Origin of the sequence: Ochrobactrum sp. BTU1, from assembly GCA_018798825.1 — a bacterium.
Taxonomy (GTDB): Bacteria; Pseudomonadota; Alphaproteobacteria; order Rhizobiales; family Rhizobiaceae; genus Brucella.
On record CP076357.1, the window covers coordinates 576,715 to 634,385 of the forward strand.

Genomic DNA, 57,671 nt, shown 5'->3' on the forward strand with positions numbered 1-57,671 from the left:
CTCGACGGACCATCATGGCTCCAGAAACGAACAGAATCGTCGGGTGCAATGCAATAATAGTCTCCATTGTCCTCACAAATCGGTAACCAGTCAGCTGGCAAGCCTATCGATCGGGCTTGTTGGATTGTCGTATATAGCTCTCCATACACGCCACCCATTTCTTCGTTTAATGTGAGTGGCGAGAGATAACCGACAAATGCATTGCTAACATTCTTTAGAAACTCCTTGTAGTCTGGGGAAAAACCAATCCCGGTAGCAATCTCATATCTGTGAATGAGAGCATCATCTGGCAGCGGAAGCGATCTCTTCGTAGGATCATCGAGTCTATTAACCTCTTCAATAATGTTTGAAATGTCTTCTGCCATACCGGCCTCCTAGAAATCATTTACTCTGTTTATCCAATATTCGCGCCGCCATTTCGCAAATTCAGCACGATTTATACCAGATGGGATGTCCTGTGTATTGACATGTATTGTACCAGAATTCTTCTGGTGAAAAGTTTGTGTCAGTTCGGCAATCGGTCCCGATTGAGACTGAGTCATATGATGCAAATTAACCGGGTTCCCGTCTGGCCCGATAGGTGCTCGGCCAGACTGCATCAATTCGAGATTTGTCTTTCCTGTTTTAGGATCAACATATTTCGGATCTATTAGGTCATTACGCTGGTAGACCTTATTTCCGTTTATTACTATTGGATCACTCGACCAATACTGCCTGTTCTGCTGAAAATAGTTTTCCACGTCAGCCGCGGTAGCTTTTGACGTTGCCGGTGCCGTTTCATTAAGATTTATTTCATCCTGCTTTATCGTTCCTCTCGGCCTCGAGCCAGCAAGAGCCCCGTAGGCTGCTTCTACTAGGGACTGATTTGACGCATAGAGTAATCCTCCAGTGCGCTTACAATTGTCGCCAGGGTTAGCTTCGCAGAATGCGGCGGTGAAATACGCGTACGCAATATCACGGGTTAAGTCTGTTTGTCCTGTAACGATATCTATTTGCTGAAAAGTGAGCGCACTTTCAGCAGCTTCTCGAGAGAGTTTTAACAATTGCTGATAATCGTCTGCTAGTGTTGCAGACGAATCTGCAAGACTGGCAACAATTGCATCCACACACTCTTTTGTTTTGCATGCAATTAGTTCATTTTCCTGACTGACATTCAGCTCATGATAAGCCCTAGCTACAGTTTGAAGACAGTTTTGGTCACCGTTACACGCTTTGAGCTCTTCAATCTCCTTGGCGCGTTGTTCGTGTGTTAGATAATTGTATTGAAAGGCATTCCCAGCATACGCAGCACCAGTTCCGCCCGTAACCGCACCCAAACCTTGTAGGATGGACCCTGTGATGGAGTTGGTCATGAAGTCCGCAGCTGAACCACTCAACCCCGCTTCCTTGACGAACTCAGCCACCAGCTCCTTGATCTTCGGCGCAAGATAGGCTGATGACGCACCACCGAGCATACCGGAGAGCATTCCATTAAAGTCGGTAACACCGCCGAGCAGCCCGCCTGCGATGGCGTGAAGGATGGCCGGACCAGTTCCACCGTCCTTCCAGAATTCCATCTCTTCGGTGTTTTTGTTCTTATATGCCTCAGCAAATCGGTCTGAAGCATAGTCTCCGATCATCTTGGCCGCTTTGGCAGCTGCGTCGTCGTAGAGCTGCTGCGTCTTCAGCTGCTCACTGAGAAGTTTCTGAAGATCTGGTATTCCGGGCAGCGAGGTATTGGTTTCTCTCGTATCGCGCCGCAGATCATCAACGTTCTGCTGCTGATTGTCGGGATTGGTAATGATGATCTCGCCCGGAGAGATTGCTGACAGCGCTCTTCCGGTTTCGCTTTCACCTTCCTTGATCGGCGGAGAGACGAGCGGACCACTTGCACCGAAGCCACCGCCATAGGTGTCAGCTTTCCATTTGGAATGCGTGTCGAGATCCTCGAACTCAAGCGTTCCGGTTTCAAGACGATTGTTTTCAGGATCGGCCTCGCTCGTGATGAGGCCACCGGTCAGCTTGGTGTTGCCGTCGACCTTTATGTCGAAGCCACCTTCGCCTGCATGAATGCCAGATTGTTCGGAGACAATGGCCGCATCACCCTTGGCTGTCTGATAAGAGCCGGAGATGCCGCCGCTTGTCTGGCCCTGAGCGTTCGTTCCAACACCACCGCTGACATTGACCTGATTGGCCTTGGCTGTCGCAGTATCGAGCTGACTTTCAATGTTCAGATCGCCGCCAATATCAGCAATCACGGTCTCGCCGGAAACCGTCGCACCCCGCAGGTTTGTATCATTGCCGGAGTTGATATAGACAGTTCCGCTGCCCGTCACATGCGTGTTGATGTTGGTGAGAGTGGTATCGTTGCCTTTCCCCTGACCGTAGTTGAAGTTCACGCCAGGGTTCAGGAGATCAATAGAAACTCCGCCTGAGACATTCTTGCTGGAGTTCTCACTGGTTGCTTTGGCACTTTCCAGATTGATGTCATTGCCAGCAATCAGCGCAATATCACCACGCCCACCTGTCGGAAGCCCGTACTGATCATAACCGGCGCTCACCTGCGCACCGACCGCATTGATATCGCGGCCTGCCTCTATGATGACCGTGTCACCAGCATTGATCGTGGTCACCACAGGTGTCGATGTCGATCCCTCCGCACTGTTCTTCGAATATTGAAAGCCGACACTGAGCGATCCGGAAAGTAGCTGACCGCCAGGATTCCAGTTATTCGTCTCGTTTGCGCCACTCAGGACGTCATAGACATATTTGCCGTTAATCCCAGCAATAGTCGCCATCGCAATGGAATTGGCTGTACTACCGTCACCGACCCTTTTTCCAGCTTCGTAGGCATTGCCGACAGCTGCTGCTGCCTGCGATGAGACTGTTGCGGTAACACCGACAAACAGTTCCTGATGCATAAATTCATAATTGGTCTTGTCTTGCGCCGAGAGCAGATTAACGTCCCGCTCAGCGAGAATGTCGACAGTAGAGCCAGCAACAACCTGAGCCGCCTGAAGATTGGCATCACGGCCCGCCGTGATGATCACATCCCGGCCTGCATTAAGGCTCGAAACCGCATTGGTTTCTGCGCCTTCACTGGCTTCTGTCTTTGCTGAACCAAAGCCAATCCCGATCGAAGCTGAACCATTGCCGGAACTCAGCTGAACACCAAAGCCTGAGCGCTTCTCCTTGTATTCCGACGCATAGCTTTCCGCGCCGGGAAGGATATTGACGTCACGCGCCGCATCGAGCGCGATGTCATTGCCTGCCTCGACATGGGAGCCGATAATATTGACATCTGTCTCGCGGGCTTTGATGGAAACATCATTTCCCGCCGAAAGCGCAGAGCCGACATTGGCGACGATGTTCTCGCTGCTGCTTTTCTCTTCCTTACCCCAGATCGAATAAAAGCCGTCGCCAGAGCCGGCACCAAGCCCGGACTTCTTGGATGAAGACGAGGCATCGTGGCGTTCCTGCGCACCGATGATCGAGACACTGTCACCTTCGATGGCGATATCGTCGCCGGCAGTGACCTTGGAACCTGCAATGACGACATTATCGCCAGCATTGAGGTTCACATTGCCAGAAGCACCAAGCTCGGATGCAACAGTCGTTTCATCGTAAGTATGGCTCTTGTCACTCTTCTTCGACAAAAGGCCTGATTTTGATTTGGATGCATCTGTTTCAACGGTGTCTTTGCCGGATGCGATAATCAGATCGCCACCGGCATTGATATTGAGATCAGCCTTGTTGTCGGCCGTTCCTGCCTGAATGTTCGAGGCAGAGATGGTTGTATCGTTGCCGGAGCTGATATCGACGCCGTTACCGCCGCTGATCGATGATCCAACAGCGGTCTCTGTATCCGTGCGACTATGGCTTTCCTTTTTGCTGAAGACGCCCTTTGAACTCGTATCAAGCTGAGAATAGCCGGTATCGCGGGCTTCAGCGATCGTGACATTGTCGGTTGCGCTGAGATCGACCTTGCCCTTGGCATCTATTTTCGAGCCAATAATATTGAGATCATGGGAATTGTCTGCATCGGTCTTATCGCCGGCCGCAACTCTGACCGAACCGCCAGAACTGATTTCCGAGCCAATATGAGTTTCGGAGCCCTGCTTGACTTCCGAGCCGATTGTTTCGGTGCGCTGTTGGGCAACCGTAATGTTGATATCGTCCTTGGCTTCGAGGCTGACGTCACCGCCTGCCTTCACCTTTGAACCTGATATCAGAATATCGTCGCCCGCTTTGATGGACGTGTCACCACCAGACGACAGGTTGGATGTTTGCGCAAAGATGGAATCCGTCTGCGACATGCGGGTGCCAGCGACGCCATTGACCTTCTTCTCAACACCTGCCGCAACAACATTGACCGAGCCTTCTTCTGCTTCAATGCCAAGGTTGCCACCGGCTGCAACACTCGAGCCAATAACGTTCACATCCTGTTTGGCGGTGATCGTCGTGTCTTTGCCCGATTGAACAGTGGTGCCAATCACATTGTCGGAACCATTATTGGTCGCTTTTGCCGTGTCGAGCGTTACACTTTGCCCGCTGAGATCGACATCATTGCCTGCTTTGACCTCTGCACCGCGCAGGGTCAGATCATTACCCGCTGTAAGGCTCGCATTGCCGCCGGCCTCAACACCACTGCCGGATTTGACGAAAGTCTCATGACCGATCTGCATCTCGGCTGCACTAATCGTCAGATTTTGCGAGGCCGACAGCGATACGTTGTTACCGGCCGTAAAGCTGCCACCCGTTGCAAGGATATTGGTCGCATTGAGCTTTAAGTCGGTTTTAGCCTCGATAATGCCAGAATTGCTGACATCACCGACATTCATATCAACCGTGTCACCGGAGATGATTGCGCCTGCAACCGTCAAGTTCGCCTTATCGACATTGGCGATGTAGACTGTTGGAACCAGCACTGTGACACCGTTGACCGTCTTCTTCTCATACCAGACCATCGTCTCGGTCAGATTGGCAATGAGTTCGGGCGAGAGCTTCTCACCGATCGTCAGACCATTGGCATTGGCAAAGTCGACACCACGATCAAGCAGCGTCTTCATCTGCTCGATGGCATCACTTCCTGGTATAAATGAACCTTTGCCAAGCCCCTGATTGACGAGTTGGCGTAGTTGCTGATCGATCAGCTGGTTCTCAAAATAGGCGTCTCCCAGAAACGGGATTTCCCGATCAGGCTTATAACCGATGCGATTGATAAAATAGCCCGAGCCATAAAACTTGCCGACATCGAGGAATTCAGCGCGGGTCTCATAAAGGAATAGCTGGCCTGGAATAGTGCCGCCAAAGCCGCCCGAATTTGGCTTTGGTGCAGAATTACCAAGAGCTGCAATCAGGTCAGCACCGACAAGTGGCGTGCCGTTTGCAGACAAACCATTCAGCGCCGCATTTGGCGTATAAAGTGCGCCACCTGCGGTCATTCCATTGAGTATTGTGGTCGGATCATCCGTCGCAGGCGCCGTTGAAAGCTGTGCGCCGCCAGCAATCGATCCCTCAGCAGATGTGTTGTTGACAGTGGCAAAGCCACTGACGTCCATATTGCCAGCCGCTTTGATGTTTCCGAATGCGCCGCCGACAATGCTTTGGCCGGTAACACGAGAATTGCCTTTGTCGAGATCGTTGACACCATCTCGATTGCCATTGGCGTCATAGGCTTCGCAGCCGCCTGTTGCTTCACATGTCGAGGTGACGGTGCGGTAAAGTGCTATGCCTTCATTGTTGAGCACTGATCCGGTTAGTTTTGCATCACCGCCCGCTTCGATCGAGCTGTAAGCATTGTTGAGAATTGTCGCATCGATATTGAGATTGCGGCCGGTCTGGATGAGTGCCTGGGGCGAAAGATTGCTGCCGAACTGTTGCTCCACAATCGACTGACGCATCTGCGTGCCTTCATCCCAGGTGAAGGTCCAGGCAAAGGGATCGTTGCGATTGACGATGATGACCGATTTACTTTGCAGATCAGGCGTTAGCAGAATATTGCCCTGACCATCCCCCATGTAATGGGAAAGAAGCCAGCTGCGCATTTCGCCAACGCTGTGCAGGCTATCTCCCCAGATCCAGGGTGTGTTCTCTTCGTAAGATTGCAGGCTTCGCGTCCGATAGGATGTGCCGTCGGCAAAGGTGATCACGCCATAAAGATGCGCCATCCAGGCAAGCTCGGCATAGTCTTCCCCAGGATAAAGATTAAGCGGTGCATTGGTGGCTGGATTGACAAAAATATGGCCAAGCGGCTTACCCCAGGTCTCAGGATTAAGCTCAAACTTTGCAATAGCGTCGTTACTCACGACAACCGTTGACCAGGTCGGAACCGTGCTGCGCTTGTTCGTCAGATTGGCTGTGGTGATCGTTGCATCACGCTCGGCCTTGATCAGGCCGGAGATGTTGGTAATCGACTGATTGCGTCCGCCACTGGAATTTGCGGCAATGATCAAGTCTTGCCCAACCAGGATTGCACCCTGATCGTTGAGAAGATCACCGGCCACAAAAAGATGGCCATCCTTGCCGGCATAAACGAGGCCGGTCGAGGTATTGGTGAAGTTGCCTGCGATATTGAAGGTCAGATTGTTGTTGGCTGCAAGCTGACCTGGATTGGTAACGGATGCAAGCGTCAGCGTCAGATCATTGGCCGCAAGAATGGCGGTTGCAGTGGTCGTCGTGATGGTCTGAGCGGCAATTGCAATATTGCCTGAACCGCCATCAGCGGTCACGGCACGGATCTTTGCATTTGAAGCATCGGCAATTCCACTGAGGTTCAGCGTCAAACCGCCAAATGTCAGTGTCGAATTGGCAAGATTGGCCGATGCTGCATTGACGATCAATGTTCCAGCAGTCGCAAGCTTCGATCGATCATTGCTGAGATCAAGGCTCTGAAGGGTGAGTGCAATGTCACCTTTTACAACGGTATTCTTGTCGAGGCTGATTGCGCCAGAGGTCGAGTTCAGATCAGCAGACCCGAAACTCTGCAGACTGTTATAGGCAATATCCTGTTGCGCCTTTGCCTTCAGGTCTCCGCCGCTCAACAACTGATCAGCAGTGATGGAACCGCTTAACGCATTGAGCAGCAAGTTGCCTGTTCCAGGCACTCCCGCTTTAAGGATGAGCGAACCACCGGACTGTTGGGTTGCAGCAAAGTCGACACCGGAAACAAGAGTTCCAAGATTGATTGAAGCTGCATTAAGCGAAGCATTGTTGCCCGCCAGAGACTGTCCCGAAAGCGTGAGTGTGCCACCCGCCTTGAGATCAAGATCACCATGTGCAAGCGCATTGGCAGATAGATTACCCGTTGCGGAGGCTAACACTGCACCAGACGACAGAAGCCGCTGTGCTGTCAGATTGCCTGCGGTTGCTGTCAGATTAAGTGCATGGGCGTCGTTGGAAAGAATAATATTGCCGTTTGCGAGTGCTTCGAGATCAACACCGGCAACCGCCGTTCCAAGATCAATCGACGCCCCCTTGATGGTGATGTCCGAGCCTGAAACCAACTGACCGCTGATTGCAGTCGCGCCGGAGATGTTGGTTTCACCATGGCTTGTGACATTGCCGGATTTGAATGTTGCCGCATTAGCGAGGACATTGCCAGCCGACAAAATTGTTCCAACATCAATCAATCCGGCTGCAGCAGAAAGGGTAATATTGCCGGAATTGTTGAGGATAATCGCGCCGTTTAGTGCTGACTGACTGGCCGCAAAATCAACGCCCGAAAGAACTCCTCCTGCCTTGATGTTGGCGCCAGCAATATCGACATCGCCGGCACCAAGAATCTGGCCGGAGACATTCGTATCGCCAGCGATCTTAGTGAGGCCATGGCTGGTGACGTTCCTTGCTGTAAGTGCAGCACCTGTAATATTGAGGTTACCGGCAGAAAGCAGCGAAGCAACATCGATAGCGCCGGTCGCTTCAATGCGCATATCGCCCGACGTTTTAAGTTTTACCGCGCCATTGGCTGCATTGGTTGCAGCAAAATCAACGCCCGCGACGACATTCCCAGCTTTGACAGAACGGGCAGACGCGATGAGCGTGCCGCCTGAAAGAATATCACCAGTGGCAATGTCGGCCCCGGCGATCAATGTCATATTGTTGAAACTGACAAGGGAGGAAGCGCTGATCGAACCCGATGTTGCTGTTAGGCTCAGCGTACCGTTGCCTGCCTTGGCGATACCGCTCAGCGCTATACCACCAGATGCTGCAGTCAGACTTGCTGTACCGTCTGCAATAACCTGGCCAGCCGTAATGGCTTGCCCGGCTTGCAAGTTAGCGTTCTTTCCAGCAGCGACATTGCCAGTGGTAATGGCACCGGATGAAGTAAGCTCAACGTTTCCAAGTGAAGCAACATCGCCTGCAACGGAAAGCAGGCCCTCGCCATTGCCCAGAACGATATCTTCGTCGGCTGACACTGCCTCAAGCGTGATGCCTTTGGCGGCTTTGACAACCACCTTCTTCTTCGAGGTAATCTTCCTGGCTTCTACCTGCCTGCTTTTTGATTGCACGGAAACGCCGTCACGGCCAGACGTATTGCCAAGCGATATTTTGCCATCTGCTGAAAGTGTCAGTTCACCTGCATTGGCCGCCATATCATTGCGCATGCGCACGCCAGCACCCTTGTCGGTCACAACGATTCTGATGCGATCCGCCTGCATGGCACCAAGGGCTGAGCCGTCAATGGCAAACTCGCCCGCATCGTCCGCACCACTTAAAGCAGTTGCTTCACCTGTTACGTAGTCAAACTTCTGACGACCTGCCGTGAGCCTTAGGTTTTTGCCATTGATCGGACCATCAATCTGAATACGGCGCGATACGATGTCGAACAGGTCGACAGCGCCATCTCCAGAAGCAAAATTGCCGCCTTTTGAACCGAAGGTGACATCACCGCCCTGAACGGTGAACCCTGATAGCTTTCCACTACCGTCGATTTCTGGTGTGCCCGTGGTCAGCGTGGCACGCGGGGTATTGATAAAACCGCAGCCGTCGCAGGTAATTCCATTGGGATTGGCGATAATAACATCGGCTCTGCCGCCAAACACTTCTGTTGGACCAAGCAGGGAACTGCGGCTTCCGCTCGTGACCTCATTGAGGATAACGCTTGCAGGACCGCTGTTATTTAAATTGGGGTTACCGGGCGTCACGCCACCCAGTTTCGAGGTGCCCAGTTCCGAGTTCAGATTGTTGAGGATAAGACCCGGCGTCCCAACATTGAAATCGCCGTATTTATTGTGCGACAGCCCCTGACCATTGGGTGTCACAATATCGACGAGCGGTACGCCGTTGGGTGCTGCCCCGACACCCGGCTGATTGCCGATCGTTGCATTGAGGTCAGGCGCTACCTGCGCCTGAACCAGCATTGGCTGCAGAACAAGAAGACCACTGAGAAGAAGTGCAACGCTTTTGTGGACCAAAATGGCAGGATCATACCAGCGAAACATCTGCTTGGCATGACGAGAGACATCATGGCTATATACAAAATTCTTCATGACCGATCCTGCCTTAAATGCAAATTGAAAATCATGCGGCGTTTAAGCCGCAGAATTCTCTAGTCTCTCGTTTTTTTGGACTGCCCACTGCCTGGATTGTCGAGCTTCTTGTAGACTTCAGTCAGCTGGGATTTTGGTGTCGAACACTTCTTTGTGCGCGCAATGTCTTCGAGGACCTTGTTGCGATTGCGCAGTGCATCGATTTCCACCTTCTCCGGTGACTTCGGATCCATAAAGAAGAGCGCCGGAAGGAAGAGAACGCCTGCAGCCCCAAGAACGATATTCTTTCCCTGCGCTTGACTACGCTCTTTTAAGGTAAGCGTTATCTGGCGCTCATTTGCAGCAAACTCACGTGAAATTCCCGCACAATCAAAAGCGCTGTCGGTCGGATTTGTTATTGCAATAGGCTTTGCTTCCCGACCCCCGCAGCCAGCAAGACCAATGGTCAACGCCAACAGACTTGCTGTAAGCAGACCAGTCGCCGTTTTTGTACGGGAACGCGATTGAACCTGTTTCACCTGCATGACTTCGCTCCCACGTTACTTTGCAGCGACCAATGTGCTCGCCCGATCAAATGCTGCGCCGAGCCCCTTTAGAGAGACCGTGAATGGAATATTTTGATTATCGATGGAAACGGCCGCAAGCTTTAGAGTTGTTCCCTTTCGTGTCGCATCGAGGGTAGCTTTATCAAAGCTGATCGGAACGATACATCCAGCAGGAAGACAGGTTTTAAAAGGAAATGGCTTGCCGACCTGTCCGTCATCCAACTGAACGGTTAGGCCACGCGAAAATTCCAAGCCAAAGGGCAAAGTCAGGTTGCCTTGATAGGCATTGTCCTGCGCAACCGGGCTCAAACGAATATCGAGTATCCGCTGACCATTTTGTTGCTGTGCCTGGGTTTGCGAGATGACACATTGCGTGTTGCCTTTGGCGGCTCCACAGGAAACCGTCCAATCCTCAAAAGTTTCCGTCAATGATGACGCTCCGCCGGGCAGTGTGGAAGGTTTGTCACCCTTGCCATCCTGGGCGAAAGCATTTTGCGCCATGCCGCCAAGAAGGATCGATAGTGCCAACAATCCCAACGCAGAGGTTTTAAGCGCGTTTGATTTTTTTGACGAAGACTTGTCGTAATACGCAGTCATTTTAGCTTCCACTCTCAAAATTGCAGCGATGTGCTGACGAAAAACAAATCTTTGGAACTGGTATTGGCAGTACTCTTGATGATGCGCGAATAGCCGATATCTGCACCAATATTGCCGCCTGCCAGACGGGTGCCGACAGTCCAGCCTGAGACATCTCCGCCCTCGATGCCAAAGCGGTCCTGCGCGAAGACGTGGCCGTAATCAATCGCCGCATAGGGTCGCAATTCTCCGAACCGCTTGCTCAGCAATTCGTTGTTTTTCCACGGCATCGTGCGCCAGGTGATCTCGTTGCGGGTAAACAGACCACTATTGCCAAACAGGATGCTGTCGCGGGTACCACGAACATTGGAATAGCCGCCCAATGAAATCTGTTCCGCGCCATAAAGATTATCCGGGGAATACTGCCCATTGATCATCGTTGAGAATTGCAGGTTCTGGCTTGCAAGCTGAAACGGCTTGGTGACGTTGATCGTACCGGTAAATTTGGAAAACTCCGGTTCTGCGTCACCCGCTCCCGGATCCCCTCGGCGGGTTGCGCCAAAAATGCCAAGACCCTGATTATAGCTCAGGTCAAAGACCCATAATCCACCCGACATGCGGCGCGAATGAGAAAGGCCTAAATTTGCGACCGAGTATTGCCGACTTCCAACTTCGATCAGATTGCCCATCAGGAAGTTGTTGGTTTCCTTATAGGCAAGGCCTGCATTGAGCGTTGTGATTGAATTTTGATCGCGCAAAATGACACGATCGACGCTCAAACCCAGCTGACCGGAATCGCCCGATGAGGCAATATCGCTGAAATTGCCCGGAACCAGGCTACGATATTTGTAGTAGGACCCGTTAAGCGTGAAGCTCCAATAGCCATAAGGCACACTGATCGAGCCGGAAATACTGTTGCTCTGGCCAACGCCATCATTGGGCCAAGGGTAATCAGGGCCTGTGTGTTCATAGGTGAGCGACAAAAGGTCATTCAGATTGACCAGATTATCCATGCGGAATGTAACCGAAGAGCGCGAATAACCCGTCGATTTCTGGCCAAGATTGTTATTTGCAATCGAGAAATGCCACGGGAGACCGGGCTTGTTTTCGACATTGAGAATGGATGCGCCGGGTTCTTTTCCCGGTAACATCGTTGTCTTCGCATTGTTTGAGGTCAGACGATTGATCTGATCAAGACCCTGTTCAACATCGCGTATATTGACAGGCTTGTCCTTTAACCCGGGAAAGGCTGTGCCAAGTAATCCGGGATAGGCTGCGGGCTGACCATTGAGGTAAATGTCTGAAAGTGAACCTTCAGCCGCGACAAGCCGCAATTCCTTGGTCTTCGCAATATCCTGTTCGGGCACATAAACGCGTGACGTAATATAGCCTGCATCCATGTAAAGGCTGGTGATCTCTTTCAACAGCATATTGATGTCTGAAAGTCCGATGCACCTATTTTGGTAAGCAGCCAATTTGGGCGCAAGGGTTTTAGGGGAAAGGAGTGTAACGCCTTCGACCTTCACAGTGTTGATCGAAAAGCACGGACCTTTAGCGGTTTGCTTTAAAGGAGCGGATTGCTCGGACCCTTGCGGGGTCACCGCACGCGGGGTCGCCTGTTCCAGCGAACGCAATCGCTGTTCCAAATCCTGCTCAGCTTGGCGGCGCATGAAGTCATCGGCAGGCGAGCCGGCGGCATTTGGCACTTGCGTCATGCCAGGCAATGTGGAGGCAAAAAACACCGTGCAAAGCGAGATCCAAAGCCTGCCCAGGCGAATAGACTGTTTCATAATTTATCCGTCAGGCTTTATTTGGCTTTTGCAATTCGCTAAGAGCACTGGTGAGCCCTTTCAACGAAAACTTCAGATTGATATTTTGTCCATTCATCAATCGCAGGTGTGCTTCCCCCGCACTTCCCTTCTGCAAGGCTCCAAGCATTTTTTTATCGAGCTTTTGCTGCGCCCAGCAGCCAGCCTGATTGCAGTTGCGATAAGGAATGGTCACGACGTTCTTGCCGTCAACGGCCAGACCAAGACCGATGGGCAACACCACATTGAGTGGAACAAGAGCCGTCAGCAGCAACTCATTGTGAGACAATTTCTTTCCAGCTTCAGGCGCTGTCTGTGCAATTGCCAGCGTGAGAACATTGACGTTCTCCTCGCCCTGTTTAACCTGGGCGATCTGCGCGACCTCGCATTGTGAAACGGTCTTGCTGTCCGCAGCTTTGAGCTGCGCACAACGATAGTACCAGTCATCGAAGCGCTTTGATTGAACGGTTGAGGCATCCTGCTTGGCTGCAGGCTTTTCTTGCGCCTGCGCAAAGCTGATGGTTAGTAACAATGATGCTAAAACGAGGCCAAGCGGCGTCATTTTTTCCAGAAATTTCATCCCACACCCCCGCTCTAAAATCCCCCATCCCCGAGGAACCAATGTCCAAACCAGAGCTTTATCTCCCCGGACAGACTTAATTTTTGAGCATTCCAGTAACGATCAAACGTACATTCTGAATATTAGCAAGTACTGTTACAAAATCCTGCTTATTCAAAAATCATTCACATTTCAGAACTCACGCATTTCGATTGAGGTATCAGAAATCAGATGTCAACAATCACGCTTTCTATTTGAGGCAAACCTAGACGTTAGTAGCATGCAACTCGCTCCAAATTCATCGTTTCAGCCGGAGCCAATTCATATACACCCTTAATGACTGCTCGATCATCTCCAACTTTTGCCCCGACTTTTCTTCGACACTAAAAAGTACGGGCTTAAAATCTCCACGGATACATCAATAAGAATCTCCTACGCGCGAGAGGAGGCAAGATCAATCCAATGAGGGAAATGTCACCGTTACATATCCGTGAAACGTGTCATTCTGGCGCATCGTGACAGGCGTTGAAAGTGAATTAATCCAAAGCTCAACCCAACTGGGTAATCGTGGCCGGAAATTAGCACCCGGACAAACCGCGCAATTGATGCGGTGGCCATTCGGCACCCTTTAACGTCCTGCTACTGCGATCATGAAACGATTTTTCCAGAATACAAAATTGAACGCATCGGGACAAACAATGTTACTGGGATATTGATGGGCGATCTTCTTGAGGCACGGTCGCATCTGTTCAATAGTTGAGGCAAAACTCCATTGATTCAGATGCTGACGACATTCTATCAGCTGACCGCAGCTGTTTCTTGCAGTTCAGCAATGGGTAAGTTGAAACTCTGTGCGATTGCGAGATTGAAAGCAGATCAACCAAGAATGCAATGTGCCTCGTCCGTTGACGGTCTCGGTCTAATTCGCGTGCCTTCAATGAGGCATATTTTTGCGGACATCCATCGAAGCCAATGCATTGTAGGAACACATCGGCTTCGTTAGGATTTTCACGCTTGCCACATTTGTCACAGCGTTTCCGATAGTTACAACCATTTTTCAGATTGTGAAATTAGCTGCGAAATCAAACAACATTTCTAATCAAGCTCAGCAAGAGGTTACTGTTTGATTGCATTAAAGGGTCTCCGCTGCAGCGCCGAGTACAGCACGGACCGACGCCAATGCGATATCCTCATCGATACCCACACCAAAGATCTTATGTCCGTTCTGCGTTCGACATTCAATGTATGCGACCGCTTGTGCATTTGCGCCCTGCCTCAAGGCATGTTCATGATAATCGACAATTTCCAAATCAATACCGCAGCCGGACTGAAGTGCCGAGACTGTACTGGATATTAAGCCATTCCCTTTCCCAGTGATTGACAGCTCCTTACCTAAGTGGCGAACTCGTCCGGCAAAGGTTCGAGCTGCCCCAGTTCTTATTGGCCGGGGTTCTTTGTAGCTTAAGAGTTCAAAAGCCGGATTGTCGTTCAAATGATAAATTTCACAAAACAGCGTCCAGATCATTTCTGCGGTTATTTCTTTCCCGCTATCATCAGCGTGCGCCTGAACCCGTCGACTGAAGTCGATTTGGAGTGAGCGAGGCAATTTCAGCCCGTGGTCTTGCTCAAGTATCCATGCCACGCCTCCCTTACCGGATTGACTGTTGACACGGATTACGGCTTCGTAACTTTCACCTATATCCATTGGGTCAATGGGAAGGTAAGGCATTTCCCAAATACCATCATTGCGAGTTTCATGGGCCGCGAAACCTTTGCGGATTGCATCCTGATGCGATCCGGAAAAGGCAGTATGAACGAGTTCACCGGCATAGGGGTGTCGCGGATGAACTGGCAAGTCATTGCAGTGTTCAACTGTTCGAACGATCGAGCGCATCTCAGGAAAATAGAGCTTCGGATCGATACCTTGCGTATAAAGATTAAGAGCCAAAGTGACGAGATCGACATTGCCGGTCCGTTCGCCGTTCCCAAACAAGCAGCCCTCGACCCGGTCTGCGCCAGCAAGCAGTGCTTGCTCTGTCGCTGCAACCGCAGTGCCCCGATCATTATGCGGATGCACGCTGATTATAACGCTGTCTCGGCATGAGATATTTCTGCAGAACCACTCGATCTGGTCTGCATAGACATTCGGCATAGAAACCTCAACCGTCGCAGGAAGATTGAGGATTGCCTTGTTTTGTGGCGTTGGCTTTATCACATCCAACACACGCTCGCATATTTCCAAAGCAAAATCAGGTTCCGTAAAACAAAAAGTTTCCGGCGAATATTCAAAAGTCCACCGTGTCTCTGGCTGTTTGCAGCTTTCAGTCACCATGGCGGCAACACCACTCACGGCCAAATCGATGATCTGCTGCTTGTCCATCCCAAAGACGACACGACGGAAGAGTGGAGCTGTAGCGTTATAAAGATGAACGACGGCCTGCTTTGCCCCCTTTAGAGCTTCGAAAGTGCGTGCGATCAGGTCCGCTCTTGACTGGGTCAGAACCTGAATCGTCACGTCTTCCGGAACCAGATCACACTCGATCAGTTGCCTGACAAAATTGAACTCCGTTTGCGAGGCAGATGGAAAGGCAACTTCGATTTCCTTGAAACCGATTTCTAAGAGCATCCGATAGAAGCGCATTTTCTTCTCGCCATTCATGGGGTCGGCGAGTGCCTGATTTCCATCGCGCAAATCTGTCGAAACCCAGCGCGGCGCTTGCGTCAATCGCCGGCTGGGCCATTGGCGATCAACCAGATTAATCGGAGATAAAAACGGACGGTATTTTTGATCTGGGGTCTGCATCATCACGGTAATTTCTTTCAATATTTGGGTATTGCGGCGTCAACTTCGATAGTTCGATGGCAGGTACGACCGTTGCGTTGCCAAGGACAGCAACGGTCGCTTCTAAGTCGAGGTCGAAACACGGCTTCGACAGCACGCAGCAACTCTGATGTAAAAGAATGTTTTCCGAGCTTGAAATTTCTCGTCAGCATGAAAAAAGGCACGGTAGACTCTTCCGAATATGGTTTCATTGACAGCTAATACATGAAAGAAGGTTGGCATTCTCGCTTGTAAAGGCCTGTTAATAGCTCTAAAGGGTCAATCTATGTCGCTCTCTTATCCGCCGCCCGTTAGGCTTGCCGTCACTGCCATTGCTCAAGATGACACGGCATTTTCGAGAACATCCCATCGCCACGAAGACGCCCAGCTCATCTATGCCCGGTCCGGTATTGTCACGGTTTCCACCAAAACAGGTCATTGGGTTGTCCCGCCAAATCGCGCGGTCTGGGTGCCCGCGATGATCGAGCACGCGACACGAAGCCATGGGCCCGTCGAATTTCGGACGCTCTTTATCCGACCGGAAGCTATCGAAACGCTTCCTTCAATATGTGGCGTCGTGGAAGTTTCGCCCTTACTGCGTGAGTTGATATTACGAATGATTGAGTTGCAAGTTAAGGCTCTTAATGCCACACCCTTCGCACAACGTGTCTGCGAGTTGTTATTGGAGGAATTAACTTTTCTTCCAACCGAGCCGCTCAATCTGCCAATGCCAACGTCTCAACGTCTAAGCAAGTTGTGCTTTGCTTTAGAAGCAGAACCAAACACTACGTTGTCTATAGAGGAAGCAGCTGCGCAATCCGGAATGAGCAGAAGAAGTTTCATGCGACATTTCGAACGAGAAACGGGCATGACCTATGGCCGTTGGCGGCAACAGCTTCGGATGCTGAAAGCCTTGCCACAGTTGGCTGCGCGGGAGCCAATTGTCAGTATTGCGCTGGATTGTGGATACCAAAGTGCGAGCGCTTTTTCAGCAACGTTCAAGCGGAGCCTAGGGCGCCTTCCCTCGGATTATTTTAATAGCCAAACGCGCTGATAAACAAACTTTTAGCATGAAGTGAGCAACGCTATTGTACGAGAAACTGACGAAAATTGTAAAAATGTTTGCTTGCTGCGTTCTAGTTGTTACGCCTGTCGTCGCCCAATCCATGACAGACATCCCTGTGGCCTGGAGTGATGTCGACCACACCAGAGAGCTTGAGGCGCTTCTTCAAGATGCTTTAGAGACCCACGATGGTGCCGCGCTCTCTACTGCAAGAGCGAAGATTACGGCGGTTGATCAAATTGGCATGGATCGTATTTTGCGCATAATAGATGAAAACGAAACTGAAGAGCTAAATAGTCTAAGCCTCAAAATGAGTTCATGCCACTATGCAGGAATGTTGATCAGGCTCATAATCCTTGATTTATATGAAACTACCCGGCCGACCGGACCGGAGAACTATTCGATCTCAGAAACGAATGCCGCGCATTTTGCAGAACATATGAACCGTTGCGAACGTCTTTCGGCGCGCTTGCTCTCACCGCGTTTGATCGGAAACACACACTGAGCAGGGAACGTCGGCCAGATTAAGCTCGAAACCGGACTGCGATTTTCAGTTGCACCGGGAAACAGACGCCAAACAACGCTCAATTCCGCGAGCTCTTAGTGAATTTTGCTCCACAATCAATGTGAATTATGGTGCCTGTTGCTAATTTCAGTGCACGCGCGCGCCCGCAAAATCCTCCATTGAATTTAGCATCTGGAGAACAGATCGCCCTGGGGCGAATAGTGATTAAATCGTCCTCAAAATTCATGCGGGCCCTCTCCCGCGCAAACCACTTCGTCTTAGATGCACGACTGCTTTCATCGCTTACGAAAGATCGGCCGCCAGGTGAGTTTCAAATCGCTTTAGCAATATGGAGCTTGTGCGAACTTCATTTGAACGATCATATAACGGTTTAGAATCATCAGGATACCGGAAAGCGCAAGCCACGCGACAGCGTGAGATGACAATAAGGGAATGTAGGCACATGAAGATTTACGGACAAATGGTTTCAGCCGCATTGGTTGCCACCGCACTTAGTAGCTTTGCTGTTAACATGGCAATGTCCAAGACTTTGGTCTATTGTTCCGAAGCCTCTCCCGAAATGTTCGATGCAGCACAGACGACATCCGGCGCAGTTTATGACGCCTCGGCCCGCAATGTTTCGAATGGCTTGATCAAGATAAAGCGTGGTTCAACCGAGTTGGAGCCTGGGCTTGCGGAGAGCTGGGAAGTATCCGCTGATGGCAGGCAATACACATTTCATCTGCGGAAGGGTGTGAAGTTTCACACCACCAGCTTTTTCACACCTAGCCGAGATTTCAATGCAGACGATGTCATCTTTACCTTTGAGCGCCAAGGCAACAAGGACAATCCATATTACAACCAGGGCACCTGGCCACAGTTTGGCGCCTATTCCTTTCCTACGCTGATCGACAAAATTGAAAAGATCGACGACTCCACCGTCAAATTCATTCTGTCGCGGCCAGAGGCCACCTTCATCCCGACATTGTCCTTAACATTCGCGGTCATTCAATCGAAAGAATATGCCGACAAACTTGTTGCGGAAAATCGTATTGAAGAATTCAGCCAGCAACCGGTGGGAACCGGACCATATCAGTTTGTTGCCTATCAGAAGGATAGCGCGATCAGATATCAGGCCAATCCGGATTATTGGGCAGGTAAGCAAAAAATCGACAATCTTATTTTCGCCATCACGCCAGACGCTGCCGTGCGTCATCAGAAGCTGAATTCTGGCGAGTGCCACGTTATTGCGGCTCCCAACCCCGCAGATATCGCCGAGATGAAAAAGGATCCAGCCATTGAGATGCAGAGCAAAGAAGGTTTAAACCTGTCTTTCCTCGCATATAATACCCAGCAAAAGCCGTTTGACGACGTTCGGGTCCGAAAGGCCCTCAACATGGCAGTCAATAAGAAAGCCATTATCGAAGCTGTTTATCTGGGCTCAGCTGTTCCCTCCGTGAACCCATTGCCACCGAGCGTCTGGGGCTACAACAAAAGCGTGAAGGACGACGCTTATGATCCCGAAGCCTCTCGCAAACAGCTTGAGCAGGCAGGCGTAAAAGATCTGAAGATGAAGATCTGGGCGATGCCGGTGCAACGCCCTTATATGCCAAATGCCCGCCGAGCAGCGGAGCTCATTCAGTCCGATTTCGCAAAAGTCGGGGTTACTGCTGAAATTGTGACTTATGATTGGGGTGAATATCTCAAGCGTTCGCTCGAAAAGGATCGGGATGGCGCCGTTATGCTCGGCTGGACAGGAGGAATTGCGGATCCGGACAATTTCCTCGCCGCACTTCTGAGTTGCCAGGCTGTTGGCAGCGCTAATCGGGCCAACTGGTGCCAGGAAGATTTTGAAAAGCTCATCCAAAGTGCCAAATTGACGACTGATATAACAAAACGCACGGAACTTTACGAACAGGCCCAGGTTGTGTTCAAGGAACAAGCACCTTGGCTTACGATCGCCCATCAAATCGTGGAGCAGCCAATCAGCAAGAAAGTCAAAAACTTTCGCATTGATCCCTTTGGCGGATATCTCTTCGAAGATGTCGACATTGAAGAATAGGGCTTACTGAGCCGAGTTTCAGAAATGACGTCGGACGGAGAGCATAATGGCTCACTGTCCGACACTATCCCAGGGTCGCATTCGCACAGCCTAAATCAATAGCCGAGTACCAAGCATGAATATTGTAGATCGCTTCTTAACTTACACGCGTATTAATACCACTGCTGTGCCAAATGCCGACACGCTTCCTTCAAGCGAGGGGCAAACAGTGCTCGCCCGATTTCTTGCAAGCGAAATGCGTGCACTCGGAATGGAAGTCGAAGAACGCGATCATTCGATTGTTGTTGGCACCTTGCCTGCGAACATCTTAGATAAAGATGTTCAGTTCCCGACGATTGCTTGGGTGGCACATCTCGACACTTCGGCTGAGTATGTGACCGACACAAATGCCAAAGTGGTCGAATATAACGGCGGCGATATTTTGCTTAATGCGGAAACCGGGGCCGTTATGGCGGTTTCCGAGTTTCCCGAGCTTGAAGCCTATGTTGGAGATCGTATCATTGTGACCGACGGCACCAGCCTGCTCGGGGCTGATAATAAGTCAGCCATTGCAGAAATAATGCACGCGATGCAAGTCCTTACCGCCCATCCTGAGATTGAGCATGGCATCGTCAAAGTGGTTTTTGTTCCTGATGAAGAAATCGGGTTGCGCGGCGCAAAGGCACTGGATGTTGCTTCGTTGCATGCAGATTTTGCCTATACGCTTGATTGCTGTGCTTTGGGTGAAATCGTTTATGAGAATTGGAATGCAGGTGAATTTCACATCACGCTACAAGGCCAACCCGCTCATCCGATGTCAGCCAAGGGAAAATTGCGCAACGCCATACTCTATGCGCAACAGTTTATCGCTATGCTTCCAGCGGGAGAGCGACCGGAATACACCGAGGGTACTGAAGGCTATTATTGGGTAAAATCTATCCAGGGAAGTGTTGCCGAAGCAAGTCTGGTGATCGACATAAGGGATTTCACAACTAAGGGTTTCGAAACACGTCGTTTGTTTGTTGAGCAGCTTGTGACAAGTTTCAAACAGCTTTACGGCGACGAAGCGGTTCGTTCAGACTACAAGGCGGTTTATCGTAATGTTGCAGAGGCACTGCAGGGAGAAAATCGTTATCCTGTAAGCCTTGCTCTCAACGCGATGAAAGCGATTGGTGTTGAACCAAAGCCGGTTGCTATGCGCGGCGGGTATGATGGTGCGGTTTTGTCCGAAAGAGGATTGCCGTGCCCTAATCTGTTCTGTGGTGCCCACAATTTCCATTCCATTTACGAGTTTCTGCCAGTCAGCTCGTTAGAGAAGGCTTCTGAAATGGTCGTCGAGATCCTGAGGAGCGCACGTGTGCCCCGGTCGACAGAAAAACCTTTATAGTGGATAGTCTTGATTGGATTTGGCGATATCGTCATTTGAAGTAAGATATTTGGCTATTGGGCCATTGGTATCCTGTAGGGGGTTTTAGTCGACGCTCATGGCCTATGATCTGAGGAACGATATTGTATTTTGAAATTATCATTGTCGTGCTGCTGACGCTACTTAACGGCGTCCTTGCGATGTCCGAGCTCGCTGTTGTTTCTTCACGGCCGGCAAGATTAAGAGTGCTCGCGGATAAAGGGAGCCGTGGCGCCAGCATGGCGATTGCGCTTGGCGAAAATCCAGGCCGTTTTCTTTCCACGGTCCAGATAGGGATTACGCTGGTTGGCGTCTTGTCTGGCGCATTTTCCGGCGCAACACTTGGCGCCCGACTGACCGCCTGGCTGCTTGATCGGGGCATGTCCCCTTCCCTCGCAGATGCTCTCGGCGTTGGATCGGTGGTGGTCATCATTACCTATCTCTCCTTGATCGTCGGAGAACTCGTTCCAAAGCAAATCGCGCTGCGTGAACCTGAGGCTGTGGCGAGCCGTGTCGCGCCGACAATGATCTTGCTGTCCCGGTTAGCAGCTCCTTTGGTGTGGCTATTGGATATGTCAGGCCGTCTGATTTTGAGATTGCTCGGTCAGGCTGGTAAATCAGGCGATGGGGTTACGGACGAAGAAATAAAGTCCATTCTTGCAGAAGCGCAGAGCGCAGGCGTTATTGAGACGGAAGAGTCGAAGATGATCGCGGGCGTTATGCGCCTTGCGGATCGGACCGCGAGCGGTTTAATGACGCCGCGTCTTGAGGTTGAGATGATCGACGTTCACGACGGCATCGATGTCATTCGAGATCAAGTGCAACAAAGCAGTCGTTCACGCCTTCCCGTCCGGGGCGAAAATTCTGACGAAATCCTAGGCGTTCTGCAGGCTCGTGATTTTTTCAACGCGCTTTCGGCTACAGGCAACGTGAATATTCGGGAAATCATTAAAGAAGTCCCCGTTGTTTCGGACTTCTCTGATGCTCTTGATGTTGTGGAAGCGATCCGGGGAACGCCAACACACATGGTTCTGGTTTACGATGAGTATGGACATTTCGAGGGCGTGATTACCGCTGGCGACGTAATGGAAGCAATCATTGGCGCGATGCAGGAAGATTACGTGGCAGAGCAAGCGATTGTTCGAAGAGCCGATGGCTCCTACCTGGTCTCGGGCTGGATGCCGATTGATGAATTCTCAGAGTTCATGCGTTTTCCTGTAGACGATGATGTCGAATACAATACGGTCGCCGGTTTTGTTCTGGAAGAATTGAAGCATTTGCCAGAAGTTGGCGAAACATTCAGCAAGAACGGCTGGATATTTGAAATCGTGGACCTCGACGGCAGAAGAATCGACAAATTGTTGATCACCTCCGAGGAGCAGCCGACGGAATAGCGCAAATAGTGCCTTGTTGATGGGCAAACTGCTAACGTTGAAGCCTTAGAGTGTTTCTGCGATGTCCATCGTCGATTTGCAACAATTGCCTATTCTAACCCCATAGCACTTCATATCCTGGACCGCGTCATGCGCTCTGCGCTCAAGCGTGTTCGCCGCAGTATTGATACAAATTTGTTGTGATACGCCCACCCCGTTGGTGATCCGATCCCCGCAGACGCTCCTATGCCTGATAAAGCTTGCGGGCGCCGTCACGCCATTTGTTTGAGCGACCCCTCTCGGCGCGGATCGACTTTGTCGGTTTTCTTGATCGACCCAAATCAACCAAGTCGCCGAGATTTCTTCACTTTGAGGTCACCGACGGACACTCTCGATCCGGTTCTGATTATTATTTAGGCAGCCGCCTATGCAATGAGCAGGCATATTGAACCCGACGCATGTTTTTCGGACATTGCCCCCTGATCATAGGAGCGACACGTGCCAATAAGTGTGATTGGTATCAGTTTTTCGCTCTAAGTTATTCATTTTTTCAACTTGGCACGGGACTTGCTTCTATAAATTCAGAGGCACAATCGCCGTATGTTGGCGACCAGTGCATGAACTTTTGATTTATAACGCAGGACAAGAGAGACTAGGTTATGACAAAATATAAGCTCGAATATATCTGGTTGGATGGTTACAGCACCCCGAACCTGCGTGGTAAGACCCAGATCAAGGAATATGATGCCTTCCCAACGCTCGAGCAGCTGCCGAACTGGGGCTTTGACGGATCATCTACCCTGCAGGCTGAGGGCAAAAGCTCTGACTGCGTATTGAAGCCTGTTGCAATCTACCCGGATCCTGCGCGCAAGAACGGTGCACTCGTCATGTGCGAAGTCATGATGCCCGATGGCATCACACCGCATCCATCCAACAGCCGTGCAACCGTTCTTGAAGATGAAGATGCCTGGTTTGGTTTTGAGCAGGAATATTTCTTTTACGAAAACGGCCGCCCGCTGGGCTTTCCGGAACAGGGCTTTCCAGCACCTCAGGGCCCATACTATACGGGCGTAGGTTACAAAAACGTCGGATCGATTGCCCGCAAAATCGTCGAGGAACACCTTGATCTTTGCCTCGACGCTGGGATTAATCACGAAGGCATCAATGCTGAAGTCGCCAAGGGCCAGTGGGAATTCCAGATTTTTGGAAAGGGATCGAAAAACGCTGCAGATCAGATGTGGATTGCGCGTTACCTCCTTCTTCGTCTCTGCGAACAGTACCGCATTGATATTGAATTTCATTGCAAGCCATTGGGTGACACTGACTGGAATGGCTCTGGCATGCACTGCAATTTCTCGACCAAATTCATGCGTGAAGTTGGCGGGAAGGCCTATTTCGAAGCTCTGATGGACCAGTTTGCAGCCAATCTGCAGGCGCATATTGATGTTTACGGTCCTGACAATCACTTGCGCCTGACCGGCAAGCACGAAACGGCTCCTTGGAATAAATTCTCGTATGGTGTAGCCGATCGTGGTGCGTCGATCCGCGTGCCGCATTCATTCGTTCAGAACGGTTACAAGGGCTATCTGGAAGACCGTCGTCCGAACTCTCAGGGCTGCCCATATCAAATTGCCTCGCAGGTTCTTAAGACCATTTCCGAAGTTCCTACGAGCAACGACGAGGCTCTCGCAGCCTAAGCGCGTCGATTAAGCGATACCAAGGCCGGCCGCTGAAGTGCGGTCGGCCTTTTTGCTTTCTCATGCAGCAATTCTTTCTCCGCCAAGTTGGCCTAGATAGTTGCGACACCAATGAAAAACATCGTTCGTTCGAACGGCTTCCATCATGAAGCGATAGCGTTCTATGCGTTGTTCAAGCGGCATTGAGGCAGCCCGCGCAATGGCATCTGCGATAGTCTCGACGTCGTATGGGTTGACGAGTAACGCACCCTTGCCAAGTTCACGTGCAGCACCAGCAAAACGCGAAAGTATGAGTACACCTGGATCATCCGGATCCTGGGCTGCAACATATTCCTTGGCTACAAGGTTCATCCCGTCCCTCAGTGGTGTTACGAGCGCCACTTTGGCCATACGATAAACGGCCGCGAGCAATTGATGACTAAATGCGCGATTGACGTAGCGCACTGGCGTCCAATCCAACCGCCCTATTGTCCCGTTTATCTGCCCGGCGATTTCAGCCACTTCATGCTGCAAGGCATCATATTGCGCGACTTCAGAGCGGCTTTTTGGTGTTACCTGCACGAAAGTAATTCTTCCATGCCATCCCGGGTTGACTTCCAGGAACCTGCGATAGCCGCGGAGGCGTTCGGGAATGCCTTTCGTATAGTCGAGACGGTCCACACCGATAATCAGTTCTCGCCCCTCAAGGGAACGCTTGAACCGTTGAATGGTGGAACTGGTAGTTTCTGATTGTTCCGCCGGAGCAAAGGCGCCCACATCAATGCCGATGGGAAAGGCGCCAACCTGAAAGGTCCTTAGCTCGCTGGTAAACAGGCCTTGTTTCCCTTCCATTTTTGTAGCAACACCACCTCTCCCAAGGCAGAGCGCAAAGTTCTCGGCATCATCTTCTGTCTGAAAACCAATGAGGTCATAGGCTGTCATTGCAGTAAGCAGAGCACTTTGTACGGGCAGCGTCAAATACACATCCGGAGAGGGCCATGGTATGTGCATGAAAAAACCTATGCGGTTTTTTATTCCCATCTGACGCAGTTCTGCCGCCAATGGTATCAGATGATAGTCGTGGATCCAGATGATATCGTCTGGCTTAATCAAAGGCCTGAGTTTTTCGGCGAAAAACCGGTTCACTCGCAGATAGCCAGCCATATCGCGGCGAGCGTAATCAGTAAGGTCGATACGATAATGACAAAGCGGCCATAGGACGCTGTTGGCTAAACCTGCGTAATATTCAGAAAGGTCCTGGTCTGACAGATCCGACAATGCATAGGTGATCGCCCCTTCTTCCCGTATGCTCAAGGGACCGGGATCCTTGTCGCCACTCGATTTTCCTGACCAGCCCATCCATATCCCGCCGCGTTCCTTGAGTGCAGCATGAACGGCAACCGCAAGGCCGCCTGCAGGCGGACGATCCGGGTCGGGGACGCGATTTGAGACGACAATCAATCTGCTCACGGGCGCCGCTCCCCAAATTCAGGATAAGGGACACAAGCACTCACTCCTAAGTCTTTGGAACTCTTCACTGACATAAACTCCCAATCCAATTCCTCATTAACTTTGGAGACGCTATAACCATCGAAGCGACGGTTTTGTTTCCATCAAACGAGGAACTGACACGGATGCTTACGCCACCCATTCTATTAACCTGATCGAACATTGCTTCATCAGTGACATCGTCGCCGAGAGCTATAGGCGTTTTCTCAACGAAAGGAGCGGCTGCCATGAGACGGCGAACCGCCATTGCCTTATCGGCACTCTTAGGCTTCAGCTCGCAGACAAATTTTCCGATTTGCAGCGCATAGGCATCACCCGCCAGGCTCACGGCGGATTGCATGATATTATCAACAAGGTTTGCCATGTCGGGTGCCTTGCGATAGTGAAGTGCAAAGGCCCCGCCTTTGTCTTCAACAATCACGCCGGCAAGATCGGCTGCCTTTGATTTTGCGTGTTGAAGGGCCTGCGAATAAGCCTCGCCAGATGCGTGGGGGCGCGACACTGCGTTGTAAGACGGCACAGCGCTACCCGATGCACTGCGAAGTTCTGCACCATGGAGTCCCGCAACGCAAAAAGGATGTTGGGGAAAGAGTTGGTCAACAAACTCGATAGATCGACCGGTTACAATCGCGACCGCTCCATCTGTTTGCCGATAGAGATGTTTCAGATTCTCTTGCAGGCCACTTTCGACCAAAACACCATCCGGTGTTTGCGCGAGATCGAGCAAAGTGCCATCAAGATCGAAGAAGAAGGCAAATTCGCTTAGCGGCTTTGATTGGATCGAACGACTTAGACGATCGGGTTTGACAATTGTAAGCCCATCGAATGAAAAAATTGACGAGCCTTGCCGGGATGAAGGTTCATCTTGGTCTTTGGATTTTGACATTTCTTAAAGGATAGGGCGGAGTTTTCGTAAGGCAACTCAACCCCTTAAAATATCGCGGAGATCCCGGCTCAGCAATCTCGAGCACTGCCTCTTTTGATTATCTCGCTGGAAACTCTCTGATCATCTGGTTTTACGCGCATCTTGGTCCGAACCGCTTCGCACTTTCGGCAAGCGCACTTATGTTTGTTCGATGCTGTATAAAAAACGCCGGCTTACGCCGGCGCTTTACTTTCGATGATTTCAGGCTCAGGCAGCCAGGTAATTTTTAAGAAAGGTCCGCGTCCGGTCCTGTTTCGGATGACGCAGGATTTCGTCAGGCGTGCCTTCTTCCACGACCACTCCACCATCCATGAAGAGGATCTTGTCAGCGACTTCTCCGGCAAACCGCATTTCATGGGTGACAATAAGCATCGTCATGTGTTCTGCAGCAAGCTGGCGCATGACGAGGTTAACTTCGTCGACCAGTTCGGGATCAAGCGCTGAGGTTGCTTCATCAAACAACATCACCTTCGGTTGCATTGCCAATGCTCTTGCGATCGCGACGCGCTGTTTCTGACCACCGGAAAGTTGCGAAGGGTATGCGTCTGCTTTATTCGCGAGGCCAACTTTCGTCAGCAGTGATAATGCGAGTTCACGCGCCTGCCCCTTGTTCACACCTTTGAGTTTGATGGGACCGAGCGTTATATTCTCCACAACCGTCAAATGAGGGAACAGATTGAAGTGCTGAAACACCATTCCCATTTGTTGACGCACCGTATTGATGTGCTTTTCAAATGCCTGACCTTTAAGTGGCTGGTTCACCTGGATCCCATCAAGCCATACTTCGCCGCCATTGAGTGTCTCAAGGTGGTTGATCGACCTTAGCAAGGTGCTCTTTCCTGAACCGCTTGGCCCGATGATCGCGACGATCTGCCCTCGGGTTACGGAAAGGTCGATACCTTTGAGGACATCAAGTGCGCCATAGGCTTTGCGGGCACCCTTCACTTCGACCATTGGCGAGAGTGTGCTCATCGCGTTACCTCCACTTTTCTTTCGATACGGCGCAGACCCGCTTCCATTACCAGATTGGCCAAATAGTAGAGGGCGGCTGCTGTGAGATAGAATTCAAACGGACTGTAGGTCTCGCTGATTGCTATTTGAGCGCTGTGTACCAGTTCTGCAATTCCAATGATTGAAACAAGCGAGGTGTCTTTGAGCAAGACAATCATGTTGTTGCCAATTGGAGGGACCGTGTTGCGTATTGCTTGCGGAATAACAACATAGCGCAAGGTCTGGGTGCGGCTAAGACCGATGGACCTTGCCCCTTCGGTTTGTCCCGGATCAACTGAGACTATTCCCGCCCGGATGACGTCGGCGTTATAGACTGCAAAATGCAGACTGAGGCCAATGATCCCCGCAAACAGCGCTGGAATATCGATGCCCACCTGCACAAGACCGTAGTAAATCAGGTAAAGCTGCAGCAGCAAAGGCGTCCCCATAAAAAGCCACATGAAGAAGCGAACGGGGTAAGAAAGCAAAGAAGGCGCATAAAGGACTGTAAGGGCGAATAAAATACCAAATGCAAAACTGAGCACACTGGAGGCTACGGCGAGAACCAGTGTCCACCACAGACCTGTAATGAGAATGTCTGCATAAGGTAAAACAATGCTGAAATCGAGTGACGGCATCAAGGTCCTCCTTCAGCGCGCAGCAAAGCGTTTGTCAAGTTGATCGACAATCATGACGACAACATAGACGATGAGCATATAAAGAACGGCTGCTACGGCAAAAATCTCGAAGGGTTTATAGGTCGAGCTGATAAACCGCTGTGCGGTATATGTCAGTTCAACCACAGAGATGGTTGAAACCAAGGCTGAACCTTTGACGAGCGCGACAGCATTAACGCCGAGGGGTCGGATCATCAGCCGTGCAGCTTGTGGCAAGACGATCAGTCGCAACGTTCTTTCCCGATCAAAACCTATAGAACGAGCTGCTTCGGTCTGTCCTTTATCGACGCTTGCGATAGCGCCGCGGATGGATTCAGCCATATAGGCGCCGATGTTCAACCCCAGACCAATAACACCTGCAGCATAGGGTTCAAGTTCCAGGCCGATCTGTGGCCCGCCGAAATAAAGAACGAACAATTGAACGAGGCAAGGTGTACCGCGGAAGATGCTTACATAAGCCGAAGATAAAAACCGCAGAATGGCACTATTCGATAACCTGGCCATCACCAGAAATCCGGCGACGACGAATCCCAGAAGCAGCGAAAGTACGGAAATCTGCACTGTGACCCATGCTGCCTCCAGAAAAAAAGGCAGGACGCGTTGCATCAACGCAATATCCATGGAGATACTCCGAAAAATCATGGAAACCGGCCCGGACTACCGGGCCGGACTAAGATGCGATTAGCGGATGTCGCTGCCAATCCACTGCATCGAGATCTTTTCATAAGAACCATCAGCGAGCATGTCGTCGAGGGTCTTCTGCATTGCCGCTTTGAGTTCTGGATTATTTTTGCGGATCGCAATGCCAAGGGCTACACGTCCGCCTTCAATATCGGGTGTGTCCAGAATACGCACTTTCTGACCTGTTTCTTTAACTGCGATCATAACTGGGATGCTGTCCATGACCAAAGCGTCGAGGCGGCCGGCATCCAGATCAATCAGCATTTCCGGGAGGCCCTTATAGGTGCGCACTGTCAGATCACCCTGAGCCTTCGCCCACTTCTCATGGGCATCACCCATGGTCACCCCGACGGTTTTGCCGTTAAGGTCTTCGAGCTTCATAATTGCCGAACCGTCCTTTACGACGATGGTGCGGCCTGCATGATAATAAGGACCTACAAAATCTACTGCTTTTTCTCGTTCGGGTGTGATGGTCATTGACGCGACAACGGCATCATATTTTTTTGCCAGAAGACCAGCAATGATCCCATCAAAAGGTGTTGTGACAATCTTGGCTTTCAGACCCATCTTGTCCGCAATTGCAGTACCAATGGAAGCGTCGAAACCGACAACTTCGTTGTTCTCATTTGTAAAGCTGAACGGTGGATACTGGCCGCTCATAGCAATCCGCATTTCACCAGTTTCTTTGAGCTTTTCCAGCTCATCAGCTTGAGCAGGCATGTTTGAGAAGCTGGCGCCAATTGCAATGGTAGCAACTGCAAGGAGGCTCTTAATCATGGAACGCATCATGTTTGGTTTCCTCTGGATTTGTCTTTTTGTTTTAGGGTTATGGTTTGCCATGAACCTTCAACGTCGAGCTTGGCACAGCGTTGATTTGCAAGCATCCTGCAATATGTCTGCCGCCCCGCCACATTGCCGGAACTAACCGGCATATTGTCGGCACCTGGCCGCGGCTTTGGTCTGCCAAGTTCTTTCACTAAATTTTGAAGCTTTGGGCCTAGACGACGAAGCCTTCACTGACGAGGGGTCGTGTTCGCTTCAAGAAGCAAAGAGATACACGGCCCCCTCGTCATTCAATTTTCACTAAGAGTTATTTCAATGCGGCCTCAAAACTCTCCGCCAGAACACTGAGCAAGTGATCGGCATTCTCACGACTGAATACCATCGACGGTCGCATTTTCAGCACGTTGTCATATGGTCCTTCTGTGCCCATCAAGATACCACGCTCGCGCGCACCATCATTAATACGCCGGGCCAGATCGGTTGCGGGTGCTTTTGTTTTGCGATCAGTGACCAGTTCAATACCGAGGAAAAGACCTTGCCCGCGGACATCGCCGATAATGTCGAAACGCTTTTGCATCTCTTTAAAACCGTTGATGAGGTAGTTGCCGACTTCGAATGCATTTTCGCGCAGCCGGTCACGTTCGATAACGTTTAGTACCGCAAGGCCCGCGGCGCACGAGACAGGATTGCCACCAAAGGTGTTGAAGTACTCCATGCCATTGTTGAAACTGTCAGCGATCTCGCGGGTTGTTACAACAGCCGACATCGGGTGTCCGTTGCCGATTGGTTTTCCCATGGTGACGATGTCCGGTACAACATCCTGGAGTTCAAATGCCCACCAGTGACTCCCAACCCGGCCAAAACCAACTTGCACTTCATCGGCTATGCAAATCCCCCCGGCTGCACGTACCATGGCGTAGACTTCCTTCAAATAGCCCTGTGGCAGGAAGACCTGACCGGCGACGCTTGGAATGGACTCTGCCAAAAAGAAAGCGGGTGCGCGGCCTTCTTGGCGCATAGCATCGATCATCTCAGCAATATTGTGAGAAAATCTTTTTGCATGTTCTTCCAACGGCCAGTCTTCGGGCGCACGATAACTATCAGGGATCACCCCTTCATACACGTGTGCAGGCCGCCCTTTTCCGCCTTTGCGCTTGTATTTGTAAGGGCTTAGATCAATGAGTTCCTGCGTCGTACCGTGGTAAGCCCAATCAAGAACAATCGCTTCATTGCGTCCCGTGTGATTGCGCGCCATTCTCAATGCTAGGCTGTTGGCCTCACTGCCTGAACAGGCAAATGAAGCAACGGTTAGTCCCTCAGGAAGGGTAGCAGTCAGTCTTTGCGCATATTCAACAATGTTATCGTGCAGATAGCGAGTATTGGTGTTGAGCAATGCTGCCTGACGCGCAATGGCTTCGACCACTTCCGGGTGAGCATGGCCGATATGGCAGACATTGTTGAAGCAATCTAAATAGGATCTCCCGCGGTCATCAATAAGCCACGCGCCTTCACCCCTTACGAACTTTATCGGTTCGGAATAGGAGATTGAGAGGTTCGGGAGCAGGATTTCCCTGCGTTTCTCGATGATTTCGGAGCGGCTTCGCCCTTCTTGCGTAAATGTTTCCGGTGGGATGCCGGCCAGGTCTGCGACATCTGGAAAGAGATCGGCCCATACATCGAGATATTCAGCTTCGCCAACACCGAGAATGTCTGTCGCGCTCAGATTGACGTCGGTCGTCATTTCAAAATGAAGATGAGGGGTCCATCCACCGTTCTCGTGGATATCGCCCATATGACCCACAAGATCGCCTGCCTCAAGGCTCTGACCTGGTTGCAACCGACCGAGTGCTTCATGAGCCATGTGCCCCCAAAGTGTAACGAAGGGCGGGCAATCTTCTGGAGCATGCTTGAGTTTAACCAGACCACCATAGCCAAGCGGTTCATGTTCAATTTCAATACTTACAACGGTTGCTGCAAGGGGGGTGTATAAGGGTGTGCCGGCAGGCATGAACAAATCGACGCCAAGATGGTGAACGCGGCGCTTGCCTTCAATAAAGCGCGATTCAAAGGCTTTATCTGTGTAAACGGTTCGCTTTTCGCCCCAAGAGCCAATTCCGAGCTCGATATTGTTCTTTGAGCAGTAATCATCCCACCATTGTGTGGCTTCTGTCGCACGTTGTTCAGCTGACGCCACCGTCATGAAATGTGAAGCATCGCCGTAAGGAACGATCGCCTTGGTGAGTGTCGCTGCTGCAGGCCGGACAATCGGCGCAAATTTTTTGGCATTCGCTCGAACCCAGTTGCGAATAAGGCTTGCACCGTCAATCGCATCGAAACCGCAAGCCTTGCGCAGAATTGCTGTTGCAAAGCGTGGGTTCATCGCATCCATTTTTTCCAACAAACGCCATGCAGGTGCTTCACTTATTGCAAGATAAGGATTGTCATCGGTTTTCTCGCGGCGCGATGCAGAGAATGTCACGCTTGTAACCAAACGCATGGCAATCAGGTCAAAGAGCAGGTCAACTTCCTGCGGCTGTAACGGATAACGCTCGTGAAAACCCGCTGTAACAGCTGCTGCAGCGCCGATCGGATCTTGCGTATCGAGTGCAGCATAGGCACAAGCGATCGCCACTTCGGCGATCAGTATCGTGTGAACAGCATCACCAAAATCGATCAGGCCTGCTATTTCTTCATTATTATTATTGTCAACAAGGACGTTCCAGTCATTGGCATCGTTGTGAATGACTTGCGCACGCAACCCAGTTAGTTTTGGTTCGACGAGGTTTTCGAAGCGGGTAATGAAGCGTTCGAGCAACGCCTTCTTGTCGGCATCATCGATGAAATGCAGACGCTCACGCGCTCGTCCAGCGTGACGCAAATCCCAGTCGAGCGAGCGCAAAGCGCCAACATGGATAAAGCCTTGAAGGGCTTGGTCCAGTTCACCCAGCGCGCGTCCGAGATTGCGCATCAGTGCGAACGTTCTTTTCACTTCGGCAAGCGGCGTTCCTGGCAACCAGCCCACGAGACGCAATGCATGCTGTTCGCCACTATCCGATAGCGTCGATGCCAGCACCTCTCCGCTGAGGCTTGATTTCAGATAGGGAACGGCAAGACCGGAATTTGCAGCCGCCAGGTGATTGAGCAAGGCGGTTTGAAACTCGCTTTCAACTCTCGGTTCGCTTGCATTGACAATCTTCAATATCCAATCCGCATCCGTACCGGTTTTCAGACGAAAATTACAATCGCGCTCACTGTCGAGTTGAGAAGCAACTGCGTCCACGCCAAAAACTTCTTTTGCCAGGCGTTCGGCACCGGACGCCGAAAACTGAGGTGCAGGATGAGAAAGATCCGTCATAGCTAATATTTTCCAGGTTACATTTCTTGTCTCCAGCTTGGCATGCAAAGGATTTTCGGGCATCAAGTATCCTGTCGGCCAAACCGGCACATTGTCGGAATGAACCGGCATATGTCCGGTGAAGCGAATAGGGTTATGATGCGTGAACTTGATGCAAAAGATCGTGAGATACTGGCAATCCTGTCGAAAGAGGCGCGTATAGCGCTTAAAACGCTTGCAGGGCGTATAGGATTGTCGCGGAGTGCCACGAGCGAACGCGTTACTAATCTGGAACGAAGTGGTGTCATCAGAGGGTATCGCGCAGATATTGGCGAAATCGACGCCAATGTCATTCGGGCCGCACTGCTTATCAACCTCCGGCGGACGCCTGCTCATGAATTGCTCGATATTCTCGCCCGCCATCCGGAAGTCCGCAGAGTTTCGTCTGTGAGTGGACAGCTCGATCTTATTGTTGAGCTTGAAACGGGTTCAATCGATGGTCTCAACCGTGTGCGTGATCTGATTGCCGGTCATGACATCGTCGAAGATCTTACAACTGCCATCGTGCTTCGCCGCGATATCGATCGTGAACTCAGTTAGTCACAACCTCGCGCTCGGGCCGTCAAACAGCCATCATACTCTTGAACGCCGCATTTTTTGTCGCTATATTACGTCGAAATATGCGGCTATTATTAGGAGTCTATCATATGGGGCTCGCACAATATTCAGATAATGGCATATTCGCACCGCGAAAAATCGCCGATGCATTGCGAACGACGAGCGACGAGGTGGCACGCTCGGCCGGTTTGGGCCGCGATGCTGTGCAGCGCAAAGATCGTGTGCAATCGGACAAAACCCAAAGGCGGTTACGGGAGATGGTTGAAATTCTAAACAAAGTCGAACCGCGCTTTGGTTCCGCTTTGATGGCTTATGCATGGTACCGCTCAGAACCGCTCGCTGGTTTTTTTGGCCAGACAGCAATGCAGCTTGTCCTCAATGGGCGAGCAAATGAGGTCCTGGACTATATCGACGCCGTTGATGCTGGAGTTCATGCCTGAGGTGTCGATTTCCTATCGGGATAAGCTTTATCGCGCGCTTAACCCTGTTTATGCGCATGACCCGCTTTCTGGTCGCGGTGCAGCACTCTTCGGCGGTCGTTTTAATCCAAAGGGCGTGGAGGCGCTTTACTGCTCACTCAGCATCATGACGGCACTTCGCGAAGCAAATCAGGTTGGCAATCTGCAGCCCACAACTCTGGTTGCCTATCAAGCGAAAATCGACACATTATTCGACTGCCGCGACGACAGAGCGCTGAGAGAAATGGGCATGGATGCAGTGATGCTGGCAGATGATGGCTGGCGTGAACAAATGCGTCTTAAAGGCGAAGCCCCAACCCAAAGCTTCGCCCGCCGTCTTTTAACGGCTGGATATCACGGACTCCTTGTTCAAAGCTTCGCGAAAGGCGCAGGCATCGATGATCTCAATATCGTGTTGTGGCAATGGAGTTCATCGCCCCCTTCCCAACTCACCCTAATCGATGACGAGCACCGATTGTCTCGGTAAACTGCCTTGTTCATGCGAGGAGAGTTTTACGCGACATTCTCAATTGCAAGCACACTTCCCGGGTTCATTTTAAGATCAGGATCGACGAGATTGCGAAGCATCCGCATCATATCCATGCGAACATCGTCTGAGCGTTCTTCCAGTTCTTTCACCAGTTTCCGTCCAATCCCATGTTCGGCTGAGAAAGTGCCACCAAGCTCGTCCACGACATTGTGGACGCGTTTCATCACCTGTGCAGTGACACAGCTATCTTCCTCAAAACCTGCCCATTCATCATGCGTAAAATGCACGATGAAGTGGATGTTTCCATCGCCGATATGGGAAACAATGAGAATATTTGCTTCTGGATAAATCTCATGAACAGCCGCGCTGGCGCGGTGAATGAGTTGCGGAATATGTGTTGGTCGGACAGCAATATCATGAGAAAGACTATGCCCATGAACTTTGTTTGCTTCAGATACAGAATGTCTTAAGTGCCAAATATCCTCGGCTTGTGCTTGACTTTGCGCGATAAATGCATCGAGCACGAGACCAGCCTCAAACTGTTCCGACAACCATTCTTCGAGCGCTTGATGTAGTTGGGCTGTGGGATCAGTACTGCCAAGTTCAACGAGTAACGACCAGTCGTACCGGCTCTCCAATGGATGCCTTGATCGGGGAATATGTTCAAGAACCAGATCAATCTGATTACCAGATAGCAATTCTGCAGCCTGAATGGCTGTATCAAAACGATCCTGCAATCCGCTCAGAATTGACACGGCTGCATCCGGGTCTGGCAAAGCAATCCAGGCATGACCCGAAGAACGCAGCATAGGTTGCATACGCAATGCGATTGCTGTGATGATGCCCAATGTTCCTTCAGCGCCAATGAAGAGGTTTTTCAGATCATAACCGGTGTTGTTTTTTCGAAGGGCTTTCAAATCGCTAAGGACCCGGCCGTCTGGCAGCACCACCTCGATACCACAAATCAGATCACGAATTGGGCCGTACCGAAGCGCGCTTGTCCCACCTGCATTGGTTGAGGCAAGCCCGCCCAATTGGGCACTGCCTTCGCTCCCAAGATGCAGGGGTATACGACGATCGACAGCAGCGGTCGCGTCATGCGCTGCAGACAGGGTTAGCCCCGCGTCAGCGATGAAGATATTCGAGGCCTTGTCGACTTCTCTTACTCTATCGAGCCGACGCAGGCCTATGACGATGGTACGTTGCGCCGTTTTTGAAACGGCACCCTGACACAAGCCAGTGTTCCCGCCCTGCGGGACAATTTTACTTTTATGCAAGTCAGCCAAGCGCATGAGTTCGGAAACCTGCTGGGTATTAGCGGGCAAAACAACCGCCAGTGCGTCGCCTTTCTCGTATCCACGCCAGTCCGTTAAATACGGCTCTTTGTCGTGGTTCTCCGTCAAAACATACTGTTCACCGATTGCCTGGCGAAGGTCGTTTAAGAAAGCATGTTCGGAGCTCAGCTTTGACAGCATGTGTTTACCTGCGACTTATTCAAGAATGTATGGTGAAGTTTGGAGCTAACCGATCCACTCGGCGCTACGCAGCATTTTGATATTTTCCGCTCCCGTAAAAGCCAAAAACAATCGTAGCTCTTCTCTCAACTGCCCGATCATTTCTACCACACCGGTTAGGCCCTGTGCTGCAAGCCCATAAAGGGGAGCGCGCCCAAGGAAAACACCGTCAGCCCCCAAGGCGAGAAGCTTTGCGGCGTCTGAACCAGACCTTACGCCACTGTCAGCGAACAAGGTTTTTCTTTCGCCAACGGCTTCTCTAATTCTCGGCAAAACGTCCAGCGGCCGAACAGCACTATCGAGATTCCTTCCGCCATGGGCGGATACAATCACGCCATCGCAACCCAGCTTGAAGACCTCTACGGCATCTTCGGCATTGAGTATTCCTTTGACGAGAAGTTTATGCGGCCACCGCGTGCGAAGCTCTTTGAGAAATTCCTGATCAAGGATTGTATCGAGCGCAAATCGTGGGTCGCGAATGGAACTCGTTATCGCCTTGGCGACATCGCCCGGATAATGCGCATAGGATGGGAATCCATTTTGCATCAGATAGCGCCCCATCACACCCAACGTCCAGCGCGGATGAAGCATCAGGTCAACGGCAAGCGTTGCTGAGGGCTGTAATGGGACACCAAAGCCGTTGCGTCGGTTATGTACCTTTTTTGGCGAAGCAGGAGTATCGACCGTCAGGACCAATGTCTCAACACCGCACACACGCGCACGTTCCAAGAGCTTCCATGTTTCATTTCGGTCGTGCCAAACGTAGAGCTGAAACCACAAATCGCTTCCTGGGGCGCTTGCCGAAATCTGTTCTATACTTGTCGATGACTGCGTAGCAACGACAAAAGGCAGTCCGGATTGAGCAGCCGCCCGCGCCATGAGAACTTCTCCGTCGTGGCGGACCATGCCCGCTAGCGCCGTGGGTGCTATCACAAAAGGACAATTGCGAATGCCGCTTAAATATTCAGCCGACAGATCAGGAGATGAGACGGGACGCAAAACCCGAGGAATGACCCGACGCTCAGCGAACCCGCTATGGAGAGCAGTGATCGCTGTTTCTGCTTCAGTTCCTCGATCAATATAATCGAACAGTGCCCGAGGAAGAAAACTTTTTGCTTTCATTCGAGCTTCTGCAAAATCAAGAAATTGCGCCCCGCCAGCCATGATCTATGCGATCCCTTCGGCGCGCAGGCCCTCGATGGCAGCAACAATGAGCTGCTCAGTTTCCTGGCTCGGCCCTTTCAACGGCAAGGACACAGGCCCCACCGGTTGCCCCAGACGCGCCATCATCGATTTCAAAGGCCCTGGATTGACCTCGTTGAAAAGCGCTTCGAATGTTGGAAGGAGCTTTCGATGAAGGGCTATGCCTTCAGCGATATTTCCGGCAGACAATGTATCGTGAATGCGTGTCCAGTATTCGGGCAACATCGGCGCGCTGGCGAGGATACCGCCAGTTCCGCCATACATGATGTGTGTGACGTACATCATGTCGTCTCCCGACAACAGTGCGATCTTATCGCCGATCGCCGCGGAAAGCCGCTGGAAATAATATGCATCAGTGTTGCAAATTTTTGCGCCTATGATGGTTCCGTCTTCACCCAGTGTCTTCAATGTATCAACTTTTGAAACAAAGCCTGTTCGAGCCGGGACGTCATAGTAGACAAGTGGCAAATCGACGGTTTTACGGTAAGCGCGAAAATAGTCGATGACACCGTCTTGGCTTGGAATAACGTAAAATGGCGTGACGAGGAGCAATGCGTCTGCTCCCGCCTCTTTAAATGCCAGTCCATGTTCGAGCGCCTCAGCCCAACCTGGAGAGACGACACCGGCGACCACGCCAACACGTCCGTTAACCAGGCGCACCGTTTCACGAACGACCTCAAGTCTTGTTTTCGATGAAAGTGCTGTAAACTCACCTGTTCCGCCCACGGGAGCAATTCCTTTGGCACCTCCGGCTAGATTGGCCTCAATCAACGCCTCAAGTTTTGCCACATCTAGCTCGCCCTTTTCGGTCAAAGGCGTTGGTATTGCGGGAAACATTCCCCGCAAATCAGAATGGTTCATCATTGATTATCCGCTTTTTGTCTTGAGGGGTTAATGCTCAACTTTAGAAAGAAAGCTTTTGAGCCTGTCGGTCTTTGGTTGATGCAGGACTTCGTCAGGCGCGCCAGTTTCCACGACGTGTCCGGCTTCCATGAAAATGACTTTTGACGCCACGTTGCGGGCGAAGCTCATTTCATGGGTCACCACAATCATTGTTGTGCCATCTGCTGCGAGCCCCTGCATTACATCAAGAACCTCGCCGACCAGTTCGGGATCAAGAGCTGAAGTTGGCTCATCGAAAAGCATGACTTCTGGCTCAAGCGCCAATGCACGGGCTATCGCCACACGCTGTGCTTGGCCTCCAGAAATCTGTTGCGGCAGGAGATCAACCTTGTCCGCTAATCCGACGCGATGCAGTAGCCTCATCGCCAGATCGCGAGACTGCTCTTTGGTCTTCAACTTGTTAAGCAAAGGACCCGACATAACGTTTTGTAGAACCGTCATGTGGGGGAAAAGATGAAAGCCTTGAAAGACCATTCCGGTCTTCCGGCGAAAGTCGGCTTTAACGCGCTCGGGAAATTTGCTTTTCGGGTGGAAGTCAAGACGATTACCTGCAACTTCGATCTCGCCTTGCGTGGGTTGTTCAAGCAAGTCGAGACAACGCAGCAAGGTTGACTTTCCGCAGCCCGAGGGGCCAATGAGAACAGCCACATCCCCACGGTCGACCGAAAGGTCGATGCCTTTCAAAACTTCGTGGGTGCCAAATGTCTTTCGCAAGTTCTTAACACTGATCATCTCAACCACCTTCAATGTTTGATTTCAAAGCGGTTCGCAATCAGCGTCACCGGCGTAAGGATTGCGAGATATAGCAGTGCAGCGAAGGTGTAGACTTCAAGGGGGCGATAGGTTTCCATCGTCAGACTTCCTGCGGCGTACATCAGATCTGGAACAGCAACCACCGAGAGAAGGGATGTGTTCTTGAGCTGCAATATCGTCTGACTTACAATCGGCGGGATCATCCGGCGCGTTGCCTGAGGCAAGATGATATGGCGCATTTTCGTGGCGTATGAAAAACCCAGAACCGTTGACGCTTCCCATTGTCCACGATCAATGGAGATGACGCCTGCCCTGAAAATTTCTGCAGAAAATGCGCCCATGTAAAGGGTGAGCCCTAAACCCGCTGCAAACCAGTCAGGCAGCGTGTAGCCAGTGAGCATCGGCAGCGCGTAGAAAAACCATACGATCTGCACAAGCAGCGGAGTGCACCGAAACAGATGGATGTAGGCATTGATGATCCAGGTCAAAACGGGAATACGGGATACCAGAGCGAGCCCCAGGACTACACCAATCATAAGGCCGGCCAGCGATGTAACAAATGCATAAGCGACAGTTACGCCGATTGCATTAAGCCATAATTGTCCATCCGAAATGGCGGACCAGTCAAATTGATACATCCGAATGCACTCCCTTTTTTGCAGCAACCGTGAATTCGGAATACGGCGCTTTTTTTCGCAGCTAGCTCGATTCGCTGATGGTGCAAAGTAAATTTGCACACAAAGTATCATTATGCGCGAATATCAATTATATTTAATCGCATTGTGATCGTTCGGATATCTATTATACTATTTTCAGATGTTTTTTAATGAGATCGGTCTCAAAAATGATTTTTCGCTTGTTGTTGGATATCGGTTCGAGACAATGTCGCCACGGTGAAATTAAAGCCCTCCAAAGAAGGGTCCTTCAAAGGGAATAAATGAGATGATTAAAGCGATGACAGCCGCGCTCATGGTCTGCGCAGGTATCACAGTTTCAGCGCCGGCAATGGCTGAATCGGTATGGGACAAGATCGAGCGGACCGGAGAGGTAGTATGCGGCGGGGTGCGCAATTATCCTCCGACTTCGTTCCACGTTGGCGGAGAATTGGAGTATGCAGGCTACGGCCCGCGAGTATGCCGGCAGATGGCTGCGGATCTCGGTAAGGCGATGGGCAAGGAGCTCAAGCTGAAGTGGCGTGAAGTAACCTGGCAGAGCATTGTGCTCGATCTGCAGTCAGGACGCCTTGATATCTTCCCTGGAATGACTGCAACCGAGGAACGCAAAAAGGCTTTGGCTATGGCTGGGCCTGTTTGGCAAATGTCGGATTGCGTCATCGGAGCAAAAGGCAAAGAACCACTCAAAACATGGTCCGAGTATGATTCACCAAACGTGACATTTGCAATGGTCACGGGTGCCGCCCAGACGAACTTCATCAAGCAGGACATGCCCAAAGCGAAGATCATGAGCCTGAAAGAAATGAGCGAAGCCATCATGGCGGTTCAATCTGGGCGCGCTGATTACATGTTGCAGGAACTGCCTATCTGCATCAAGACCTTCGAGAGTGCGAAGGCTGTTTTCTCGAGCTACACTGTTCCAGAACCCGTACACGGCATTCCGGTTTCTGCAGCTACTCGTAAAGACGAGGATGGTCGGGTACAAGCCTTCCTTCAGAAGTGGGCTGACGAAAACCGTACAAAGCAAACCATTGTCCCCCTCCTTCTTGAAGGCTTCAAGGATGCGGGCATGGACACGACTGCACTGCCTGAAGGTATTCGCTTCTAGAAGAGCCGCATAGGTGCCGCAATATGGCACCTATGCTTTTTTGCGAAGCTGTCTTGGGCAAAACCGCATAGATTTCTTTTATCTATATGCGAACAAATTATTATTGACTACGCGAGTGGTATTGATAGTGCGATATCAAAGGCGGAGGGTAGGTTTATAATGACACTGAACGCAGATGAACAAGATGATCCAATGTTGGTCCGCTCTGTTGAAAAAGCTTTCCGCGTTCTTGAGACCTTCGATCCTTCGCATTCGCGCCAGACGCTGACCCAGCTCGCCCAAAGAGCCGGAATTGATCGTTCGGCTGCGCAACGCTTTGCGCACACGCTGCTCCATCTTGGATATCTTCAGAAAGTGCCCGGCAGCAAGACTTACGAATTGGCTGCCAAGTCATTGAATATGGGCTATCGTTACACGCGATCGAGCCTGCTGGTGCAAAGGGCTCATCCATATCTGCTGCATCTTAATCGGAGCACGGGGGAAACGATCTCTCTTACCTTGCTTGACGACACCGACATTATTTATCTCGCCCGTTATCTTTCTTCTAATACACTTGATAACGACGTCATTGTGGGCAGTCGGCTTCCTGCATATTGTTCTGCCGCAGGGCTCGTGTTTCTGGCGGGATTAGATGATATAAGGATTAATGACATCCTTGAGCGAAGTGACCTCCGCGCCTTCACTCCTAAAACGGTCTTTGATCCAGAACAGATTTGGCGGCGGATCTACGAGACACGGCAGCGCGGCTTTGCCATTGCTGAAGAGCAGGTCTACGCCAATGATATCGCATTGGCTGCACCCATTTATCTTCCTGATGGTCATACAACCGCTGCGGCGGTCCTTGCAGCTTCGAACTTGCGCTACAATGAAGATACACTGCTGAGGCAATTTGTTCCGATGATGATTTCTGCAACACGCTCTGTCACGCAAAATCTCACATAGGTTCATCGCGCCACTTTACGTCGGGGCAATTTCAACCCGATTTTTGCCATTCGACTTGGCTTTGTAAAGTGCCATGTCAGCCCTACGAAGAATACTTTCGAACGTCTGCGTCGTTGTTTTTGCTGTTGCAACGCCGATTGAAACGGTGACGTTCACAGCACCGCCATCAAGATAAAAGACATCTGTTTCAATATTCCTTCTTATCGTTTCGCTCGCTGTGATGGCGATTTGGCTGTTGGCATGGCCAAAAATGATAACAAATTCCTCGCCTCCCGAGCGCGCGACAAAATCTCCTTTTTCCATGGAGGCTTGCAATCTAGTCGCGACGTGTCTGAGAACGAGATCCCCTGTTTGATGGCCATGATTGTCATTAATCAGCTTGAAGTCATCTATATCTAGAACAGCGACGGCGTGCTCAACGTCTCCCCCTCTCGAGGCCTGAAATCTCTCCAAGCCGACCTCATTCAAAGTTCGGCGATTGGGAAGGCCAGTCAGATAGTCTTTCGAAGCAGCGCGTTCCCAGCGTCTGCGGATCTGGTCTGTACACATCAGGATAAAAGCAGTCGTCCCGATAATAGGGAGAACTGCAAGAAATACGGGTGTGATGGTGTTCATCCAATTGGTATTATCGGCAATATTCAGTCCCGCGTCCGGGGTCATACCCACATAAAACAGGGCTCGTGCTGCTGTGCAAAGCAAAGCTGCTACATAGAGCCAAAGAAGCATCAGCCGGCTGCGAGCACCATCACGATAGCTCCGATTAGAAAGTATTCTTATGCTTGCCACCATGAGGAAAATCCAAACAATGGAAACGACGATAATGCGTGCCAGCGTGTTGGGGACAACAAAAATGAAATAACTAAAGAAGGCCATTCCCAACAATGTCACGATCCATGAGAACGGATCTGGTCTGAGATTATGAAACTGCCTGACAGCTTTGTAATACAGACACAGCCCGCCAAAAAGACATGCATTTGCAAGGGTCACGGAGATGCTACGCGGCATCCATTTTTCGGCTGCAAAGGTGGCGCAACCCAGTGCAACAAGAAGTGTAGCCCACATCCAACTGGTAGCAGCCGGCCGAAGTGATATTGGAAAATCGCGGTTGATCGCACTCAGCATTCCGCCATTAGCCAGAATTATCAGTGTGACGGTTAAGAAAACCGATTTGGCGTCCACTAAGCTGCATCCCCCATGCATTCGCCCTCGGTTAAGCCCGAAATTTTCCAGCTTGCTTCGATCGAGCTGCGAAGGCCGTCCGTGGCACCTGGCAAAACTTTTGCGTGCCCCCTAACTCAATAATCGAATGGAACTTATCCTATTCCTCGACATTTCAAACCGGAATGTTCAATCTAATTCAAAATATGTGAGCGCTGATATTCAGGGCTTGTTCATAAAATTTTTGCTAACGTTTTTGTGATGTCGCCGAATTTTGCTCAAATTCAACAAATAATCATGACGTCAAGACACGCCCGATCGGTCAAATATGGATGGATTTGAGGCTTGTGAAACTGCTGCCTTCGTAAGGAGAGGGATATGACTATTCGCTCGCGACTTCTCGCAACTGTAGTTTTGCCGGCGTTCTCGGCCTCAATGATGATGCAACCCGTTCATGCTGAAACACGGGACGCACCATTCGTCGTTGCTCAGGATAGTGGCGAGCAACCGTCTGATGACGAGGCGTTGCGTCAGCGACAGGCTGAAGAAATGCAACAAGCAGCCGAAGAAGCCCGTAAACAGGCAGAAGAGCAGCAACGCGCTGCAGAGGAAGAAAATCGTCGCAACGCTGAAGAGCAGCAGCGAGCAGCGCAGGAAGAAGCAGACCGACAGGCTGCAGAGCAACAAAGGGCTGCGGAACAGGCGCAACGTGACGCCGCAGAGGCACAGCGCGCAGTGGATGAGCAAAACGCGCTCGAAGAAGAAGCCCGTCGCAAACAGGCTGAAGATGCTGCGCGTCAGGCTGAGGAAGATCAAAAGGCAGCTGAGGAGCAAGCCAAACGCGAAGCTGAGCAGCAACAAAAGGCAGCCGATGAGCAAGAACAGCGTCAGGCTGATGAGCTCAAGCAGGCAGAGGACAAAGCCCGTCGCGAAGCGGCTGAACAACAGACAACGACGGAGCAGCAGCAGACGATTGAAAATGAAGCCAAGCGGCAGGCAGGGGAAGAAGCAGACAAGGTGCCGCTGCAAAAGCAGCCTGAGCAGCCTGAGCAGCCTGAGCAACCGCTTGAGCAATCCTCACCTGAAGAAAAGCCGGATCTTAATCCTCAGCCGACGGAACCCGCCGACGCACAGCCGGTAGTGGAGCCTGCTGCGCCCGTGGATGCCGAGCCTAAGGCCAATCCTGAGACGAATTCTGATCAGCGGCCCGCGTCGAGTGAGCAACCGTCCTTGCAACCACAGCAGCCTAATGCTGAACAAGAAGCCGAGCAGCCTGTCACTGATCCGTTAACAGAACCCAAAGCAGAAATCGTGGATAAGCGGACCAAGGAACAACAGCAGGAAATTGCCAAGGATCCTTCGAGCACCGATGACACGGTCGTACTTCCAGTTGAAAATGGTGCCGCTGTTCTCGATAGTGACAAGGACGCGGATAATTTTGGAGGCAATCAGTCTCGCGAGGAGCGCCGCAAGTCCCGTGAACAGCAGCGTGCCACGGAGGAGAAAATTTTACCTCCACCGGTCGACGACGCATCGGCGCAGGTTGAGTTTTCGGATGAGTTGAAGAAGGCGCTACCGCAAAAAATTGAAGCGAACCTTAAAGAGGATGGCACGCGCATAAAAGAAGCACCGGCATTCGCTGTTCCCGAGACGACAAACATTATCAACAATACCATCATCAACAACACGACTGTCAATAACACTACCGTCAACAACAACGTCACGAATGTCAAAGTGGTTGAACAAATTGACAATCGTGTCATTCTTGATGCAGGTGATCGTATCTTTGTTCGCGGGGATGATCGTCCTCGTCTCCGCCGCGATGCGCAAGAAACCTATTATGACGAGCTTCCTCGCGGTCGCTTGCGCGAAACGATCGTTCGACCAGGTGGTTATGAAATCGTCACCGTCTACGACCGCTACGGGGATATCGTGCAGCGTTCGCGTATCGATCGCGATGGTAATGAGTATCTGATGATCTATGCGCCGGAGTACGATGAAACCCCACGGGCCGCGATTTTCGACGTCGGATATGATTTGCCGCCGATGCGACTGACCATTCCCGTACAAGATTACATCATCGATGTGGCCGATGATCCGGAACGTGATTTCTACGACTTTTTGGCCTTGCCGCCGGTAGAGCGCGTGGAGCGTGTTTATACAATCGATGAAGTTCGCCATTCCGCGCGTCTCCGTGACAAGGTCCGTCGCATCGACCTGGATACCATCCATTTTGCAACTGGCAGCGCCGAGGTTTCATTGTCTCAGGCCAAGACCTTGCGAAAGGTTGCGACGGCTATGCAGAAGGTTCTGGCAAAGGACCCAGGCGAAACCTTTTTCATTGAAGGACACACCGACGCTGTCGGTTCCGACCGGTCAAATTTGGTGTTGTCGGATCGCCGGGCAGAGTCAGTGGCAAGTCTTCTCACGGAGGTTTACGATATTCCTGCAGAGAATCTAGTGACGCAGGGGTACGGAGAGCGTTTCTTGAAAATTCGAACTCAAGCCGCCGAACAAGAAAACAGGCGGGTGACAATACGACGTGTAACGCCACTGGTACGCCCAGTCTCACAGCGTTAATGCTCGTGTAAAGGGCCAGGCCTCAGGTCTGGTCCTTACAACGCCCACCAGGACAGAAATAATATATACCTTGGAACGCATTTCATACAGGCTTTAATTATGACCTGTAATGCTCGCACGAGATTTTTTTGGTCAGTTAAACAAGTGCGGCGCCACTCGGCGGGTAACAGTAAGAAATCTTGACAAGTCCAATTGATCAACAAGACATCTCGCTTTATTCGAGACTACCTGGCTGAATATTGAAAGGCGCTATCGAAGAACGCGCGAAAAATTTGTGAGAAAGATGGGAACGGCAACTTCTATTACTCATCCAACCGCAGCGGTCGATCAGGATAAATATCGCCTCGAATGCGACCTAGCGCTTGAACCTGCGTTTCGAAACCTCGTGAATGAGGCTGAAAAGGCCGGATGGGACCGGCTGCAAATCGCGATTTCTATCATCAATCTCTGCGAAGACATCATCTATGGTCCTGAGGCCACAGAATGAGATCGTTTTGATCACCAGTCAATTTGCCTAATAAGAGACGAGCATTCGCGGCTTAAAATGCCTGTGCGGCACTTCAAATGACAAAAGCGGATTAGGAGACCGAGTTTTTTACACTTTGGTCAAGCAGATGGTTAACTCTATGCGGAGCCCCGCATAATAAGGTGACTGCCAAGGCGACGAACCTCGGCTTCAACTGCAGCACCGCTCTCTTGGGCGTTGATCCGCGAAAACAGCATATCAAGACCAAGCTGAGCAATTGTTCGATAATCTTGGGCAACAGTGGTTAGCGGTGGACACGTGAAACGGCTCAACGGGTGATCGTCGTGGCCAGCAACGCGCAAATCACATCCTTCTTCGCGCCCGACATGGCGTCTGCGTTCGAATGCTGCAGAAATGACCCCGAAAGCCAATCGATCATTTGCGCAGAGCACTGCACGGCTCGGAAAACCGCCGCGATCAAGAATTTTCCCTGCCTCCTGATATCCAAGCTCTTCGAAGTTCCAGCTTTTGGCAACCATTGGCAGCACGATCGGATCAGCTCCAAGGCGCTCCATTGTTGCAACATAGGCGGCGCGTCGGTCGAGCGCATTTTGGTTGACCGCCGGCATCTCCAAGAAACATGGATTTTCCCCGGTACGAAGCAGATATTCGGTGATATTTCCGATACTTTGGAGGTTGTCGGTCCCGACGAACGGTTGATCCTCTCCAATACGATTGTCCAGAAAGACGACCGGCATCGCACTGGATAGGCTAGCCAAAAGCTTTGCGTCTGTCTCAAATCCAAGCGGAGCCATCATAACGCCAGCAATCTTTAAAGACATCAAGCTACGCATTGCACGTGCTTCAAGCTTCCGATCGCCATGCGATGAGAGCACAATTGTCCAATAACCTTCCGCAAGACAGCGCGTTTCAATCTGCCGGATGATCTCAGCATAAAATGGATCTGAAATGTGCGGGACAATTACGCCGATATTTTTTGGCCTTTTCCGGTTAAGGCTCACAGCAAAAATGTTTGGCTGATAATTATAATCTTTGAGAGCCTTCTCAATTCGCGCCCGCGTGGAAGGTTTTACACTTTGTGGATTATCAAAGAATTTTGATACAGTCGGCCGCGACAGTCCACTCGCCGCCGCAAACTCCTCCATAGTCCTGATCTTGTGATCGCCCATTTTCAGTCTTCCAGATTCAGTCAGCACTATACACTGTGGGTTCACGTTTCTTTCTATGCGTAAATTTTTTTTAGTATCCATGCAACCGATATATGGGTGTTGCATGATTGCACGTTGTTTTTCCCAGTTATTTCCGCATGATTCACACATTCTTTTGGCATTTGTAGCGATATATTTTTTACACGTGATAATTTTTAATATTGACTCGTTGAATAAGCTCTAGCATGTCTAGAGGCGGCGCCGTTCCGCGCCAAGAAGGAGCCTGCCCTTCAGGGAGGTTAAAGACGTCGCTGTTCAGTCTTGAGCCAGCAGGAGTGTTTGTGTCCCAGATCAGAAGGACGGTCCGGTGAATGCCGGTTCTACTCGGAGGAAATCATGTTTCGTAAGTCACTTGGACGTATGCTTTTTTCTGGCGTAGCTCTCGCTATGCTGACAAATTTTGCCGCAGCCGAAGGCATTGGTGCATCGCTACTCACTCAGCAGCATCCTTTCTACATTTCGCTGGCAGATGCGATGAAGAAAGAAGCTGAGACTCAGAATGTGCCCTTGGAAGTGTCGATCGCCAATCAGGACCTCAGTAAACAGCTCGCGGATGTTGAAGATTTCATCACCAAAGACGTGGACGTGATTATCATCTCGCCCGTAGATAGCAAGGGTGTCCGCTCTGCCATCAACAAAGCTGAAAAAGCCGGCATTAAGGTAATTACAGTCGACGTACCTGCGAATAATGTCGATGTCACATCATTTGTTGGTACAGATAATTTTGCTGGCGGTGAGAAGGCTGGCGAACTTATGGCTAAGTCAATTGGTGAAAAAGGAAATGTGGCTGTGATCGAGTATCCAACCGTTCAATCGGTTGTGGATCGAGTTGAAGGCTTCAAAAAGACAATCGCCAAATACCCCGATATCAAGATTGTGTCGGTTCAGCCGGGCATCACACGCTCTGAAGCGTTATCAGCGGCTCAGAACATTATCCAAGCTAACCCAGATATCGTAGGAATTTTTGGGTTCGGCGACGATGCAGCCCTTGCTGCAGCCTCCGCTGTTAAAGCTGCCAAGCTCGAAAGCCAAGTTAAGGTGATTGGCTTTGATGGCATGGAAGAAGCGCGCAATGCGGTGAAAAGCGATCCTGTGATGGTCGGTGTGATAGCCCAGTACCCGGATGAAATGGGCAAAGTTGCAGTCCAGACCGCGGTTAAAGTCATCAAGGGCGAAACGGTACCTGCGCAACAACCAATCGTTCCAGGCGTCGTCACAAAAGATGGTGAATCCAAGTAATACCGCGTGAAATGACGATACGCCTCCCAGTCGTCATTTCTTCTTAGCGCGGCGACGCGATCTTCACCACGGGTCCGCGTCGCCGCGGCTATGGCATTGCCAGCGGCCGATGCATGACAATTTCTGAAGTCATGCTGCGTGCTTATTTAATAGGAAAGTCGAGGTAGATCGTGCCGGCGACCAAATCCGCAAAAGCCAGCGATACAGATATCGTCCTTGAAATTGCCGATGTGGCTAAATCCTTTGGCTCCGTCATTGCGCTTAAGCGGATGAACCTAGTCGTTCGTCGTGGCCGCGTACACACGTTGCTCGGTGAAAATGGCGCGGGCAAATCGACGCTGATGAAAATCCTTGCTGGCGTGTTCCAGCCGACATCAGGGTCAATTAAATTGCGGGGTACAAACTACGCTCCAAAAAACCCGCGTGACGCACGAGCCTCCGGTATTTCAATTGTTTTTCAAGAGCTAAGCCTTTCTCGCAATCTCACAGTTGCAGAGAATATCTTTGCCAATAATGAACCAAGCCGGTTCGGGTTTATCCGTGAAAACGCACTGAACAACGATGCGAGCAAACTCATAACAGAGTTGGGCCTTCCCGTTGATCCACGCAGTAAAGTCGGCGATCTTTCGATTGCTCAACGTCAGCTCGTCGAGATCGCTAAAGGTCTAAGCCAGCCGGCTGACGTTGTCATTCTGGATGAACCAACCTCGTCATTATCTGATAGCGAGGCGGAGATCCTGTTTTCGATTATTGAGCGCCTAAAGGCGCGTGGCACAGCGGTTATTTACATCTCCCACCGCATGGAAGAAATCATGCGGCTTTCTGACGACATTACGGTTGTTCGAGACGGAGAATTTGTGACCACGATAGAAAAGCAGCAGACATCGATTGACAAGCTGATCGCTCTGATGGTTGGGCGCGCGATGAACGACATCTATCCGCCACGCGTGGCGTTGCGCCCGCCAATCGATGTTCCGGCTATTCTCGCGACCAAAAATCTGACTGTTGCTAGAAAATTCCACGACGTCAACATCGACGTAAAGCCGGGTGAAGTTCTTGGACTGTTCGGTCTCGTTGGTTCGGGCCGATCCGATGTTATGAAAGCTTTGTTTGGTATGTATCAGCCGACGGGAGAAATCGCTCTTGACGGAAAGACGATCACCTTGACTTCGCCCACTCAGGCCATCCGAAGTGGAATTGCTTTTGTTACCGAGAACCGCAAGGAAGAAGGCCTCGTCCTGCCTCACACTGTAGAGCGAAACATCAACATGGTGGCACTCGGCCAGCTTGCGGGACCATTTGGGCTAATGCGCTCATCGGCCGAGCGAGCAAGCGCAAAAGCCGAAGTTTTAAGGCTTGCCATCAAAACGGCCTCAATTGATACAATCGCTGGATCTCTCAGCGGCGGAAACCAGCAAAAAATTGTCTTAGCAAAATGGCTTCAGATGCAACCGCGCGTATTGATCCTTGATGAGCCTACCCGCGGCGTTGATGTCGGCGCTAAATATGAAATTTACAGAATTATTCGTGAACTCGCCGCGAAAGGTGCGGCTATTCTTATGGTTTCATCGGAATTGCCCGAAGTGTTGGGATTGAGCGATCGGGTTGTCGTGATGCACAACAAGAGTGTCGCCGCTGTATTGGACGCCGAAAACCTAGCTCCGGAAACTGTCATGAGCTACGCAGCAGGAATGCATAAATGAACAAGACAAACAACATTCAGACAAAAGCTGCAGACGCCGAAATCCGTCGTTCGCTCTTTGCCTCCCCACTCATCCGCCAATACGGCGGCATCGTGATATCGCTCGTCGTTCTGTGCATTGTTTTCGCAGTTCTCAACCCGCGGTTTCTCGCTTTCAACAATTTCATGAACATCATGCAGCAGGTTGCGGTCATTGCAGTTGCTGCATATGGGATGACTTATGTCATTTTGCTCGGTGAAATCGATCTATCGATCGGCTCCATTATCGCTGTTTCAGGAATGGTTGCCGCTCAGGCATTCGCTATGGGTTTTGGTTTTGCCCCAACAGTAATTTTTACATTGGCAGCCGGCGCAATTATGGGCGGGCTAAACGGCTTGCTCTCTGCAAAATTAATGCTTCCCTCTTTCATCGTCACCGTAGCGACCATGGGAATTTATCGAGGTACCGTCAGTCTACCCACGAATGGCGCCCCTGAAATCATTGACAATGATGCGTGGCTCGCCATCGGATCTGAGAGCTGGCTTGGCCTTCCTATCATCATCTGGATCGTCGCTGTCCTTTTTCTCATTAACTACATAGTTTTGTCCAAAACTGTCTTTGGAAGGCGCATCTATCTAGCAGGTGGCAACAAAGAAGCAGCAATTTATTCAGGAATCCGGGTCGATCGTATCAAGATCATCGTCTTCATGCTCTCCGGCGTTATGGCAGCAATCAGCGGGATATTGCTGTCCTCACGGCTTTCTTCAGCACAGACCAATGCTGGCATGGGCTACGAACTTGATGCAATTGCCGCAGTTGTTTTAGGCGGCACCTCGCTTGCAGGCGGCGTTGGAACTATGGTTGGCACTATACTGGGAGCACTGATCATCGGTGTGATCAACAACGGAATGAATATGCTCTCCGTGCCATACTTCTACCAGCTCATCGTCAAAGGCGTCGTTATTCTCGTAGCCGTCTGGCTTGATGTTCGCTCGAAATCCGTCAGAACCTAAACAACAGTAGACAGAATGAAAAAGATCATCACAATTGGCGAAATCGTCGTCGAGATCATGGCGGTTGAAATCGGGAATGGTTTCAAATCTGCAATTCCCCTCATTGGTCCTTTTGCATCGGGCGCCCCGGCTATTTTCATTGATCAAGTGGCGAAGATGGGACAGCCCTGTGGCATTGTTAGCGCTGTGGGCAATGACGATTTCGGCGCGCTGAACATTGAGCGACTGAAGTCCGACGGGGTCGACGTGTCTGCAATCAGCATACATCCAACGGCTGCAACGGGCAGTGCATTCGTGCGCTATCGGCAGGACGGAAATCGCGACTTCATCTTCAATATCAAACACAGTGCTTGCGGGACGATCACCTTGACACAGGAGGCGAACACCCTCCTCAACAATGCCGATCATCTGCATATCATGGGGTCAGCACTATTCTCCCAAGGAATTGTTTCAGCCATCCATGAGGCGACAATACGCATCAAGGCTAAGGGCGGTACAGTTTCCTTCGATCCCAATATCCGCAAGGAAATGCTTGAACTGCCAGGAATGCGAGAAGCGCTCTTTCACGCACTCGAAAATACCGATCTTTTCATGCCAAGTGGACCAGAGATATTTCTCTTCACCGAGGCAGTAGATGAAAAAGCTGCGGTCGCAGAGCTGTTGGGTCGTGGTATCGGTTCAATTGTAATCAAACGTGGCGCAGAGGGCGCAAGTTTCTTTGATTGCTCAGGTGAAGTCTTCGTTCCCGCTTTTAACGTCGAAGAAGTCGATCCAACCGGTGCAGGAGACAGTTTTGGTGCAGCATTTGTGACGTGTTGGCTTCGCGGCATGCCGCCTAAAGAGGCTCTGGAGATTGCCAATGCAACGGGTGCATGTGCCGTTCAGGTAAAAGGCCCAATGGAAGGCACAACGTCGATGATCGAAATTGCTGCTTTCTTGGACAAAAATGGAGTCTCGTTATGAGCAGCACTCAGACCTTGAGCAAACTTCCAGCGCGCTATGCGAGCGGTGCGCGGGGCGGCATCACCTCGATCTGCTCGGCACATCCTCTGGTTATCGAAGCAGCCCTTCTTGAAGGCATTGCAACCAACACCGACGTTCTGATCGAAGCCACCTGCAATCAGGTCAATCAGGATGGCGGCTATACCGGCATGACAGCTGCAGATTTCCGCCATTTTGTCGAAGACATTGCTGCACGTCTCGGTTTTGATACAAGCCGCCTTATTCTGGGTGGTGACCACCTCGGCCCCAATCCGTGGAAGTACCTTAGCGCTGAAGAAGCCATGGCCAAGTCCGAAGTGATGATGGACAGCTTTGTGCGTGCAGGCTTTACCAAAATTCACCTCGATACGTCCATGGGCTGCAAAGGGGAACCGGTTGCACTGCCTGATGCGGTAACCGCTGAACGTGCGGCCCGTCTTGCCAAGGTTGCAGAAAAGGCGGCCGCTGAATCCGGCTTTGATCTGCCGGTCTATATTGTCGGCACGGAAGTCCCGATCCCGGGCGGCGCGATGGAGGAAATAGAAGATCTGGAACTAACCAATCCAGATGCAGCGCTTGAAACCATCGCCATTCATCGCAAGGCTTTTGCAGCCCTTGGTTTAGAGGATGCATTTTCTCGCGCCATCGGCGTTGTTGTGCAGCCGGGTGTGGAGTTCGGCAATGAAAACGTTGTCTATTACGACAGCGACAAAGCGACCGCTTTAAGCGGCGTTCTCAACGAAACTCCGCAATTCGTCTTTGAAGCACATTCGACCGACTACCAGCCGGTTGAGGCGCTGTCGGCTCTGGTTCATGATGGCTTTGCCATTCTGAAAGTCGGACCGGGCCTGACGTTTGCGCTGCGTGAAGCACTCTATGGCCTTGATCAGATAGCGGCATTCTTAGACAAACTGCCCGAAGAAGAGACCGTTCGTGGCAAGCTTGAGAAGTTGCTTCTCAACGAGCCCAAGAACTGGGAGAAATATTATCATGGCGATGCCGAAGAGCTGCGTCTTCAGCGCCATTTCTCCTATAGCGACCGCATTCGCTATTACTGGCCGCATCCGGAAGCCACAGCCGCCGTCAATTCGTTGCTGAAGCGTCTTGAAGGTCGTAAAATTCCTGAGACGCTGATCAGCCAGTATCTCGGCACACTTTATCCAGCTGTTGCAGCTGGCAAGGTTGAAGCCACGCCACATGCATTGATGGTCGAAGCCGTCAGAAACGTTATCCGCGTCTATGGAAAAGCTGTCGGAACGCACTGATAGTTTCGTTAAACCAGTAAAAAGGCGGCCTTGCGGCCGCCTTTTCTTTACGCAGCCAGTGTAGCCATATCAATGACAAATCTGTAGCGAACATCGCTTTTCAAAACGCGTTCATAAGCTTCGTTGATATCCTGAATTGCAATCTTTTCTATTTCAGAAACAATATTGTGCTTACCGCAGAAGTCGAGCATCTCCTGCGTTTCCTTGATCGACCCGATCATGGAACCAGCGAGACTTTTACGACCTGGAATGAGTGAGAAGGCATGAAGCGGCACCATGTCTTCGGGTGCACCAACAACAACCATTGTTCCATCGACTTTCAGCAGTCCCAGATAGGCGTTCCAATCCACTGCCACACCGACGGTGCAGATGATTAGATCGAACGTACCGGCAAGTTCACTAAATGTTTGCCCATCGCTCGTTGCATAATAGGCGGTTGCCCCCAGTTTCAAGCCGTCTTCTTTCTTTGAGAGCGTCTGGCTCAGAACCGTCACTTCTGCGCCCATCGCGTTTGCGAGTTTAACGCCCATGTGACCGAGCCCGCCCATTCCGACAATGGCAACTTTCTTGCCCGGGCCTGCCTTCCAATGCCGCAACGGCGAGTAAAGTGTTATACCGGCACACAGAAGTGGTGCCGACGCGTCGAGCGGCAAGTTATCCGGTATCGACAATACATAGCCTTCTTTCACAACAATCTGGTCTGAATACCCACCTTGCGTGCGGGTTTGACCATCCGCGTCTGTGCTGTTGTAGGTCTGAACCAAACCTGGCAGGTAGTGCTCATTGTCCAGATCTCTTGAAGCACAACCGACGCAAGAATCGACAAAACAACCGACACCGACCTTATCGCCAACCTTGAATTTTGTAACGTTGGCGCCGACCGAAGTCACGACACCAACAATCTCATGTCCTGGTACAATTGGATAAACAGCGTTTCTCCATTCGTTGCGAACAGTATGAATATCGGAATGACAAACGCCACAATACTGGATCGAAATCACCACATCATCGACATTCGGCTCACGACGCTCGAACGTGAAGGGTACCAGCGGCTGATCGGCATCGGTAGCGGCATAGCCTCTTGCAATCGCCATAATAAACTCCAATCATTATTTGTCATAGGGGAGGATCGAGACGATTGAATATGAACTAGTCTTGTGAAAATCGTTAGACCAATCCTACGTGCTTCTTGCACAATCCTGCAAAAGTTATCGGTGCAGACTGACACTTTTGGCGGCTCGGTCTATATATGTTTTGGTCTAACGCGAAGTTTTAAGAGGACGCAATGAGGTCGGCAGCACAGGCATATGGCGAGCTTGCATCGCTGGCAGCACGTATTATTAGCGAGGACGGCGAAGTTCACACCGCAATCGACGGACTGTCGCTTAGCCGCCGCACTTCACCGAGCACTCCTTGTCATGGTAGCTACCGGCCCTGTCTGGCGCTTGTACTTCAGGGCGCCAAATCGTTGCAGCTTGGCTCGGCGACAATCAACTACGCGACAGGCGAATATCTCGTCACATCACTCGACTTACCCGTTACATGGCGGGTTTCGGAGGCAAGTATTGAAGCACCACATTTTTGCATGTCACTGGCCATCGACAGTGAGAAGCTCGTCACACTGCTGGCAAAATTGGACATTCGCCGCCAAATTATCCCCAATACGATCAAGCGGGGGATCGCTGTCAACGCCGCTCCTATCGAATTGCTTGAAGCATCCATCCGACTGTTGAGCCTTCTCGATAAACCGAACGATATCCCGGTCATGGCTCCGCTGATCGAACAGGAAATCCTCTACAGACTTTTGACGGGTCCGGGTGGGGAGCGCCTCATCAATATCGCAACCATTGATAGCCATGCAAACAGGATCGCTCGTTCAATCGGCTGGCTGCGGCAGAACTTTGCCCTGCCCCTCAGGATTGATCAATTGGCAGAATACGTCAACATGAGTGCATCCTCATTCCATCATCACTTCAAAGCGGTAACCGCGATGTCACCGATACAATATCAAAAACAATTAAGATTAACGGAAGCGCGTCGTTTGATGCTTGTAGAAAGACTTGATGCGGGCACTGCAGGTCACCGTGTCGGCTATCAGAGCCCCTCCCAATTCAGTCGTGAATATAGTCGTCTTTATGGAAACCCTCCCGTTCGCGATATTGAAGCTGCATGATTGCAGTTGAGCTTTTAGGCGAACCGCTAACCACAGACGTGGGGGAGTGTGATTGTTATAGAGGCACCCCCACCCGGCCGGTTTGTTAGCTCGAGCTTTCCGCCATGTGCGGCGGCTATTGCCCGAACAACGGAAAGACCGAGACCCGTTCCACCTGTATCCCGCGATCGTGACGTCTCTCCTCGCCAGAACGGACTGACATCAACGGCACACATCTCAACAGGAAACCCGGGGCCGCGATCTGTCATCTGGATTTTATGGCTGCCGTCTTCCAATTGTTCCAATTTGCATTGCAAGATTGCGCCCTTCGATGCGTAGCGACAGGCATTTTCGACGAGCGCGAGGATTGCTTGTCTAATGCGATGGGCGTCGACATTTGCGATGCTCGACCGCAGTTCCGATTCAGCACTAATGTTGCTCGCCTTCAACATTGGCCGAGCAGTATCAAGTACGCCATTGATCAGGAGCGCGAGATCAACCGCTTCCCGATGCATAACGAGTTGCTGCCCGATTGCAAGAGACAGGACGCGCAAATCTTCCACGATCCGCGACAGGCCCTCAGCCTGCATCAAAAGATTTACGAGGGTGTTTTTTTCCATGGGAAACACACCGTCAACCATGCCTTGCATTGTGCCCCTGAGTATCGTCAGAGGGGTCCGCAACTCGTGCGCTACGGCCATATTGTTAAAACGCAGTCTTTTTTCCATCGTCTCCAGGCTAGTCGCAAGCGAGTTGAAGCTTTCAATGAGGCTTCCGATTTCTACAGTGCTTTTATGATTGCGTGTCATGCGAACGGAAAAATCACCCGACTTCAGCCCTTCAGCGACTACCGTCAATTCTTCCAACGGTCTGGCAATCTTTCGGGCGAGATAAATGCCAATTGCACTGCAAATCGCTGCCGACAGCAGACCAGAAACCAAAACTGAAACATAAAGGTTCCAATCGAGTGGTTCTGAAAATCCATTCAAATATTCAAAAAGTACCTTTAGTCCGTCGCGGTCTGGGACGATGCCGGAATTGAAATCGCGATAAGCTGCCGCAGCATCCGCTGGTAGCTGCTGCAAGAGCCCTTCCTCGAGATAGTTGGAGTACCAATTTACACCGAGATAGGCCAGCCCGACACTTAGCAGAAGCATCGCGGTTATGATGATCGCGGTTAATGTTGCAAGCGATAAGGATGGAAACTTCATTTGGGGTCACAAAAGCGGTAGCCGATGCCTCGCACCGCAGTAAAAAATCCCGCTTGTCCCAGGTCTTCGAGCTTTCTTCGAAGGTTTGAGATATGAGTGTCTACTGTCCGTGCGAGAGCGTCGCTTTCCGGAAGACATGCATCCAGAATATCGCCGCGCTCGAAAGCGTGTGTTGGACGGCGGATCATGTAGGCAAGAATACGAAACTCACTGAGTGTTAGTTGGAGTGCGGTACGACTTTCATCATGATAAACGAATGCTGAATACGATTTAAAATCGACTTCCAGGGCACCAAACCTGCGAACGGCCTCTTGATGGACGGCGTTCGTTCGGCGAAGCACTGCCTTAACGCGAGCAACCACTTCCTGAGGGTTGAAAGGCTTGAGAATATAATCATCAGCCCCAAGTCGCAGGCCACTCAGGCGGTCCAGATCTTCAGCCAGAGCGGTGATCATTATAACTGGCGTGTTGTCCGACTGCCGCAGCCGTCCAAGGACAGCAAAGCCGTCAAGTTTTGGCAGGCGCACGTCCAGCAGAACCAAGTCCGGAGATAACAGGCTGTGATGCTGGAGCGCGGTTTCCCCGTCCGCCGCGCGCACCGTTCTAAACCCCTCGCTCTCTAGGTAGGCACTTAGGATTCGAGCGATATCTGGCTCGTCCTCGACAATCAGTATCAGACTATTCTCCACCAATGCCCCCGAATTTCACTTCTACAGCGCGTTTTTTTGCAATTGGGATTAGCTATGCCGGAGAAAAGATCGCCGTGCAATTTCCAAACCGTGTAATTTGCGTCGAGTTGTCCTGGTTCGACGGATCGCTGATCGGAACTCCATCATTTCTTGACAAACCACGTCCACAGCTCGGCCATAAAAATTGTTCGAGGCCGATCAAATGCGAGAACAGGCATCTCACCTGCGAAAAACGTCAGTTCACATGGGCGACGCCAATACAAAATCTCTTCCAAGCTGGGCGCCCCAGGTGGTATTTGTGCTTTTGGTATCGAGCGCACTATTTATTATGTTTCCCGCTATCGATTTGGCCGTCTCCCGCAGTTTCGCGCGTGGAGCCACGTTCCCTTTATCAGATAATCTTTTTCTTTTAGCGATACGCGATGCAAATCGTCGTTTTATGATCTATTTTTTGATTTTGATGACATTAGCAATTTTTCTTTATGCCCTTTGGCCCCAGAGATTTAAATTTGTACCTCCTCATAAAGCGTTTTTTGTTATTTTGACTTTTCTGCTGGGGCCTCTTCTCACTGTTCAGCTGCTCAAGCATTTTATTGGACGAG

General features: G+C 51.0%; 44 protein-coding genes (2 of these 44 only partly in view). 20 read left to right on the plus strand and 24 right to left on the minus strand.

The features are described 5' to 3' along the window. The 7 genes from KMS41_26250 to leuA form a co-directional block, all read right to left on the minus strand. Window positions 1–365 carry the 5' portion of an SMI1/KNR4 family protein gene (locus KMS41_26250; protein ID QWK81320.1) on the minus strand. 58 nt of this gene lie to the left of the window's left edge, so 365 of the gene's 423 nt are visible here — the first part of the coding sequence; its start codon is at window positions 363–365; the stop codon falls past the left edge of the window. 9 nt (window positions 366–374) lie between these two features. Next, a complete protein-coding gene (locus tag KMS41_26255; protein QWK81321.1) occupies window positions 375–9,470 on the minus strand; it encodes a hemagglutinin repeat-containing protein in 9,096 nt (3,031 codons plus the stop codon). Between the two features lie 59 nt (window positions 9,471–9,529). Then, the gene (locus tag KMS41_26260) at window positions 9,530–9,994 is read right to left on the minus strand and encodes a hypothetical protein (protein ID QWK81322.1); all 465 of its coding nucleotides are present in this window, start codon (window positions 9,992–9,994) and stop codon (window positions 9,530–9,532) included. Window positions 9,995–10,009: 15 nt separating this feature from the next. Further along, window positions 10,010–10,612 (minus strand): invasion associated locus B family protein, encoded by a 603-nt coding sequence (locus KMS41_26265; GenBank protein QWK81323.1) that lies wholly within the window; start codon window positions 10,610–10,612, stop codon window positions 10,010–10,012. 14 nt (window positions 10,613–10,626) lie between these two features. Beyond that, window positions 10,627–12,306, minus strand: a complete 1,680-nt coding sequence (locus KMS41_26270) for a ShlB/FhaC/HecB family hemolysin secretion/activation protein (GenBank protein QWK81872.1) — start codon at window positions 12,304–12,306, stop codon at window positions 10,627–10,629. Window positions 12,307–12,391: 85 nt separating this feature from the next. Beyond that, the gene (locus KMS41_26275) at window positions 12,392–12,979 is read right to left on the minus strand and encodes an invasion associated locus B family protein (GenBank protein QWK81324.1); all 588 of its coding nucleotides are present in this window, start codon (window positions 12,977–12,979) and stop codon (window positions 12,392–12,394) included. Between the two features lie 1,111 nt (window positions 12,980–14,090). Beyond that, the gene (gene leuA, locus KMS41_26280) at window positions 14,091–15,764 is read right to left on the minus strand and encodes a 2-isopropylmalate synthase (GenBank protein ID QWK81325.1); all 1,674 of its coding nucleotides are present in this window, start codon (window positions 15,762–15,764) and stop codon (window positions 14,091–14,093) included. A 301-nt stretch (window positions 15,765–16,065) separates the two neighbouring features. Here leuA and KMS41_26285 point away from each other — a divergent pair, with 301 nt between their 5' ends. From KMS41_26285 to KMS41_26310, 6 genes are all read left to right on the plus strand, one after another. Next, window positions 16,066–16,833, plus strand: coding sequence for a helix-turn-helix transcriptional regulator (locus KMS41_26285; GenBank protein QWK81326.1), 768 nt, complete (start codon window positions 16,066–16,068; stop codon window positions 16,831–16,833). Window positions 16,834–16,867: 34 nt separating this feature from the next. Continuing rightward, the gene (locus KMS41_26290; GenBank protein QWK81327.1) at window positions 16,868–17,347 is read left to right on the plus strand and encodes a hypothetical protein; all 480 of its coding nucleotides are present in this window, start codon (window positions 16,868–16,870) and stop codon (window positions 17,345–17,347) included. A 463-nt stretch (window positions 17,348–17,810) separates the two neighbouring features. Beyond that, on the plus strand, window positions 17,811–19,409 hold the full coding sequence (locus KMS41_26295) for an ABC transporter substrate-binding protein (GenBank protein ID QWK81328.1): 1,599 nt from the start codon (window positions 17,811–17,813) through the stop codon (window positions 19,407–19,409). Window positions 19,410–19,524: 115 nt separating this feature from the next. Continuing rightward, window positions 19,525–20,775, plus strand: a complete 1,251-nt coding sequence (pepT, locus tag KMS41_26300; GenBank protein ID QWK81329.1) for a peptidase T — start codon at window positions 19,525–19,527, stop codon at window positions 20,773–20,775. Window positions 20,776–20,897: 122 nt separating this feature from the next. Next, window positions 20,898–22,187, plus strand: coding sequence for a hemolysin family protein (locus KMS41_26305; protein ID QWK81330.1), 1,290 nt, complete (start codon window positions 20,898–20,900; stop codon window positions 22,185–22,187). A 638-nt stretch (window positions 22,188–22,825) separates the two neighbouring features. Beyond that, window positions 22,826–23,863: a glutamine synthetase beta-grasp domain-containing protein gene (locus tag KMS41_26310; protein ID QWK81331.1), complete on the plus strand. Its 1,038-nt coding sequence runs from the start codon at window positions 22,826–22,828 to the stop codon at window positions 23,861–23,863. Window positions 23,864–23,923: 60 nt separating this feature from the next. On the opposite strand, the gene otsA is transcribed toward KMS41_26310, so the two are convergent. The 7 genes from otsA to KMS41_26345 form a co-directional block, all read right to left on the minus strand. Continuing rightward, window positions 23,924–25,312: an alpha,alpha-trehalose-phosphate synthase (UDP-forming) gene (gene otsA, locus KMS41_26315; protein ID QWK81332.1), complete on the minus strand. Its 1,389-nt coding sequence runs from the start codon at window positions 25,310–25,312 to the stop codon at window positions 23,924–23,926. Window positions 25,313–25,376: 64 nt separating this feature from the next. After that, window positions 25,377–26,237, minus strand: coding sequence for a trehalose-phosphatase (gene otsB / locus KMS41_26320; protein ID QWK81333.1), 861 nt, complete (start codon window positions 26,235–26,237; stop codon window positions 25,377–25,379). A gap of 246 nt (window positions 26,238–26,483) precedes the next feature. Further along, window positions 26,484–27,230, minus strand: a complete 747-nt coding sequence (locus KMS41_26325) for an amino acid ABC transporter ATP-binding protein (protein QWK81873.1) — start codon at window positions 27,228–27,230, stop codon at window positions 26,484–26,486. Window positions 27,231–27,244: 14 nt separating this feature from the next. Further along, window positions 27,245–27,904, minus strand: a complete 660-nt coding sequence (locus KMS41_26330; protein ID QWK81334.1) for an amino acid ABC transporter permease — start codon at window positions 27,902–27,904, stop codon at window positions 27,245–27,247. Between the two features lie 12 nt (window positions 27,905–27,916). Next, window positions 27,917–28,564, minus strand: a complete 648-nt coding sequence (locus KMS41_26335; protein ID QWK81335.1) for an amino acid ABC transporter permease — start codon at window positions 28,562–28,564, stop codon at window positions 27,917–27,919. 60 nt (window positions 28,565–28,624) lie between these two features. Further along, on the minus strand, window positions 28,625–29,410 hold the full coding sequence (locus tag KMS41_26340) for an ABC transporter substrate-binding protein (GenBank protein QWK81874.1): 786 nt from the start codon (window positions 29,408–29,410) through the stop codon (window positions 28,625–28,627). A 304-nt stretch (window positions 29,411–29,714) separates the two neighbouring features. Continuing rightward, on the minus strand, window positions 29,715–32,762 hold the full coding sequence (locus tag KMS41_26345) for an aminotransferase class III-fold pyridoxal phosphate-dependent enzyme (protein QWK81336.1): 3,048 nt from the start codon (window positions 32,760–32,762) through the stop codon (window positions 29,715–29,717). 138 nt (window positions 32,763–32,900) lie between these two features. Between KMS41_26345 and KMS41_26350 the strand changes: the two genes are divergently transcribed. From KMS41_26350 to KMS41_26360, 3 genes are all read left to right on the plus strand, one after another. Continuing rightward, window positions 32,901–33,341, plus strand: coding sequence for an Lrp/AsnC family transcriptional regulator (locus KMS41_26350; GenBank protein QWK81875.1), 441 nt, complete (start codon window positions 32,901–32,903; stop codon window positions 33,339–33,341). 107 nt (window positions 33,342–33,448) lie between these two features. After that, window positions 33,449–33,799: an MbcA/ParS/Xre antitoxin family protein gene (locus KMS41_26355; GenBank protein ID QWK81337.1), complete on the plus strand. Its 351-nt coding sequence runs from the start codon at window positions 33,449–33,451 to the stop codon at window positions 33,797–33,799. Next, on the plus strand, window positions 33,780–34,304 hold the full coding sequence (locus KMS41_26360; GenBank protein QWK81876.1) for an RES family NAD+ phosphorylase: 525 nt from the start codon (window positions 33,780–33,782) through the stop codon (window positions 34,302–34,304). The genes KMS41_26355 and KMS41_26360 overlap by 20 nt, the downstream gene beginning before the upstream one ends. Window positions 34,305–34,330: 26 nt before the next feature. On the opposite strand, the gene KMS41_26365 is transcribed toward KMS41_26360, so the two are convergent. Genes KMS41_26365 through KMS41_26385 form a run of 5 tightly spaced genes read right to left on the minus strand, consistent with a single transcriptional unit; the run spans window position 34,331 to window position 39,318 of the window. Continuing rightward, a complete protein-coding gene (locus tag KMS41_26365; GenBank protein QWK81338.1) occupies window positions 34,331–35,782 on the minus strand; it encodes an FAD-binding oxidoreductase in 1,452 nt (483 codons plus the stop codon). Between the two features lie 45 nt (window positions 35,783–35,827). Then, window positions 35,828–36,943, minus strand: a complete 1,116-nt coding sequence (locus tag KMS41_26370) for an alpha-hydroxy-acid oxidizing protein (GenBank protein ID QWK81339.1) — start codon at window positions 36,941–36,943, stop codon at window positions 35,828–35,830. Window positions 36,944–36,988: 45 nt separating this feature from the next. Then, window positions 36,989–37,888 (minus strand): dihydrodipicolinate synthase family protein, encoded by a 900-nt coding sequence (locus KMS41_26375; GenBank protein ID QWK81340.1) that lies wholly within the window; start codon window positions 37,886–37,888, stop codon window positions 36,989–36,991. A 27-nt stretch (window positions 37,889–37,915) separates the two neighbouring features. Then, the gene (locus KMS41_26380) at window positions 37,916–38,659 is read right to left on the minus strand and encodes an amino acid ABC transporter ATP-binding protein (protein ID QWK81341.1); all 744 of its coding nucleotides are present in this window, start codon (window positions 38,657–38,659) and stop codon (window positions 37,916–37,918) included. Window positions 38,660–38,670: 11 nt separating this feature from the next. Next, window positions 38,671–39,318, minus strand: coding sequence for an amino acid ABC transporter permease (locus KMS41_26385; protein ID QWK81342.1), 648 nt, complete (start codon window positions 39,316–39,318; stop codon window positions 38,671–38,673). Between the two features lie 304 nt (window positions 39,319–39,622). On the opposite strand from KMS41_26385, the gene KMS41_26390 reads away from it, so the two are divergent. Next, entirely contained in the window at window positions 39,623–40,462 is an 840-nt protein-coding gene (locus KMS41_26390) for a transporter substrate-binding domain-containing protein (GenBank protein ID QWK81343.1), read from the plus strand. Window positions 40,463–40,621: 159 nt separating this feature from the next. After that, entirely contained in the window at window positions 40,622–41,404 is a 783-nt protein-coding gene (locus KMS41_26395; protein QWK81344.1) for a helix-turn-helix domain-containing protein, read from the plus strand. Window positions 41,405–41,419: 15 nt separating this feature from the next. Here the strand turns inward: KMS41_26395 and KMS41_26400 are convergent, their stop codons facing one another. Beyond that, complete coding sequence (locus KMS41_26400; GenBank protein QWK81345.1) at window positions 41,420–42,583, minus strand: GGDEF domain-containing protein; 1,164 nt, start codon at window positions 42,581–42,583, stop codon at window positions 41,420–41,422. Window positions 42,584–42,940: 357 nt separating this feature from the next. On the opposite strand from KMS41_26400, the gene KMS41_26405 reads away from it, so the two are divergent. Beyond that, window positions 42,941–45,142 (plus strand): OmpA family protein, encoded by a 2,202-nt coding sequence (locus tag KMS41_26405; GenBank protein QWK81346.1) that lies wholly within the window; start codon window positions 42,941–42,943, stop codon window positions 45,140–45,142. A gap of 283 nt (window positions 45,143–45,425) precedes the next feature. Next, entirely contained in the window at window positions 45,426–45,629 is a 204-nt protein-coding gene (locus KMS41_26410) for a hypothetical protein (GenBank protein ID QWK81347.1), read from the plus strand. A 137-nt stretch (window positions 45,630–45,766) separates the two neighbouring features. On the opposite strand, the gene KMS41_26415 is transcribed toward KMS41_26410, so the two are convergent. After that, entirely contained in the window at window positions 45,767–46,798 is a 1,032-nt protein-coding gene (locus tag KMS41_26415) for a LacI family transcriptional regulator (protein QWK81348.1), read from the minus strand. 375 nt (window positions 46,799–47,173) lie between these two features. On the opposite strand from KMS41_26415, the gene KMS41_26420 reads away from it, so the two are divergent. The 5 genes from KMS41_26420 to KMS41_26440 all read left to right on the plus strand — a co-directional run bounded on the left by KMS41_26420 (window position 47,174) and on the right by KMS41_26440 (window position 53,017). Further along, the gene (locus tag KMS41_26420; GenBank protein QWK81349.1) at window positions 47,174–48,076 is read left to right on the plus strand and encodes a substrate-binding domain-containing protein; all 903 of its coding nucleotides are present in this window, start codon (window positions 47,174–47,176) and stop codon (window positions 48,074–48,076) included. 170 nt (window positions 48,077–48,246) lie between these two features. Beyond that, window positions 48,247–49,779 (plus strand): sugar ABC transporter ATP-binding protein, encoded by a 1,533-nt coding sequence (locus KMS41_26425; GenBank protein ID QWK81350.1) that lies wholly within the window; start codon window positions 48,247–48,249, stop codon window positions 49,777–49,779. Window positions 49,780–49,820: 41 nt separating this feature from the next. Further along, window positions 49,821–50,771, plus strand: coding sequence for a ribose ABC transporter permease (locus tag KMS41_26430; GenBank protein QWK81877.1), 951 nt, complete (start codon window positions 49,821–49,823; stop codon window positions 50,769–50,771). Between the two features lie 15 nt (window positions 50,772–50,786). Beyond that, entirely contained in the window at window positions 50,787–51,734 is a 948-nt protein-coding gene (locus KMS41_26435; protein QWK81351.1) for a sugar kinase, read from the plus strand. Further along, window positions 51,731–53,017 (plus strand): D-tagatose-bisphosphate aldolase, class II, non-catalytic subunit, encoded by a 1,287-nt coding sequence (locus KMS41_26440; protein ID QWK81352.1) that lies wholly within the window; start codon window positions 51,731–51,733, stop codon window positions 53,015–53,017. The genes KMS41_26435 and KMS41_26440 overlap by 4 nt, the downstream gene beginning before the upstream one ends. 47 nt (window positions 53,018–53,064) lie before the next feature. Here KMS41_26440 and KMS41_26445 read toward each other — a convergent pair whose 3' ends face one another. Then, window positions 53,065–54,111 carry an NAD(P)-dependent alcohol dehydrogenase gene (locus KMS41_26445; protein ID QWK81353.1) on the minus strand — a complete coding sequence of 349 codons (1,047 nt, stop codon included), beginning with the start codon at window positions 54,109–54,111 and terminating at the stop codon, window positions 53,065–53,067. A 191-nt stretch (window positions 54,112–54,302) separates the two neighbouring features. Between KMS41_26445 and KMS41_26450 the strand changes: the two genes are divergently transcribed. Further along, on the plus strand, window positions 54,303–55,190 hold the full coding sequence (locus tag KMS41_26450) for an AraC family transcriptional regulator (protein ID QWK81354.1): 888 nt from the start codon (window positions 54,303–54,305) through the stop codon (window positions 55,188–55,190). A gap of 26 nt (window positions 55,191–55,216) precedes the next feature. On the opposite strand, the gene KMS41_26455 is transcribed toward KMS41_26450, so the two are convergent. Together KMS41_26455 and KMS41_26460 are read right to left on the minus strand one after the other, a co-directional pair. Beyond that, complete coding sequence (locus KMS41_26455) at window positions 55,217–56,380, minus strand: HAMP domain-containing protein (GenBank protein ID QWK81355.1); 1,164 nt, start codon at window positions 56,378–56,380, stop codon at window positions 55,217–55,219. Beyond that, on the minus strand, window positions 56,377–57,069 hold the full coding sequence (locus KMS41_26460; protein ID QWK81356.1) for a response regulator: 693 nt from the start codon (window positions 57,067–57,069) through the stop codon (window positions 56,377–56,379). Before KMS41_26460 ends, KMS41_26455 begins: the two co-directional genes overlap by 4 nt. A 202-nt stretch (window positions 57,070–57,271) precedes the next feature. On the opposite strand from KMS41_26460, the gene KMS41_26465 reads away from it, so the two are divergent. After that, window positions 57,272–57,671 carry the 5' portion of a phosphatase PAP2 family protein gene (locus KMS41_26465; GenBank protein QWK81357.1) on the plus strand. The gene runs 371 nt beyond the window's last position, so only the first 400 of its 771 coding nucleotides appear in the window; the start codon lies at window positions 57,272–57,274; its stop codon lies beyond the right edge, outside the window.

Excerpts from the sequence above, each read along its gene's own strand:
- KMS41_26255 (QWK81321.1), bottom strand. The coding sequence starts at position 9,470 with ATGAAGAATTTTGTATATAGCCATGATGTCTCTCGTCATGCCAAGCAG.
- KMS41_26260 (QWK81322.1), bottom strand. The coding sequence starts at position 9,994 with ATGCAGGTGAAACAGGTTCAATCGCGTTCCCGTACAAAAACGGCGACT.
- KMS41_26265 (QWK81323.1), bottom strand. The coding sequence starts at position 10,612 with ATGACTGCGTATTACGACAAGTCTTCGTCAAAAAAATCAAACGCGCTT.
- KMS41_26270 (QWK81872.1), bottom strand. The coding sequence starts at position 12,306 with ATGACGCAAGTGCCAAATGCCGCCGGCTCGCCTGCCGATGACTTCATG.
- KMS41_26275 (QWK81324.1), bottom strand. The coding sequence starts at position 12,979 with ATGAAATTTCTGGAAAAAATGACGCCGCTTGGCCTCGTTTTAGCATCA.
- leuA (QWK81325.1), bottom strand. The coding sequence starts at position 15,764 with ATGATGCAGACCCCAGATCAAAAATACCGTCCGTTTTTATCTCCGATT.
- KMS41_26285 (QWK81326.1), top strand. The coding sequence starts at position 16,066 with ATGTCGCTCTCTTATCCGCCGCCCGTTAGGCTTGCCGTCACTGCCATT.
- KMS41_26295 (QWK81328.1), top strand. The coding sequence starts at position 17,811 with ATGAAGATTTACGGACAAATGGTTTCAGCCGCATTGGTTGCCACCGCA.
- pepT (QWK81329.1), top strand. The coding sequence starts at position 19,525 with ATGAATATTGTAGATCGCTTCTTAACTTACACGCGTATTAATACCACT.
- KMS41_26310 (QWK81331.1), top strand. The coding sequence starts at position 22,826 with ATGACAAAATATAAGCTCGAATATATCTGGTTGGATGGTTACAGCACC.
- otsB (QWK81333.1), bottom strand. The coding sequence starts at position 26,237 with ATGTCAAAATCCAAAGACCAAGATGAACCTTCATCCCGGCAAGGCTCG.
- KMS41_26325 (QWK81873.1), bottom strand. The coding sequence starts at position 27,230 with ATGGTCGAAGTGAAGGGTGCCCGCAAAGCCTATGGCGCACTTGATGTC.
- KMS41_26330 (QWK81334.1), bottom strand. The coding sequence starts at position 27,904 with ATGCCGTCACTCGATTTCAGCATTGTTTTACCTTATGCAGACATTCTC.
- KMS41_26335 (QWK81335.1), bottom strand. The coding sequence starts at position 28,564 with ATGGATATTGCGTTGATGCAACGCGTCCTGCCTTTTTTTCTGGAGGCA.
- KMS41_26340 (QWK81874.1), bottom strand. The coding sequence starts at position 29,410 with ATGCGTTCCATGATTAAGAGCCTCCTTGCAGTTGCTACCATTGCAATT.
- KMS41_26345 (QWK81336.1), bottom strand. The coding sequence starts at position 32,762 with ATGACGGATCTTTCTCATCCTGCACCTCAGTTTTCGGCGTCCGGTGCC.
- KMS41_26350 (QWK81875.1), top strand. The coding sequence starts at position 32,901 with ATGCGTGAACTTGATGCAAAAGATCGTGAGATACTGGCAATCCTGTCG.
- KMS41_26355 (QWK81337.1), top strand. The coding sequence starts at position 33,449 with ATGGGGCTCGCACAATATTCAGATAATGGCATATTCGCACCGCGAAAA.
- KMS41_26360 (QWK81876.1), top strand. The coding sequence starts at position 33,780 with ATGCTGGAGTTCATGCCTGAGGTGTCGATTTCCTATCGGGATAAGCTT.
- KMS41_26365 (QWK81338.1), bottom strand. The coding sequence starts at position 35,782 with ATGCTGTCAAAGCTGAGCTCCGAACATGCTTTCTTAAACGACCTTCGC.
- KMS41_26370 (QWK81339.1), bottom strand. The coding sequence starts at position 36,943 with ATGAAAGCAAAAAGTTTTCTTCCTCGGGCACTGTTCGATTATATTGAT.
- KMS41_26375 (QWK81340.1), bottom strand. The coding sequence starts at position 37,888 with ATGATGAACCATTCTGATTTGCGGGGAATGTTTCCCGCAATACCAACG.
- KMS41_26380 (QWK81341.1), bottom strand. The coding sequence starts at position 38,659 with ATGATCAGTGTTAAGAACTTGCGAAAGACATTTGGCACCCACGAAGTT.
- KMS41_26385 (QWK81342.1), bottom strand. The coding sequence starts at position 39,318 with ATGTATCAATTTGACTGGTCCGCCATTTCGGATGGACAATTATGGCTT.
- KMS41_26390 (QWK81343.1), top strand. The coding sequence starts at position 39,623 with ATGATTAAAGCGATGACAGCCGCGCTCATGGTCTGCGCAGGTATCACA.
- KMS41_26395 (QWK81344.1), top strand. The coding sequence starts at position 40,622 with ATGACACTGAACGCAGATGAACAAGATGATCCAATGTTGGTCCGCTCT.
- KMS41_26405 (QWK81346.1), top strand. The coding sequence starts at position 42,941 with ATGACTATTCGCTCGCGACTTCTCGCAACTGTAGTTTTGCCGGCGTTC.
- KMS41_26410 (QWK81347.1), top strand. The coding sequence starts at position 45,426 with ATGGGAACGGCAACTTCTATTACTCATCCAACCGCAGCGGTCGATCAG.
- KMS41_26415 (QWK81348.1), bottom strand. The coding sequence starts at position 46,798 with ATGGGCGATCACAAGATCAGGACTATGGAGGAGTTTGCGGCGGCGAGT.
- KMS41_26420 (QWK81349.1), top strand. The coding sequence starts at position 47,174 with ATGTTTCGTAAGTCACTTGGACGTATGCTTTTTTCTGGCGTAGCTCTC.
- KMS41_26435 (QWK81351.1), top strand. The coding sequence starts at position 50,787 with ATGAAAAAGATCATCACAATTGGCGAAATCGTCGTCGAGATCATGGCG.
- KMS41_26440 (QWK81352.1), top strand. The coding sequence starts at position 51,731 with ATGAGCAGCACTCAGACCTTGAGCAAACTTCCAGCGCGCTATGCGAGC.
- KMS41_26445 (QWK81353.1), bottom strand. The coding sequence starts at position 54,111 with ATGGCGATTGCAAGAGGCTATGCCGCTACCGATGCCGATCAGCCGCTG.
- KMS41_26450 (QWK81354.1), top strand. The coding sequence starts at position 54,303 with ATGAGGTCGGCAGCACAGGCATATGGCGAGCTTGCATCGCTGGCAGCA.
- KMS41_26455 (QWK81355.1), bottom strand. The coding sequence starts at position 56,380 with ATGAAGTTTCCATCCTTATCGCTTGCAACATTAACCGCGATCATCATA.